Origin of the sequence: Stutzerimonas azotifigens DSM 17556 (genome assembly GCF_000425625.1) — a bacterium.
Lineage (GTDB): Bacteria > Pseudomonadota > Gammaproteobacteria > Pseudomonadales > Pseudomonadaceae > Stutzerimonas > Stutzerimonas azotifigens.
Map to the genome: position 1 here is coordinate 129630 of NZ_KE384414.1, position 41965 is coordinate 171594.

39 protein-coding genes and 1 pseudogene are annotated in these 41965 nt (G+C 65.0%); 22 read left to right on the top strand and 18 right to left on the bottom strand.

The genetic code is table 11. The features are described from left to right. Nucleotides 1-283: 283 nt before the first annotated feature. The 6 genes from H610_RS25160 to H610_RS25170 all read right to left on the bottom strand — a co-directional run bounded on the left by H610_RS25160 (nt 284) and on the right by H610_RS25170 (nt 5582). On the bottom strand, nt 284-613 hold the full coding sequence (locus H610_RS25160; RefSeq protein ID WP_015275568.1) for a four-helix bundle copper-binding protein: 330 nt from the start codon (nt 611-613) through the stop codon (nt 284-286). A 478-nt stretch (nt 614-1091) separates the two neighbouring features. Further along, on the bottom strand, nt 1092-1901 hold the full coding sequence (locus tag H610_RS25165; protein WP_003292639.1) for a c-type cytochrome: 810 nt from the start codon (nt 1899-1901) through the stop codon (nt 1092-1094). 9 nt (nt 1902-1910) lie between these two features. Further along, nucleotides 1911-2909: a copper resistance protein B gene (locus H610_RS0117775; RefSeq protein ID WP_015275567.1), complete on the bottom strand. Its 999-nt coding sequence runs from the start codon at nt 2907-2909 to the stop codon at nt 1911-1913. After that, nucleotides 2899-3201 (bottom strand): hypothetical protein, encoded by a 303-nt coding sequence (locus tag H610_RS0117780; RefSeq protein WP_003292637.1) that lies wholly within the window; start codon nt 3199-3201, stop codon nt 2899-2901. The genes H610_RS0117775 and H610_RS0117780 overlap by 11 nt, the downstream gene beginning before the upstream one ends. A 12-nt stretch (nt 3202-3213) precedes the next feature. Continuing rightward, nucleotides 3214-5055 carry a copper resistance system multicopper oxidase gene (locus H610_RS0117785; protein ID WP_003292636.1) on the bottom strand — a complete coding sequence of 614 codons (1842 nt, stop codon included), beginning with the start codon at nt 5053-5055 and terminating at the stop codon, nt 3214-3216. A 317-nt stretch (nt 5056-5372) separates the two neighbouring features. Next, nucleotides 5373-5582: a co-regulatory protein PtrA N-terminal domain-containing protein gene (locus H610_RS25170; protein ID WP_015275566.1), complete on the bottom strand. Its 210-nt coding sequence runs from the start codon at nt 5580-5582 to the stop codon at nt 5373-5375. A 424-nt stretch (nt 5583-6006) separates the two neighbouring features. Here H610_RS25170 and H610_RS0117790 point away from each other — a divergent pair, with 424 nt between their 5' ends. Continuing rightward, a complete protein-coding gene (locus tag H610_RS0117790) occupies nt 6007-6687 on the top strand; it encodes a heavy metal response regulator transcription factor (RefSeq protein WP_003292635.1) in 681 nt (226 codons plus the stop codon). Nucleotides 6688-6777: 90 nt separating this feature from the next. Here H610_RS0117790 and H610_RS0117795 read toward each other — a convergent pair. Beyond that, nucleotides 6778-7116, bottom strand: a pseudogene (locus H610_RS0117795) (three-Cys-motif partner protein TcmP); the annotation flags it as partial. 219 nt (nt 7117-7335) lie between these two features. Beyond that, entirely contained in the window at nt 7336-7782 is a 447-nt protein-coding gene (locus H610_RS0117800) for a hypothetical protein (RefSeq protein ID WP_003292632.1), read from the bottom strand. 104 nt (nt 7783-7886) lie between these two features. On the opposite strand from H610_RS0117800, the gene H610_RS0117805 reads away from it, so the two are divergent. Together H610_RS0117805 and H610_RS0117810 are read left to right on the top strand one after the other, a co-directional pair. Then, nucleotides 7887-8177 carry a helix-turn-helix domain-containing protein gene (locus H610_RS0117805; protein WP_003292631.1) on the top strand — a complete coding sequence of 97 codons (291 nt, stop codon included), beginning with the start codon at nt 7887-7889 and terminating at the stop codon, nt 8175-8177. 166 nt (nt 8178-8343) lie between these two features. Next, nucleotides 8344-8943, top strand: a complete 600-nt coding sequence (locus H610_RS0117810; protein ID WP_015275564.1) for a DUF6088 family protein — start codon at nt 8344-8346, stop codon at nt 8941-8943. 27 nt (nt 8944-8970) lie between these two features. On the opposite strand, the gene H610_RS24150 is transcribed toward H610_RS0117810, so the two are convergent. Next, nucleotides 8971-9435, bottom strand: a complete 465-nt coding sequence (locus H610_RS24150; protein ID WP_084166498.1) for a DEAD/DEAH box helicase — start codon at nt 9433-9435, stop codon at nt 8971-8973. Between the two features lie 325 nt (nt 9436-9760). Between H610_RS24150 and H610_RS24155 the strand changes: the two genes are divergently transcribed. From H610_RS24155 to H610_RS0117845, 6 genes are all read left to right on the top strand, one after another. Further along, nucleotides 9761-14764: a HAMP domain-containing protein gene (locus H610_RS24155; protein ID WP_084166499.1), complete on the top strand. Its 5004-nt coding sequence runs from the start codon at nt 9761-9763 to the stop codon at nt 14762-14764. Between the two features lie 116 nt (nt 14765-14880). Further along, a complete protein-coding gene (locus tag H610_RS24160) occupies nt 14881-16866 on the top strand; it encodes a hybrid sensor histidine kinase/response regulator (RefSeq protein ID WP_084166500.1) in 1986 nt (661 codons plus the stop codon). 142 nt (nt 16867-17008) lie between these two features. Next, on the top strand, nt 17009-17425 hold the full coding sequence (locus H610_RS0117830) for a hypothetical protein (protein ID WP_028240916.1): 417 nt from the start codon (nt 17009-17011) through the stop codon (nt 17423-17425). A 109-nt stretch (nt 17426-17534) separates the two neighbouring features. Continuing rightward, the gene (locus H610_RS0117835; protein ID WP_028240917.1) at nt 17535-18434 is read left to right on the top strand and encodes a cation diffusion facilitator family transporter; all 900 of its coding nucleotides are present in this window, start codon (nt 17535-17537) and stop codon (nt 18432-18434) included. A 741-nt stretch (nt 18435-19175) separates the two neighbouring features. Then, nucleotides 19176-19655, top strand: coding sequence for an Lrp/AsnC family transcriptional regulator (locus H610_RS0117840; protein WP_028240918.1), 480 nt, complete (start codon nt 19176-19178; stop codon nt 19653-19655). A 117-nt stretch (nt 19656-19772) separates the two neighbouring features. After that, on the top strand, nt 19773-19991 hold the full coding sequence (locus tag H610_RS0117845; protein WP_028240919.1) for a DUF2788 domain-containing protein: 219 nt from the start codon (nt 19773-19775) through the stop codon (nt 19989-19991). 19 nt (nt 19992-20010) lie between these two features. On the opposite strand, the gene H610_RS0117850 is transcribed toward H610_RS0117845, so the two are convergent. After that, the gene (locus tag H610_RS0117850) at nt 20011-20646 is read right to left on the bottom strand and encodes a pseudouridine synthase (protein ID WP_028240920.1); all 636 of its coding nucleotides are present in this window, start codon (nt 20644-20646) and stop codon (nt 20011-20013) included. 305 nt (nt 20647-20951) lie between these two features. On the opposite strand from H610_RS0117850, the gene urtA reads away from it, so the two are divergent. The 5 genes from urtA (at nt 20952) to urtE (ending at nt 26846) form a co-directional block, all read left to right on the top strand. Then, nucleotides 20952-22220: an urea ABC transporter substrate-binding protein gene (gene urtA, locus H610_RS0117855; protein ID WP_028240921.1), complete on the top strand. Its 1269-nt coding sequence runs from the start codon at nt 20952-20954 to the stop codon at nt 22218-22220. A gap of 174 nt (nt 22221-22394) precedes the next feature. After that, on the top strand, nt 22395-23963 hold the full coding sequence (gene urtB / locus H610_RS0117860; protein WP_028240922.1) for an urea ABC transporter permease subunit UrtB: 1569 nt from the start codon (nt 22395-22397) through the stop codon (nt 23961-23963). Nucleotides 23964-24090: 127 nt separating this feature from the next. Then, nucleotides 24091-25170 (top strand): urea ABC transporter permease subunit UrtC, encoded by a 1080-nt coding sequence (gene urtC, locus H610_RS0117865; RefSeq protein WP_028240923.1) that lies wholly within the window; start codon nt 24091-24093, stop codon nt 25168-25170. Continuing rightward, nucleotides 25167-26015, top strand: a complete 849-nt coding sequence (gene urtD / locus H610_RS0117870; protein ID WP_028240924.1) for an urea ABC transporter ATP-binding protein UrtD — start codon at nt 25167-25169, stop codon at nt 26013-26015. Before urtC ends, urtD begins: the two co-directional genes overlap by 4 nt. Nucleotides 26016-26147: 132 nt before the next feature. Beyond that, the gene (gene urtE / locus H610_RS0117875) at nt 26148-26846 is read left to right on the top strand and encodes an urea ABC transporter ATP-binding subunit UrtE (protein WP_028240925.1); all 699 of its coding nucleotides are present in this window, start codon (nt 26148-26150) and stop codon (nt 26844-26846) included. Nucleotides 26847-27156: 310 nt separating this feature from the next. Here urtE and H610_RS0117880 read toward each other — a convergent pair whose 3' ends face one another. Further along, the gene (locus H610_RS0117880; protein ID WP_028240926.1) at nt 27157-27945 is read right to left on the bottom strand and encodes an aldolase; all 789 of its coding nucleotides are present in this window, start codon (nt 27943-27945) and stop codon (nt 27157-27159) included. Nucleotides 27946-28546: 601 nt separating this feature from the next. On the opposite strand from H610_RS0117880, the gene H610_RS0117885 reads away from it, so the two are divergent. Beyond that, on the top strand, nt 28547-29869 hold the full coding sequence (locus H610_RS0117885) for an aspartate aminotransferase family protein (RefSeq protein ID WP_028240927.1): 1323 nt from the start codon (nt 28547-28549) through the stop codon (nt 29867-29869). A gap of 42 nt (nt 29870-29911) precedes the next feature. Here H610_RS0117885 and H610_RS0117890 read toward each other — a convergent pair whose 3' ends face one another. The 7 genes from H610_RS0117890 to pdxR form a co-directional block, all read right to left on the bottom strand. Continuing rightward, the gene (locus H610_RS0117890) at nt 29912-31063 is read right to left on the bottom strand and encodes an ABC transporter substrate-binding protein (RefSeq protein WP_028240928.1); all 1152 of its coding nucleotides are present in this window, start codon (nt 31061-31063) and stop codon (nt 29912-29914) included. Nucleotides 31064-31096: 33 nt separating this feature from the next. Further along, entirely contained in the window at nt 31097-31804 is a 708-nt protein-coding gene (locus tag H610_RS0117895; RefSeq protein WP_028240929.1) for an ABC transporter ATP-binding protein, read from the bottom strand. Next, complete coding sequence (locus H610_RS0117900; RefSeq protein ID WP_028240930.1) at nt 31791-32558, bottom strand: ABC transporter ATP-binding protein; 768 nt, start codon at nt 32556-32558, stop codon at nt 31791-31793. Before H610_RS0117900 ends, H610_RS0117895 begins: the two co-directional genes overlap by 14 nt. Continuing rightward, nucleotides 32551-33579 (bottom strand): branched-chain amino acid ABC transporter permease, encoded by a 1029-nt coding sequence (locus H610_RS0117905; protein ID WP_028240931.1) that lies wholly within the window; start codon nt 33577-33579, stop codon nt 32551-32553. Before H610_RS0117905 ends, H610_RS0117900 begins: the two co-directional genes overlap by 8 nt. Then, the gene (locus tag H610_RS0117910; RefSeq protein WP_028240932.1) at nt 33579-34442 is read right to left on the bottom strand and encodes a branched-chain amino acid ABC transporter permease; all 864 of its coding nucleotides are present in this window, start codon (nt 34440-34442) and stop codon (nt 33579-33581) included. The genes H610_RS0117905 and H610_RS0117910 overlap by 1 nt, the downstream gene beginning before the upstream one ends. 233 nt (nt 34443-34675) lie before the next feature. Continuing rightward, complete coding sequence (locus tag H610_RS0117915; RefSeq protein WP_028240933.1) at nt 34676-35209, bottom strand: cytochrome b; 534 nt, start codon at nt 35207-35209, stop codon at nt 34676-34678. Nucleotides 35210-35427: 218 nt separating this feature from the next. Then, entirely contained in the window at nt 35428-36924 is a 1497-nt protein-coding gene (pdxR, locus tag H610_RS0117920) for a MocR-like pyridoxine biosynthesis transcription factor PdxR (protein ID WP_028240934.1), read from the bottom strand. Between the two features lie 197 nt (nt 36925-37121). On the opposite strand from pdxR, the gene H610_RS0117925 reads away from it, so the two are divergent. From H610_RS0117925 to H610_RS26165, 7 genes are all read left to right on the top strand, one after another. Further along, nucleotides 37122-38024, top strand: a complete 903-nt coding sequence (locus H610_RS0117925) for a transporter substrate-binding domain-containing protein (protein ID WP_028240935.1) — start codon at nt 37122-37124, stop codon at nt 38022-38024. A 138-nt stretch (nt 38025-38162) separates the two neighbouring features. Beyond that, complete coding sequence (locus H610_RS0117930) at nt 38163-38804, top strand: amino acid ABC transporter permease (protein WP_028240936.1); 642 nt, start codon at nt 38163-38165, stop codon at nt 38802-38804. Nucleotides 38805-38814: 10 nt separating this feature from the next. Continuing rightward, the gene (locus tag H610_RS0117935; protein WP_028240937.1) at nt 38815-39477 is read left to right on the top strand and encodes an amino acid ABC transporter permease; all 663 of its coding nucleotides are present in this window, start codon (nt 38815-38817) and stop codon (nt 39475-39477) included. After that, on the top strand, nt 39470-40225 hold the full coding sequence (locus tag H610_RS0117940) for an amino acid ABC transporter ATP-binding protein (protein WP_028240938.1): 756 nt from the start codon (nt 39470-39472) through the stop codon (nt 40223-40225). The genes H610_RS0117935 and H610_RS0117940 overlap by 8 nt, the downstream gene beginning before the upstream one ends. 296 nt (nt 40226-40521) lie before the next feature. Beyond that, nucleotides 40522-41283, top strand: coding sequence for an SDR family oxidoreductase (locus tag H610_RS0117945; protein WP_028240939.1), 762 nt, complete (start codon nt 40522-40524; stop codon nt 41281-41283). A gap of 145 nt (nt 41284-41428) precedes the next feature. Beyond that, nucleotides 41429-41725 carry an IS3 family transposase gene (locus H610_RS0117950; RefSeq protein ID WP_028240940.1) on the top strand — a complete coding sequence of 99 codons (297 nt, stop codon included), beginning with the start codon at nt 41429-41431 and terminating at the stop codon, nt 41723-41725. A 155-nt stretch (nt 41726-41880) separates the two neighbouring features. Then, nucleotides 41881-41965 (top strand): IS3 family transposase (locus tag H610_RS26165; RefSeq protein WP_408055004.1); only part of this gene is annotated, 85 nt, incomplete at its 3' end.

Below are 41965 nucleotides of genomic sequence, written 5' to 3' on the forward strand. Positions count from 1 at the left end.
AGTTTTCAGCGCTCAATCGGGAGACAGTGGCAAGAGAATAGACCGTTACGGTGGCGATCATCGGTGGCTAAGTAAGAGTTGCTAGCGCGTAACTATCGTATTTCGCTTTGGAATGAAATGCTGCTGGACAGGGATTGATTCGCTCTTGGCAGTTGCGGGTATCGTACGCACTTTTTCGATATGTCATGGAGGCGCGAACATTAAGCGCACCATGGCTTTTCTTATTCTTCGAGGGGCTCTGACACTCCCAATTTAGTAGTGCCAGAGCAGTGAGTTACGGATGTTATCCTGCCATACGCTCACATTCCTCAGCGCAGTTCATGCACGCCTTCGCACACTCTTGGCAATGATCCATTTCATGCTTCGCGCATTCCTCTCCGCATGCACGGCAGATCTTGGCGCAAAGGGCGCAGAACTTCTTAGCATATTCACTTTCGCGGCTCATCAGTGTGGCAGCCAACCTGCAAATGTCCGCGCAGTCGCGGTCAAGCTCGATGCAGCGAGCCATCATTTTTACATCATCCTCGCGTAGGCAAGCAGAGGCGCACATTTCGCACACTAGGGCACAGTTCGAACAAGCTTGGATACAGGATGCGAACATTGAGTTTGTCATTTACGTTCTCCAGGGTTCGATAGTTGTATTTCGTCGTTTGGTTACTGGCCGATATGGCTCATCAGCCTGTTAGCAGACACTGAATTACGACACGCTCCTACCGAGCCCGTTTCGAAAAACCTCATTACAATGTTGTAAGGTAAGTCCAACCGCACCGGGGATCTGCGGGCGCAGTTGGTGGCGATGTGGCCGTCAGATTGCCTGTACGGCTTCGCTAGTCTGTTCGAGATGATTGAGTTGAAAATGAGGGAGCTCCCTGTCGCCACGACTGGGAGCATTCGTTGGGGAACGGCCGGAGCGCAAGCCGCTTAACTAGGTAAGTTACTGGCCTTGCGGCCTAACTTTTAGGAAGGAAGCAATTGCAAAGCCCTCCGGTACCGTTGCGTCGACTAGGATGGCCTAGGGCCGATCCTCTGCTTGCTGAACCGCCTTTCTTAGAGCCTCGATCAGAACCGCATAGGCACACATATACCGGATGTTAGTGCTCGTGTTGCTTCCCGTCTGCGTGCACATGGTTTTTTGAAGGGGATTTGCCTTCCGCATCGGCACTGTCACTGCCATTGCTGTGCTCAACCGCCTGGGGCTCCTCGGACGCATGATGGTCATCGCTTTCGTTATTACCATGATGACCGGAGCCTGATTGGCCGGATGCTCCACCTGTGCTGCTGGAGCCATGGTGATCCGAGCCGCCACTGTCGCCCTGATGGTGGTCGCCCGAGGCCATCTCGCCGTGTTGCTCACTATGCCCAGCTGGGGTCTCCCCACCACCATGCTGGTGACCACCGCTAGACGCAACGAGTGCTCGATACGCTCCTTCATCTAACTCAGGAAGCTTCTGCAGAAAAGCCACCATTCCCCAGATGTACGGGTCAGCCATGCTTTTACCCCACGCGGGCATCCCAGTGGCCTTAATGCCATGCTTGATGACCCAAAATGTTTTTGCTGGGTCATCGTATGGCCCCGCTTCAGCCAGGCTGGGTGGAGCGGGATAAAGGCCATTGCTTAGCTCGGTCTCAGCCATGCCTGGCGCCAAATGACAACCCACACACATCGAGTCGTAGTTCCCCGCCCCGGCGCGGATTTGGTCTTCATCGTCGAGAGATGGCACGACTATGTCTTCGGAGCGAACCTCAATCGAGCGATTGCGAGCAGTTTCCAGGAATGCGTGCACGACTCCCGTATGAGGATCATCCGCGGCAACGTTTATTAGTCCCGAGAAAACAACACCGGCCACCACCAACAGGCCTAGTGCGCAGAAGGCAGCGAAGCTAATAATTATTCTTTTCATCTAGGGTCCTTAAAACCAAAGCCTGATGCCAGCAACGAACCGCGCCTCATCTACGTCTTCGCCTTCATCTCTCGCCATATCGGCGGTATTACCGTATGCCCGGCTCCACGTGACGCCGATGTACGGTGCGAACTCACGAACGATTTCGTATCGGAGGCGGAGCCCCACCTCTGTGTTTGCGAGACCAGCGCCTACTCCGCGCGCAGGATCGTCCTTGCCATAGAAATTGAGCTCGGCAGTCGGTTGGAGGATCAGCCGGTTAGTGAGGAGAATGTCGTACTCGCCTTCAAAACGTGCTGCTGTCTGCCCACCTTCACCGACGAAGGCGGTGGCTTCCGCCTCAAAGTTATACAGAGCCATCCCCTGGACGCCTAAAGCCGCCCACGTCTGCGGCGACTCGGGCTTAAAGTCCTGGCGAACACCTGCTACCACATCCCACCAGGGGCTGATGGCACGCCCGTAGAGCGCCTGAATTTCCGCATCTTCAGTAACGCCATTCGTTCGCTCACCTTCCGAGCGAAACCAGAACCGATTGATATCGCCACCAACCCAGGCAGTAGCTTCCCAACTGAGGGTGCTACCTTCATTTGCGTTCTGGTACTCAAGTTGATCTAGCAGAAGGAACCAGGCCAGATACTTGTCATGGACTGTATGACCTTGAAGACCAGGGAAAGCCGCTTCTCTATCCGCATCGGTCAATACTGGAATGAACGAGGGATGAACCATGCCGGGCATTTCGAGCGTATCGTCATGCTTCATTTGGCCATGGTTCATCGTGCTATGGTCCATCGCACCATGACCCATCGCAGAATGGTCCGTTTGCCCACCGGAGCCATGATTCTTAGCTGCGGGCTTCGCTGAAGATGCAGGGGCTTGAGCTGCCTCAGCAGGAGGGGTTTGATGCATCGAATGATCCATCATCTCGGCAGCGTTGGCTGTCCCTCCAGCCGCTGCGCTCAACGAAACTCCGAGCGCAATCAGAGCAAAGCGAGAAGGTCTAGTGGTCATGGTGCGAATCCACCTCAGTATCAGTGGCCTTGGGGTCATGATCCATCTTGCCGTGCTCCATTTCTCCATGGTCCATCGAGCCATGATCCATGTCGTCGTGGTTCATTTTTGAGTTAGAGGTGCCTTGTGTCTGAGATGCCGGCTTGTTGCCTGGATTCTGCGATGAAGCCGATGATTGCTTGTGCTGATCATGCTTTTGCTCTGCAAACGCAGCTGACATATTCATTACGCCCAGCAGACTGAACATTAACGCGCTGCCGATAAGAGTTTTACGCTTCGTAAAATTTCCCATATAAAGTTCCTCTTACTCGTCCACTCGGACTTCACGAAACATGCCCATTTCCATGTGAAGCAGTAGGTGACAGTGATAAGCCCAACGCCCGAGCGCATCGGCTGTCACGCGGTAGCTGCGCTTCGAACCTGGAGGCATGTCGATCGTGTGCTTGCGAACCATGAACTTTCCATTCTCATCTTCAAGATCGCTCCACATACCATGCAGATGAATCGGATGGGTCATCATGGTGTCGTTGACCAAAGTGATGCGTACCCGCTCGCCATATTTGAGCCGCAGGGGCTCCGAATCAGAGAACTCTATACCGTCAAATGACCAGGAGAACTTCTCCATGTGGCCGGTGAGATGGAGTTCGATCGTCCGACTGGGCTCACGGCCGTCCGGATCGGGGAAAGTGCTTCTCAAGTCGCTATAGGTCAGGACTCGGCGGCCGTTGTCTCGTAAGCCAATACCGGGATCGTTCAGCCTATGAGTTGGGCTCATGGTCTGCATGTCCACCAGTGGGTTATTGGACTCTGAGGGCGGGTGCGATTGCATACCTGCGCTCATCCCAGCCATTCCAGAGTGGTCCATCCCGGACATCCCACCCATTTTGCTGTGATCCATGCCGGCCATTGCGCCCATGTCGCCCATCCCTTGCATGTCACCGTGGTTCATGCCGGACATGTTGCTATGGTCCATCGCGCCCATGTCGCCGCCATGGTCCATGCCCGCCATACCGCCCATGCTGCCGTGATCCATCCCCATGTCGTCCATGGTGATTAGTGGTCGAGGATCGGTTTCTGGAACAGGAGCGCTCAGCCCTTCGGCAACCGCTAGCGTGCCACGGGCGTATCCTGTGCGATCCATCGATTGGGCGAAGATCGTGTAAGCCTCCTCGGTCGCAGGCTCGACAATCACATCGTAGGTTTCTGCCACGGCAATGCGGAATTCGTCGACGCTAACTGGGTTGACGTATTGGCCATCGGCTGCGACTACAGTCATCTTCAGCCCTGGAATGCGGACATCGAAATAGCTCATGGCCGAGCCGTTGATGAACCGCAGACGAAGCTTCTCGCCGGGCTTAAAGATGCCGGTCCAGTTCCCGTCGGGTGCTTGGCCGTTCATTAGATAGGTATAGGTGTAGCCGCTTACGTCGGCGAGGTCGGTGGGACTCATTTTCATCTGAGCCCACATTTTCCGATTCGCAATCGTAGCGGCCCAGCCGTCTTCGCTCACATCGTTAATGAAGTCTCCGACAGTGCGCTTGTGGAAGTTGTAATAATCGGACTGCTTCTTGAGCTTAGAAAGGATTCGAGCGGGATCCTCATCGGACCAATCAGTCAACATCACCACATAGTCGCGGTCATAGCTGAACGGTTCGGGATCCTTCGCATCGATGACCAAGGGACCATAGACACCAAGCTGCTCTTGTAGGCCTGAATGACTGTGGTACCAATAGGTACCGTTCTGTTTAACCTGAAACTTGTAGACATACATGCCATCGGGAGCGATGCCGTGGAAGCTCAATCCAGGCACGCCATCCATGTTGGCCGGCAGGATCATGCCGTGCCAGTGAATCGATGTATCTTCGCTCAACTTATTTCTGACTCGCAGCGTGACGGTATCCCCTTCACGCCAACGTAGAAGCGGCCCTGGGATGGTCCCATTGATAGTCATCGCTGTCCGGGCCGCGCCGGTGATATTGACCGGCGTCTCCCCAATCAGCAGATCGAACTCCGTGCCACTTAGTACGCTGGGCTGGCCTGGGCTAGTCACTGCCCAGACCGGAGCTCGCCACAAGCCAAGACCGCCAAGGATGCCTGCGGCAGTCAAGCCTTTAACAAAGGTTCGCCTAGAGGTTTTACGTTGCATGTGTAGGTTCCAATCAAACTAAGGAGCCAAGCCGAAACCAGCCGTAAGGTTGGTGTTGCCAGCGTTAATTGATCTTAGAAACTCGCGCACGGTCTGTCTTATCAAGCGACTCGCCTTTAATCGTAAATATGGCATGCCTAAGAAAGACGCGGGATTACATTTTTGTAAGCTTAAAGCGCTTCAGAAATCGCCCAAAAAATCGCCTGTGAGCATGTCAATCTCCAGGTGGAAGCTGCGCAATGGCTTTTGATTTCCGTGCAAGGATCCGGTTGCAACGATACTCAAGGTGCATGGTCACAGTTGCGTAAGGTTTCGCTTCAGCAATTAGCGTGGGCGTGCTTCGCTGAAGTTGCTTTTGAGGCTACCTCCTGGGCTTGGTCCTTCTGGTCAGCCTGATAACTAGCGATCGCTATTTGGCGAGCCTGCTCCATACGAGCAAAGGTACGATCACCACCACCTTCTGCCATTGCATAGGAAGAGCTTGCTGCGATGGCGAGCAGTACAGAAACGGATCTGAAGAATTTCATTACTTGTTACCTCGTTCGAAGACATGGGAGACCCAGCGCAGCTCCATAAATAGGGGCTTTGGCTTGGTCCTGTGTCTAAGCTAACCGAGCGTTCCTGTCAGAAGCCTGATTTAGACATTACGGTTTCGTCAGTAATGCATAAAAGCAGTGAGCCCAAGCGAAAGCGCAGGTAGCGTGCATGGTGCCTTTTCGTTCAGGCAAATAGGTCTTGTTTCCAGCGGGCAAAAAAAGGGCGCCATCTAGGCGCCGATAGGCCAAAGGAGCATGGAAAAGGCCAAAAAGCAGAGTGTGGGAGCAACTGCTGATGTAGACGTTAACGCTACAAGCTGTCAGACAGATGATGCGAGCATTACGTTTCTGTAAGGTACTGGCTGCACGCCCTGACAATCGGCACACTGCTCCAAATGCCGGAGGGAATACTTTCATGAAGCTTCTTGTTGCTGAAGACGAGCCGAAAACAGGCACCTACCTACAGCAGGGGCTTTCAGAGGCAGGCTTCACAGTCGATAGAGTTGAAAACGGGACCGATGCTGCTCAGCACGCGCTTCATACCACATACGACTTGCTCATCTTAGACGTGATGATGCCTGGCCTGGATGGGTGGCAGGTTTTACAGAAAGTCCGCGCTGCTGGTAATGAGGTTCCCGTGCTCTTTCTCACCGCCCGAGACGGGGTTCAGGATCGAGTAAAGGGATTGGAGTTGGGCGCTGATGATTATCTCATCAAGCCGTTCGCCTTCTCCGAATTGCTAGCCAGGATCCGTACGTTGCTTCGCCGCGGCAATAATGTCCCCAACCAAACAATACTCAAACTCCTCGACCTTGAGGTCGATCTGCTCAGGCGTCGAGTTACGCGATCGGGGAAACGAATAGACCTAACTGCAAAGGAATTCGCACTTCTTGAGCTATTACTTCGGCGTCGCGGGGAAGTGCTCTCAAAGTCCCTTATCGCCTCCCAAGTATGGGACATGAATTTCGACAGCGATACCAATGTGATTGAGGTGGCGGTACGACGGCTGAGAGCAAAAATCGATGATGAGTTCGAACCTAAGCTCATACAAACCGCGCGTGGGATGGGCTATTTGATCGACGCGCCAGACCCCTAGAGCGAAATGCTCGGCATTTCACGCGATGGGCCAAGCTACCGGTACCGATGCGGTTAAGGCGAGCCACCGAGCAAGGAGCGGTGCCGAACCTCAGTTCTCCGAGCTGGATTTCTTCAGCTGTGGCACGAAGAAGATGGGTCTCTGCGGGGGAGCTATCAGAATATCACTGGATTTGATGCTAGTGCCCTTGCGACGCCTGGTCTTGCCATCCTTACCGACCGCCAGCAAATCACCGGTCGCAACAGCGATATCGAGCGCCTGCTTTACGCGAAACTCGTCAGCCATGGTGTAGTTGGTCAATCCGCTCATCAGGCCCAAAAAAGGTTGCCGTTCTACCTCGTAGACCTGGTTGGGCAAGAGCTCTGAAAGTTCTCCTCGGACGCGGTCATCGGTGGCATCGTCGAAGTGATGCTCATCCAACAGCAAATCGTGTTTGCATGATGGCGAGCGTTATGAGGTGCATCTCTGTGAGGCCTGCTTTTTCCGAGCGCTGAGTGGTCTCCGCCGCGAGCGTATGGTCAACACCATGTTCGACGAGAATCCCGATAGGACTGGCGATGAGTTCGGCCTTGTGCAGCGGAGCGAATTCTGGAAAGACAACTGAGCTCGGTTCAGATGGGACTATGGATACGGGTAGGAAGTGGGGCGTTAGCCTCGCAGATGTAATGCAGCAGAGAAGATCACGTGTTTACTAATTCGACTGCCGAGAGACTGACACGCTGAGGTTGAGTACGTGCGATCTCCCTCCACTCGGTACTGGTGCCCAAGCTCGCTACCTTGTGCATCACGAATTGAAAGGATCTCCAGTAACGGCTCCATCAACCAGCGACCCACCTCGTTCATATGCCCGGGACTCACAAGATACGCCTGCTCCAGCCAGGCGTGCTCGGTCTGCGCAGCTATGACCTGTTCCAGCAATGGAACCGACGGAACCATTAGCATGCTTCGAAAGGCCGCGTTTCCATCGTCCTCAACGATCTGCAGGTAGAACCAGGGCCAGGTCATCTCTAGCTCGACATATGACCAGAACTGCACGCCATCTGGCGCTGTTGAGAGCCCAGGAAGCAGTTCCGCATTCCGACTGGTTTTGAACACGCGCCAATCTCCTAATGATAATTGTACTTGATTGATGAACAATATATTTTGTAGTCATATATTGTTCAATCGCGCTTCATCGTTCCATTTTGCGGAGCAGCAAAATGGAAGTCCGGGATTCGTTCGGGAAAGCGTTGAGGCTCGTGCGGCAGCGTAGGGGGCTGGCACAGGAAGATTTCTCGCTCGTTAGCAGTCGTACCTTCGTCAGCATGCTGGAGCGCGGGGCAACGAGCCCGACTCTCGAAAAGCTCGATAGCCTCTGCACGGTGCTCGACACTCACCCTGTCACCCTCTTGGCCCTGACCTACTTGCTTGGATCCGAAGCTCCTGAAAGTTTTGAGCAGCTCCTGGAGAAGGTTGGTGAGGAGTTGAGAGCTCTAGTCGAACCTGACTGATTACTCAGCGAGGCTGTGTGAGGGGCCGGTTCCGTGGCCGCACAGTGAGTGTTGATCTTGCTGTCCCTCTGTCCCCAGTGGCTGGCCTGGAGGTCCTGTTTTTGGCAGGGCTTATAGTTTTTGTGGGCGTCAGAAAATATGTGGATTCTGACTTTTTGGGGCTCATATGTCCGTCGCGCAAGCTATTTTAAATCGAGTCAAGCACATGCCAAAGGGGAGGCCATTTGCCGGCGCGGTGTTCGCGCAGGTCGGTTCCCGTGCGTCGATTAATAAAGCGCTTTCTAGGCTGGTGCAATCAGGCACGCTGGAGCGAGTCGCTCGCGGTGTCTACATGCGCCCCAAAATGAGCAAGTACACCGGCAGGGTGGTGCGCCCGAGTCCGCTGGCTGTCGTGGAGGTCATCACGAAGGCGAACGGCGAGACGATCCAGATACACGGCGCGGAGGCTGTTCGGAGGTTGGGCCTCAGCACACAGATGCAGGTGTTGCCGACCTTTTACACCAGCGGATCTACTCGCGAGATCAAGGTTGGCAATGCGGTGGTTCGCCTCCGCCACGTATCCAAGGACCGCTTGCAGCACGCCGGCACGACGGTAGGTGTGGCGCTTACTGCTCTCTACTACATCGGGAAAGAAGGGCTGTCCGCTAATGTGGTTTCCAAGATTGTTAGTGCGCTGAGCGGCGAAGAGCTGATGAAGCTCCGGGCCTGCAAGATGCCGGAGTGGATGCGGTCGGCATTGCGCTTTGCTGCCAAGGAGATTGAGTAGTGCGCAATAGCACCTACCCGACTCCACCTACTGGCAGCTACCAAAGCCTGAGGCGAGACGTGGCTGGCTTTTCTGACAAGACAATGCGACTTCCTGCGCATTTAGCAAAACGTGGAATTCGTCGAAGATCACCAGCCCGACGCCGTCCAGCGCCGGGTCGTCCTGCAGGCGGCGGGCGAGGATGCCCTCGGTGACCACCTCGATGCGGGTGGTCGGGCCGACCCGGCTCTCCAGGCGGATGCGATAGCCGACCGTCTGCCCTACCCGCTCGCCGAGCTCCTCGGCCAGGCGTTCGGCGGCGGCGCGGGCAGCCAGCCGGCGTGGCTCGAGCATGACAATGCGCTGCCCGGCGAGCCAGGGTTCGTCGAGCAGCGCGAGCGGCACGCGGGTGGTCTTGCCGGCACCAGGCGGCGCCTCCAGCACGGCCTCGTCGCGCCCGCGCAGGGCCTGGCGCAGGGCTGGCAGGGCGTCATCGATCGGTAGCGGCAGCATGCGAGGCTCCAGAGGCCGGGGGCCGGCATTATAGGCGTGACGGGGTCCGGCGTGGCCCAGGCCGCGTACCAGACGCCCCGCATCGTCCCGTGCTGGCGGAGCGGTGGGGGAAATCTCGTTCCAGCGAAGCGAATGATGGCACTTTGCGGAAATTCGCCCCTACACTAGCGCCCACATTATGAGTGTCCCGGCGCCTCGAAAGGGCCCGGTCGCGTGCATGCGCGGCGGAAACGCAACCCTGTTGCCCGCCGATCGCAAAACGACGGAGTGCCGGCCGTGTCCGCGGACCGCCGGCGTTGTTATCCAATCAGAAAAGAGAACAAACATGAGTACGGTGGTTCAGGGACAGGCGAACGAGGGCGAATTCGACCGCAGGTTGTTGTTGACGGTCCTCACGGCGGTGAAAAAAGGCGACTTCTCCGTGCGCATGCCGCTGGACTGGACCGGCGTGGACGGCAAGATCGCCGACGTCCTGAACGACATCATCGAGCTCAACGAGAACGCCTCCAGCGGGCTGGCGCGGCTCAGCGAGGTCGTCGGCCGCGAGGGCAAGCTGTCCGAGCGCCTGTCGCTGGGCGCGGTGAGCGGCGGCTGGGCGCGGCAGGTGGAGTCGATCAATACGCTGGTGGCCGACCTCGGCCGCCCGAGTACCGAGATGGCGCGGGTGATCGGCGCGGTGGCCAAGGGCGACCTGACCCAGCGGATGGTGCTCGAGGCGGACGGCAAGCCGATGCAGGGCGAGTTCATGCGCATCGCCATGATCGTCAACAAGATGGTCGACCAGCTCGCATCCTTCGCCTCCGAGGTGACCCGCGTGGCCCGCGAGGTGGGCACCGACGGCAAGCTCGGCGGCCAGGCGCAGGTGGCCGGCGTCTCCGGCACCTGGAAGGACCTGACCGACAACGTGAACGCCATGGCCGGCAACCTGACCGTCCAGCTGCGCGACGTGTCCAAGGTGGCGACCGCCATCGCCCGCGGCGACCTCAGCCAGAAGGTCACCGTGGACGTGAAAGGCGAGATCCTGCAGATCAAGGACGTGATCAACACCATGGTGGACCAGCTCGGCTCCTTCGCCTCCGAAGTGACCCGCGTGGCCCGCGAGGTGGGCACCGAGGGCAAGCTGGGCGGCCAGGCGCAGGTCGCCGGCGTCGCCGGCACCTGGAAGGACCTGACCGACAACGTGAACGCCATGGCCGGCAACCTGACGGTTCAGCTGCGCGACGTGTCCAAGGTGGCGACCGCCATCGCCCGCGGCGACCTCAGCCAGAAGATCACCGTGGACGTGAAAGGCGAGATCCTGCAGATCAAGGACGTGATCAACACCATGGTGGACCAGCTCGGCTCCTTCGCCTCCGAAGTGACCCGGGTGGCCCGCGAGGTGGGCACCGAGGGCAAGCTCGGCGGCCAGGCGCAGGTCGCCGGTGTCGCCGGCACCTGGCAGGAACTCACCGAGAACGTGAACCAGATGGCCGGCAACCTCACCGGCCAGGTACGAAACATCGCCCTGGTGACCACCGCGGTGGCCAACGGCGACCTCTCCAAGCAGATCACCGTCGAGGCCAAGGGCGAGATCTCCGAGCTGAAGAACACCATCAACGGCATGGTGGGGCAGCTCCGTACCTTCGCCGCGGAGGTGACCCGGGTGGCCCGCGAGGTGGGTACCGAGGGCAAGCTCGGCGGCCAGGCGCAGGTCGCCGGCGTCGCCGGCACCTGGCAGGAACTCACCGAGAACGTGAACCAGATGGCCGGCAACCTCACCGGCCAGGTGCGAAACATCGCTCTGGTGACCACCGCGGTGGCCAACGGCGACCTCTCCAAGCAGATCACCGTCGAGGCCAAGGGCGAGATCTCCGAGCTGAAGAACACCATCAACGGCATGGTGGAGCAGCTGCGGACCTTCGCCGCGGAAGTGACCCGGGTAGCCCGTGAAGTAGGTACCGAGGGCAAGCTCGGCGGCCAGGCGCAGGTCGCTGGCGTCGCCGGTACCTGGAAGGACCTGACCGACAACGTGAACCTGATGGCGACCAACCTCACCGACCAGGTGCGCGGTATCGCCCGGGTCGTGACCGCGGTCGCCAACGGCGACCTGAAGAAGAAGCTCTCGGTGGAGGCCAAGGGCGAAATCGCCGCCCTGGCCGACACCATCAACAGCATGATCGACACGCTGGCGACCTTCACCGACCAGGTGACCAGCGTGGCCCGCGAGGTGGGCGTGGAGGGCAAGCTGGGCGGCCAGGCCAAGGTGCCGGGCGCCGCCGGTACCTGGAAGGACCTCACGGAGAACGTGAACCAGCTGGCCGCCAACCTCACCACCCAGGTACGGGCGATCGCCGAAGTGGCGACCGCGGTGACCAAGGGCGACCTGACGCGGTCGATCCGGGTCGCCGCCGAAGGCGAAGTGGCGCTCCTCAAAGACAACATCAACGAGATGATCCGCAACCTGCGGGAGACCACCGACAAGAACACCGAGCAGGACTGGCTGAAGACCAACCTGGCGCGCTTCACACGCCTGCTGCAGGGCCAGCGCGACATGCTCACCGTGTGCAAGCTGATCCTCTCCGAGCTGGCGCCGCTGGTGAACTCCCACCACGGCGCCTTCTACGGCATGAGCCGCGACGGCGACGAGGCGGTCCTGGCGCTGCAGGCGAGCTACGCCTACAAGGAGCGCAAGCACCTGTCCCGGCAGTTCCGCCTGGGCGAGGGCCTGGTGGGCGAATGCGCGCTGGAGAACGAGCGTATCCTGCTGACCAACGTGCCCAGCGACTACGTGCAGATCAGTTCCGGCCTGGGCGAGGCGCCGCCGCTGAACATCGTGGCGCTGCCGGTGATGTTCGAGGGCACCACCAAGGCGGTGATCGAGCTGGCCTCCTTCGAGCGCTTCAGCCCCACCCACCTGGCCTTCCTCGAACAGCTCACCGAGAGTATCGGCATCGTCCTCAACAACATCGAGGCCAATTCCCGAACCGAGGCGCTGCTGCAGCAATCGCAGAAGATGGCCCACGAGCTACAGAGCCAGCAGGAAGAACTGCAGCAGACCAACGAGGAGCTGGAAGAGAAGGCCCGCCTGCTGGCCGACCAGAACGCCGAGGTGGAACGCAAGAACCACGAGGTCGAGCTGGCCAAGCGTTCGCTGGAGGAAAAGGCCGCGCAGCTGTCGCTGACCTCCAAGTACAAGTCCGAATTCCTCGCCAACATGTCGCACGAGCTGCGCACGCCGCTCAACAGCCTGCTGCTGCTGGCCCAGCAGCTGAAGGAGAACCCGGACCAGCACCTCAGCGAGAAGGAGGTGGAATACGCCGGCACCATCTTCGCCTCCGGCAGCGACCTGCTGAACCTCATCAACGACATCCTCGACCTGTCCAAGATCGAGTCGGGCATGGTCGTGGCCGACATCGACGAGGTGAAGTTCGCCGACGTCCGCGGCTTCGTCGAGCAGACCTTCCGCCACATCGCCGAAGACAAGAACCTGGATTTCACCATCCGCCTGACCAAGGGCCTGCCGTCCTCGCTGTTCACCGACGAGCGCCGGCTCAAGCAGATCCTCAAGAACCTGCTGTCGAACGCCTTCAAGTTCACCTCCGAGGGTAACGTCAGCCTGACCGTCCGCCCGGAAACCGAAGGCTGGACCGTCGGGCACGCGACCCTCGACCGGGCCGCCTCGGTGGTGGCCTTCACCGTCAGCGACTCCGGCATCGGCATCGCCCCGGAGAAGCAGGGCGCGGTCTTCGAAGCCTTCCAGCAGGCCGACGGCACCACCAGCCGCCGCTACGGCGGCACCGGGCTGGGCCTGGCGATCAGCCGCGAGCTGGCCTCGCTGCTGGGCGGCGAGATCACCCTGCGCAGCGCGCCCGGCCAGGGCAGCGTGTTCACCCTCTTCCTGCCGCTGCACTACATCGCCTCCTTCGGCAGCGAGCCGGACGGCGCGCGCGACGAACAGGGCGCCCCGGCTGCCGATGCGGCCCAGCGCGTCGCCCTGCCGGCGCCGGCGCGGGCCACCGCCGAGGCGCATCAGGAGCCGCGCGAGAGCGCCCTGCCCCCGCTGGTCACCGCCGGGGTCAACGACGACCGCTACGGGATCGAGAAGGGCGACCGCGTGGTGCTGATCATTGAGGACGATCCCTACTTCGGGCGCATCCTGCGCGATTTCGCCAACGAGCGCGGCTTCAAGGCGCTGGTGGCCTCGCAGGGCCAGGCCGGCCTGGCCCTGGCGCGCCAGTATCGGCCGGACGCCATCACCCTCGACATTCAGTTGCCCGACATGAGCGGCTGGACCGTGCTCGACCTGCTCAAGCACGACGTCGCCACCCGCCATATCCCGGTGCAGATCATTTCCATCGAAGGCGAGGAGGAGCGCGGCCGCACCCTGGGCGCGCTGGCCACCATCGCCAAGCCGGCGGACGAAGTCGAGCTGGGCCGCGCGTTCGCCCGGATCGACGCCTTCCTCGCGCGCAAGAGCCGGAACCTGCTGGTGCTGGAGGAAGACGAAGCCGAGTACCAGCGCATCCTCGGGCTGATCGACACCAAGGGCGTGAAAATCTCGAAGGCCAAGAGCGGTGCCGATGCGCTGCGCAAGATTCGCCAGTCCCGGGTCGACTGTCTGGTGCTGGACGCCGGCATGGCGGATACCGGCCGGCAAGTGCTCGAGCAGCTCGCCAGGGAGCCGGAGCTGCGCGGCCTGCCGGTGGTCCTGTACGGTGCCGGCGGGCAGTCCGGCAGCGGCCTGCTCGGGAAGCTCCCGCAGGGCCTGGCGGTCAAGCCCGCCGACTCGCTCGAGCGGCTGCTGGACGAGGTGACGCTGTTCCTGCATCAGAACGAGGCAAGCCTGCCGGAGCCCCAGCGCAGGATCCTCGAGCAGGTGCGCAGGATGGAGCCGCTGCTGACCGGCAAGAAGGTGCTGGTGGTGGACGACGACCTGCGCAACATCTTCTCGCTCAACGCCGTGCTCGAACGCCGGCACGTCCAGGTGCTCTCCGCCGAGAACGGCAAGGACGGCATCGCGCTGCTGAAGAAAACCCCGGACATCGACCTGGTGCTGATGGACATCATGATGCCGGAGATGGACGGCTACGAGACGATCCGGGCGATCCGCAAACTCTCGAAGTTCAAGTCGCTGCCGATCATCGCGCTGACCGCCAAGGCCATGAAGGGCGACCGCGAGAAGTGCCTGGAAGCCGGCGCCTCGGACTACATCTCCAAGCCGGTGCACACCGAACAGCTGCTGTCCCTGCTGCGCGTCTGGCTGTATCCGCGGACCCGCGCGGCGCTCGCCGCGGCCGGTGCCAAGGGCCAGGCGCAGAATGCGAAGGTTCCGGCCGAACCGGCTGAATGAGTGGCAAAAAAAACTGAACCGAATGTCCCGGCGGCCTGAACCGACAAGGTACGCCGCCGCGGACGCCGAATGATACGTGCGGCACTACGTGCGCCACTTGTCAGAGCTCTGGAGGAATGATGGCCCAGGACCGGCATGAGAACGCCCCTGTAAATGTGTTGGTGGTCGATGACCGCGCTGAAAATCGGCTGGCGTTGAGGGCGATTCTGGATTCACCGGACTACCGGATACTGGAAGCCTCCTGCGAGCAGGAAGCCCTGCGCCATCTGCTGCACACCGAGTGTGCGGTGATATTGCTGGACGTGATCATGCCCAGGGTCGACGGCTTCGAGCTGGCGACCCTGATCAAGGAATACGAACGTACGGCCTCGGTGCCGATCATCTTCCTGACGGCCGAGGCGATGGACCCGGCCTTCATCGAGAAGGCCTACGACGTGGGCGCCGCGGACTACCTCATCAAGCCGCTGATGCCGAAGATGGTGCGCGCGAAGGTCGCGGTGTTCACCGAACTCTACCGGCAGCGTCAGCGCATCCGCCAGCAGTCCGAGCTGCTGGTCGAGGCCGAGCGCCGGCAGAGCGAGGCGCGCTACGGCGAGCTGCAGCTGGCCAGCGAGCGGCGCTACCGCAACCTCGCCGAGTCGGTACCGCACATGGTGTGGACGGCCAGCAACGACGGCCGCACCGAATACTTCAACCGCGGCTGGTTCGAATACACCGGCGCCCCCGCCGACCGCGTCGCAGACACCTGGCTCGACGCCCTGCACCCGGAAGACTGGGGCACGTGCGGCGCGGACTGGGATTTCAGCCTGAAGACCGGACGGCCGCTCGAGGTGCTGTGCCGCCTGCGCCGGCACGACGGCAGCTATCGCTGGCACCTGGGCCGCGCACTGCCGGAGCGTGACGCCAGCGGCGAGCTGCTTTCCTGGCTCGGCACCTTCACCGACGTCGACGAGCAGACCCGTCTGCAAAGCACCCTGGCCGAGTTCAAGGACGTGCTGGACACCACCCTGGATGCGGTGCTGATCTTCAGCGCCGACAGCGGGACGGTGGAATACGCCAACGACGGCGCCGGCCTGCTGCTCGGCTATTCGCCCGACGAGCTCCTGGGGCACCCGGTGGCGCAGCTGATCCCGCGCTTTCGCGACGAGGACCTGCGCGCCATGCTCGCCCCGCAGGCCGCCCGCAAGGCCGCCGTGGAAGCCAGCTGCCTGCGGCAGAACGGCGAGAGCGTCCAGGTGGAGCTTTCCCTGCAGCTGGTGGAAGGCCACCGGCCGCGGATCATCGCCACGGCGCGCGACATCACCGACCGCAAGCAGGCCGAGGCCATGCAGCAGTTCCTCTACCAGAAGGCCCTGAGCGACGTGGAGGCGCGCGACGAATTCCTCTCCATCGCCGCCCACGAGCTGCGCACGCCCCTGACCTCGCTGAGCCTGCAGGCCGAACTGCTCGAGCGTCAGCTGGCCAAGGAAGGCGGCGCCGAGGGGGGGCGAAAGGGCGAACTGACCGGCATGCTGAGACGCCAGATCAGCCGGCTGGTGAGGCTGCTGGATGAACTGCTGGACGTCTCCCGGATCAGCGGCGGGCAGTTCAGGATCTCGCCCGAGCCGCTGAACCTGTCCGAGATCGCCGGCGAACTGGTGCAGCGCCATGCGCGCGACGCGGAAAAGGCCGGAACGCCGATCAGCCTGCACGTCGCCGGCGACGTCTGCGGCCACTGGGATGCGCTGCGCGTCGAGCAGGTGTTCACCAACCTGCTGAGCAATGCGATCAAGTTCGGTGCCGGCAAGCCGATCGAGGTCTCCGTGTGGGAGGAGGACGGCATGGCCCACCTGCTGGTGCGCGACCACGGCGTCGGCGTGCCCGCCGAGGCGCGGGAGCGGATCTTCCAGCGCTTCGAACGGGCCCGCTCGGCCTCCGCCTACGCCGGGCTCGGGCTGGGGCTGTACATCACCCGGCAGATCGTCGAGCTCCACGGCGGCGCCATCGAGCTGCTCGCCGACGTGCCGCAGGGCGCCGCCTTCTCGGTCTCCCTGCCGCTGACCCCGCCGGCATCCAGGACGCCGGAAAACCAGGTCTGCGAGGCCCTGCCGGACCCGGCCTGAAGCACCGGAGCACAGGCGGCGCCTGCCCGTGCGGCAGGTTTGCCGCCACCCGGTTCGAACACCGGCGCGGGCGCCGGGGTCCGATCTGGAGAAATGTCATTCTGCCCTTGTATAGTTCCGCCCACTTTCCAGGAGGTCCCCCATGCGTATCCGTACTCGCGTCATCGGCGGCGTCGTGGCCGCCGCGTTGTTCACCCAGCTGACGGCCTGCGGCACCCTGTTCTACCCGGACCGGCGCGGCCAGATCGACGGCCGCATCGACCCGGCGGTCGCTGCGCTCAACGCCATCGGCCTGCTGTTCTACCTGATCCCCGGCCTGATCGCCTTCGGCATCGACTTCGCCACCGGCGCCATCTACCTGCCGGACGAGGAATACAGCGTCGCCCCCGAGCGCCTGCGCGAAGCCATCGGTGCCGACGGGACCATCGACCATGCCCGCCTGAAAGCCATCATCGAAGCGGAAACCGGTCGCAGCCTGCCGCTCGACGACCCGCGCCTGGTCCGCCAGGGTGGCAGCGTCGAGCAACTGGCCGCGTACGGCCTGCGCCCGGCCGCCTGAGGGTGTCGCCTTCGGGCGAGGCGCGGTGGCCGGCCACCCGGACGGCCACGTCCCTCGCCCCTGCCCCCACCACCCGACGGCTCCGACGCCGTCGCCTTCCGGAGTGCGGATGACGGTCGCTCCTTCTCACGCCCGATTGATGCGCCTGGCCACGGTCGCCGCGCTTTGCGTGGCGCTCGGCCTGGCGCTGGCCAAGGCGATCGCCTGGTGGCTGAGCGGTTCGGTCAGCCTGCTGGCGGGCCTCACCGACTCGCTGCTCGACGGTGCCGCCTCGCTGCTCAACCTGCTGGCGGTGCATTACTCGCTGCGCCCGGCCGACGAGGACCACCGCTACGGCCACGGCAAGGCCGAGGCCCTGGCCGGGCTGGGGCAGTCGGCATTCATCTGTGTCAGCGCGATCCTGGTCGGCCTGCAGGGCTTCGACCGGCTGCTCAATCCCGAGCCGCTGCAGGCGCCGACCCTCGGCATCGCGGTGATGGTGCTGTCGCTGGTGGTGACCCTCGGCCTGCTGTTCTTCCAGCGCCACGTGGTGAAGCTGACCGGCTCCACCGCGGTGCGCGCCGATTCGCTGCATTACCGCTCGGACCTGCTGCTCAACAGCAGCATCCTCGTCGCTCTGCTGTTCGCGGCCTACGGCTGGGAGCGGCTGGACGCGGTGTTCGGCGTGGCCATCGCGCTGTACATCTTCTGGAGCGCCACCGGCATCCTGCGCGAGGCCAGTTCGATCCTGATGGACAAGGAACTCGACCCGGAAATCGCCGAGGACATGCACCGGCTGGCCTGTGACGTGCCCGGCGTGCTCGGTTGCCACGACCTGCGCACGCGGATGTCCGGCACCCGCTGGTTCGTCCAGCTACACCTGGAACTGCCCGGCGAGCTGCCGCTGTCGCGGGCGCACGATCTGTGCGACGCGGTCGAGAGGGCGATCCGGCAGCACTACCCGAGGGCCGAGGTGCTGGTGCATCCGGACCCGCAGGAGGTGGTGGGGCGGGTTCGCGGCGGCGAGTGAGGGGCGAACACGACGATTCGTTCACTCGGCGGCACCAGCGATGGCGTAGAGGCGTCTGGGGGATGCCGAGTACGTGCGCGAATGGGGCTGGCACCGGGCTGCGTGTCAGGCCAGAGCTCACACAGGCCTTGTTGCTTCCTTTCCGGCCAGCCGGCCTTTCGCATTCGAACCGTGGCGATCCGCTGTACCCGGATCGAAAGGCATCGTCCGGGCCCTCCCACGAAGCGCCCGCCTATGCCGAAACCCTGTGGGAGGCGCGCCCCCGCGGCGATGCAGGCCGCGAGGCCTGCCGGCGTAGGCGTGTCCGTGGGGCCGGTCGCGACCGCGAACGGGTGACATCGAGGCAAGGATCACGGTGGAGACAGTTGCTCCCACATCCGCCCCCATCTCCGCCACAAAAACAAACAGGCTGGACAGTGACCACAAACTCCGTCGTCACTGTCCAGCCTGTTCTCATCCGGCCGGGCCGTTCGAGCAGCGGGTCGCTGCCGCTTCACGCGTCGCCTTCTGGGCGTTGCGGGCCCGGGCCGGCGACCTCGGTAAGGTCGGAGGAAGGCCGGCAGGGATAGGCCGCATGCCGCGGCGTCGCCGGTCTTCGCTGCCTCGGGCTTGAAGATGGGTAAAGCCTACGCCCGCAGCACCGACAAGTGCTTGCTAAATTCACCATCTGAATGCCCCCTTGCGCAATCCGATTGCGCCGTCGCAAGCTATGGCGCAATCGACTCAGCAGGAGGCTTGAAATTGAGCAAACTCGATCGCTACGACCTACGCATTCTCGCCGAACTGCAGCGCGACGCGCGCATCTCCAACCAGGAACTGGCCGAGCGCATCGGCCTGTCGCCTTCGCCCTGTTCGCGGCGGGTCAAGCAGCTGGAAGACGACGGCTACATCGATCGCCAGGTCGCCCTGCTCGACCGCAAGAAGCTCGGCCTGAGCCTGACCGCCTACGTGCTGATCGGCATGGACCGGCACACCCCCGAACGCTTCGAGCACTTCCAGGCGGTGATCCGCAAGTGCCCGGAAGTGCTGGAATGCAGCCTGGTCACCGGGATGGATGCCGACTACCAGCTCAAGGTGGTGGTGCCGGACATGGACCACTACCAGCAGTTCCTGCTCGGCACCCTGACCCGCATCGAGGGCGTGTCCAGCGTGCGTTCGAGCTTCGTGCTGCAACAGGTCATCTCCAGCACCCAGCTGCCGCTCGAACACCTGCGCAGCTGAAGCGCACCGGCCCGGGGCGTATACTGCGCGCGCCCCGGCAGGCCGTCGCCCGGCCGAAGTTCCCGCGCCCGCGGGTGGTCAGAGCCTGCATAGCGATCGTTTTTTCTGGAGAGCCCGATGGATCCCGAGTTGTTCGAGAAGTGGATGATGATCATCCTGGTCGGAGGCCTGGTCGCCTTCATGGCATTCATCATCTGGGACCTGGCGAAGAAGTCCAAGGCCGGCAAGCTCGGCACCGCCATCCTGTTCCTCGGCCTGGGCCTGTGCCTGTTCGCCTTCATCGCCAAGCCGGTGATCGGCTACATCGTCGAGATGGCCCGCGGAATCCCGCACTGAACCCGGCCGGCGCAGCCTGCTAAAGCCGCGCCGGCACTTCCCGCCACTCCCCGGGCGCCAGCCCGTCGAGCGTCCAGTCGCCGATCCGCACGCGCACCAGGCGCAGGGTCGGCAGGCCGACGGCGGCGGTCATGCGCCGCACCTGGCGATTGCGTCCCTCGCGGATCACCAGTTCCAGCCAGCTGGTCGGCACCGTCTTGCGAAAACGCACCGGCGGAGTGCGTGGCCAGAGCGCCGGCTCTTCCAGGCGCCGGGCTTCGGCCGGCAGTGTCGGCCCGTCGTTGAGCGCGACGCCCTCCCGCAGGCGTTGCAGCTGTTCTTCGCCGACCTCCCCTTCCACCTGCACCCAGTACGTCTTGGCCAGCTTGTGCCTGGGGTCGGCGATGCGCGCCTGCAGGCGGCCGTCGTTGGTCAGCAGCAGCAGGCCTTCGCTGTCACGGTCGAGGCGCCCGGCCGGATACACGCCGGGCACCGGCACGTAGTCCTTCAGCGTCGCGCGGCCGTCGCCGCCGCTGAACTGGGTGAGCACGTCGAACGGCTTGTTGAACAGCAGCAGACGGGGCTCGGCCGGCGCCGTCTTGGGCACACGCGGACGCGCCGGGACGGCCGTTCTGGCAGTGCGACGCGGGGAGGCGGGGCGAGCGGATCGGGCCATGCAGCAGGCGCCTGTGGTAGTCGGGGCCGTCATGCTAGGGGCCCCGGACGCGCCCGGCAAGGCATGGACGGACGCCTGCTCCGCCGGCATCGCACGAAAACGGTGCACAACCCGAGCAAGGGCGTGCACCACCCTTCCATCACGCACCATGGCGGTTCATGGCGGTTCGGACCGATCGCCGTTGATCCGGGCCGAGCGCCGCTGCTGTGCGGCTTTGCGCGAATTGGCACGGATGCTGCCACCACTCCTGGCGTCCATCGGACCAACCCACAGTTGCGCACGGACAGCCAAGGAGCACACCGATAATGAAACGCCGTCCCCTGATCAAGTCCACCCTCGCCGCCAGCGCCCTGCTGCTCAGCGGCCTGTTCCCCTACAGCCTGCAAGCCGCCGAGACCATCAAGGTCGGCATCCTGCATTCGCTGTCGGGCACCATGGCGATCTCCGAGACCTCGCTCAAAGACATGGCGCTGATGACCATCGACGAGATCAACGCCAAGGGCGGCGTGCTCGGCAAGCAGCTCGAGCCGGTGGTCGTCGACCCCGCCTCCAACTGGCCGCTGTTCGCCGAGAAGGCCCGCCAGCTGCTGACCCAGGACAAGGTCGCGGTCACCTTCGGCTGCTGGACCTCGGTTTCCCGCAAGTCGGTGCTGCCGGTCTACGAGGAGCTCGACGGCCTGCTGTTCTACCCGGTCCAGTACGAAGGCGAAGAGATGTCGCCGAACGTCTTCTACACCGGCGCGGCGCCGAACCAGCAGGCGATCCCGGCGGTGGAGTACCTGATGAGCGAGGACGGCGGCGAGGCCAAGCGCTTCTTCCTGCTCGGCACCGACTACGTCTACCCGCGCACCACCAACAAGATCCTGCGCGCCTTCCTGCACAGCAAGGGCGTCGAGGACAAGGACATCGAAGAGGTCTACACCCCCTTCGGCCACAGCGACTACCAGACCATCGTCGCCAACATCAAGAAGTTCGCCGCCGGCGGCAAGACCGCGGTGGTCTCGACCATCAACGGCGACTCCAACGTGCCCTTCTACAAGGAACTGGCCAACCAGGGCCTGGAAGCCACGGACGTGCCGGTGGTGGCCTTCTCGGTCGGCGAAGAGGAATTGCGCGGCATCGACACCAAGCCGCTGGTCGGCCACCTGGCGGCCTGGAACTACTTCCAGTCGGTGGAGAACGAAGTCAACGAACAGTTCGTCTCCAGCTGGAAGGCCTACGCCAAGCAGAAGGGCCTGCCGAACGCCGACACCGTGGTGACCAACGACCCGATGGAAGCCACCTACGTGGGCATCAACATGTGGGCGCAGGCGGTCGAGAAGGCCGGTACCACCGACGTCGAGGCCGTGCGCAAGGCCATGGCCGGGCAGACCTTCGCCGCGCCCTCCGGCTACACCCTGAAGATGGACGAGACCAACCATCACCTGCACAAGCCGGTGATGATCGGCGAGGTCCAGGACGACGGCCAGTTCTCCGTGGTCTGGGAAACCGAGGAGCCGATCCGCGCCCAGCCGTGGAGCCCCTTCATCCCCGGCAACGACAAGAAGCCGGACCACCCGGTGAAGTCGAACTGATCGGCCGAGCGCCCCGCTTCGGCGGGTCGCTCGTAGGGTGGGCTTCAGCCCACCAGAAAGCGCCAAAGGTGGGCTGAAGCGGATCGCCGCCCAGCCCACCCGACGGAGTCCGCCCCACCCTGTCCGCCGTCACCTCCGCCAAGAGAGCACCCGGCACCCCCTGGGGAACGCAACATGCACACTGCCCTTTACCGAATCGCCCTGCTGCTCCTGCTCGCCCTGCCCTGCGCAGCGCAGGCCGGCGACGCCGCCGACTACGCGGCCGCCAGCCCGGCCAAGCAGGCGCGCCTGATCGAACGATGGTCCGCCGAGCCCGACCCGGCGCGGCTGCCCCTGATCGAAGCCCTGCGCGAAAGCCGGGTGCTGATCGACGATGACAAGGTCCCCTTCCTCGAAGAGAACGGCCGGTACCGGCCGCTGGAAGGCGACGCACAGCCTGAAGGCACACCGAAAAAGCTGCGCCTGAACAACCGCCTGCGCGGCCTGCTCAACACCGCGCTGGCCAGCCACCGGCTCTACAGCGACAACCCGGCCGTGCGCCTGCGGGCCGCCCGCCAGTTGCAGCGCGACGCCGATCCGGCGCAGCTGCCGCTGCTGGAAAAACGCCTGGAGGCCGAAGAGGACGCCGGCGTCAGCGAGGCCCTGGCGCTCGCGCTGGCCAACCTGCAACTGACCGCCAGCGATCCGGCCGTGCGCCTGGCCGCCGTGCGTCGCCTCGGCGAGACCGGCGCGCCCAGCGCCCGCGCGCGCCTGGAAAACCTGCTGGCCGGCGAGGAGACCGACGCCGCGGTGCGCACCGCGGCGGAAACCAGCCTGGCGCAGGTCAAGCGCAAGCTGATGGTCGGCGAGGTGCTCGGCCAGGCCTTCAGCGGCCTGTCGCTGGGCTCGATCCTGCTGCTCGCTGCGCTCGGCCTGGCGATCACCTTCGGCCTGCTCGGCGTGATCAACATGGCGCACGGCGAGATGCTGATGCTCGGCGCCTACTCCACCTACATGGTGCAGCTGATGTTCCAGCGCTATGCCCCCGAGGCGCTGGCGCTCTACCCGCTGGCCGCGCTGCCGGTGGCCTTCGTCGTCACCGCGGCGGTCGGCATGCTGCTCGAACGCACGATCATCCGCCATCTCTACGGCCGCCCGCTGGAAACCCTGCTGGCCACCTGGGGCATCAGCCTGATCCTGATCCAGCTGGTGCGCGTACTGTTCGGCGCGCAGAACGTCGAGGTGGCCAACCCCGGCTGGCTGTCCGGCGGCGTGCAGGTGCTGCCGAACCTGGTGCTGCCCTACAACCGCATGATCATCATCGGCTTCGCGCTGTTCGTGGTGCTGCTCACCTGGCTGCTGCTGAACAAGACGCGCCTGGGCCTGAACGTGCGCGCGGTGACGCAGAACCGCAACATGGCCGCCTGCTGCGGCGTGGCCACCGGCCGGGTGGACATGCTGGCCTTCGGCCTCGGCTCGGGCATCGCCGGGTTGGGCGGCGTGGCGCTGAGCCAGATCGGCAACGTCGGCCCGGATCTCGGCCAGAGCTACATCATCGACTCCTTCCTGGTGGTGGTGCTCGGCGGCGTCGGCCAACTGGCCGGCAGCATCCTCGCCGCCTTCGGCCTGGGGATCGCCAACAAGATCCTCGAACCGCAGATCGGCGCGGTGCTGGGCAAGATCCTCATCCTCGCGCTGGTCATCCTGTTCATCCAGAAGCGTCCGCAGGGGCTGTTCGCGCTGAAAGGGAGGGTGATCGATTGAGGACTCTCTCGTCGTCGGATCCCGGCTGGGGCCGTAGGAGCGAGCTTGCTCGCGAATCGCGCACTGCCGGTGCCTCGGTATTCCCCCTCCGTTCGCGAGCAAGCTCGCTCCTACAGGAGAGCCGCGCATGAATCAGCCCCTTACCCTCACGGCCGCGCAGAAAGCCGGCCCGGCCCTGACCTCGCTGGCGCTCGGCGTGGTCCTGGCGATCCTCGTCGCCATGCCGCTGCTGCACCTGCTGCCGGCGGACAACACCTTCCACGTCTCGGCCTACACCCTGACGCTGGTCGGCAAGATCCTCTGCTACGCCATCGTCGCCCTGGCGCTGGACCTGGTCTGGGGCTACGCCGGCCTGCTGTCGCTCGGCCATGGCCTGTTCTTCGCCCTCGGCGGCTACGCCATGGGCATGTACCTGTCGCGCCAGGCGGCGGGCGACGGCCTGCCGGCATTCATGAGCTTCCTCGCCTGGACCGAGCTGCCCTGGTACTGGTACGGCACCTCGAGCTTCCTCTGGGCGCTGTGCCTGGTGGTGCTCGCGCCCGGGCTGCTGGCCTTCGTGTTCGGCTTCTTCGCCTTCCGCTCGCGGATCAAGGGGGTGTACTTCTCGATCATGACCCAGGCCCTGACCTTTGCCGGCATGCTGCTGTTCTTCCGCAACGAGACCGGCTTCGGCGGCAACAACGGCTTTACCGGCTTCACCCGCATCCTCGGCTTCGAGATCACCGCCCCGGCCACCCGCGCGGCGCTGTTCCTCGCCACCGTGGCGCTGCTGGCCGGCAGCCTGCTGCTCGGCTGGCGCCTGGCGCGCAGCAAGTTCGGCCGGGTGCTGACCGCGGTGCGCGACGCGGAGAACCGGCTGATGTTCTGCGGCTACGATCCGCGCGGCTACAAGCTGTTCATCTGGACGCTGTCGGCGGTGCTCTGCGGCCTGGCCGGCGCGCTCTACGTGCCGCAGGTGGGCATCATCAACCCCAGCGAGATGGCCCCGACGCAGTCGATCGAGGCCGCCGTGTGGGTCGCGCTCGGCGGCCGCGGCACGCTGATCGGTCCGCTGCTCGGCGCCGGCATCGTCAACGGCATGAAAAGCTGGTTCACCGTGGCCTTCCCGGAATACTGGCTGTTCTTCCTCGGCGCGCTGTTCATCGTCGTCACGCTGTTCCTGCCCCGCGGGGTCGTCGGTCTGCTGAAGAACAAGGGGGAAGCATGAAAGTCTCCGCCACACCGGAAACCATGCTGCTGCCCGAGCAGGACAGCGGCACCGCGCGCGACGCCATCGGCCTCGGCGTCGCCGCCGGCGAGGGCCTGAACGCCCGCCACGGCACCATCCTCACGCTCGAGGACATCAACGTCAGCTTCGATGGCTTCAAGGCACTGACCAACCTGACGCTGTACATCGGCGTCGGCGAGCTGCGCTGCATCATCGGCCCCAACGGGGCCGGCAAGACCACCATGATGGACGTGATCACCGGCAAGACCCGGCCGGACAACGGCGTCGCCTACTTCGGCGAGACCTACGACCTCACCGAGATGAGCGAATACGAGATCGCCCAGGCTGGCATCGGCCGCAAGTTCCAGAAGCCCACGGTGTTCGAGGCGCTGAGCGTGTTCGAGAACCTGGAGCTGGCGCAGAAGACCGGCAAGTCGGTGTGGGCCAGCCTGCGGGCGAAACTCAGCGGCGAGCAGAAGGACCGCATCGACGAGGTGCTGGCCACCATCCGCCTGGACGGCTCGCGCCATCGCCCGGCCGGCCTGCTGTCGCACGGCCAGAAGCAGTTCCTCGAGATCGGCATGTTGCTGGTGCAGGACCCGCACCTGCTGCTGCTCGACGAACCGGTCGCCGGCATGACCGACGCCGAGACCGAATTCACCGCCGAACTGTTCAGGTCGCTGGCCGGCAAGCACTCGCTGATGGTGGTCGAGCACGACATGGGCTTCGTCGGCAGCATCGCCGATCACGTCACCGTGTTGCACCAGGGCCAGGTCCTGGCCGAAGGCTCGCTCGAAGACGTCCAGCGGGACGAACGGGTGATCGAAGTCTACCTCGGTCGCTGACCGGTCAGCTCAATCGAATAAAAGCGCTGGAGGCTGGATGGCTGGAGGAAAGAGCGTAAAAGCGACGCCGTGCTGCTTTTCCGTCCAGCCTTCCAGCCTCAAGCCTTCAGCGGCTTTCAAAAGGTTCTGAAAATGCTCGAAGTCAAAGAACTGCACCAATACTACGGCGGCAGCCACATCCTGCGCGGGCTGTCGTTCGAGGCCCGGATCGGCGAGATCACCTGCCTGCTGGGCCGCAACGGGGTGGGCAAGACCACCCTGCTCAAGTGCCTGATGGGCCTGATCCCGGCCAAGGAAGGCACGGTCACCTGGGAAGGCAAGGCGATCACCGGCTACAAGCCGCACCAGCGCGTGCAGTCGGGCATCGCCTACGTGCCTCAAGGGCGGGAGATCTTCGGCCGGCTGACGGTCGAGGAGAACCTGCTGATGGGCCTGTCGCGCTTCAGCGCCGGCGAGGCCAAGGCGGTGCCGGAATTCATCTACGAGCTGTTCCCGGTGCTCCGGGAGATGAAGCACCGCCGCGGTGGCGACCTCTCCGGCGGGCAGCAGCAACAGCTGGCGATCGGCCGCGCCCTGGCCAGCCGCCCGCGCCTGCTGATCCTCGACGAGCCCACCGAGGGCATCCAGCCGTCGGTGATCAAGGAAATCGGCGTGGTGATCCAGAAACTCGCCGCCAAGGGCGACATGGCCATCCTGCTGGTGGAGCAGTTCTACGACTTCGCCGCCGAACTCGCCGACCAGTACCTGGTGATGAGCCGCGGCGAAATCATCCAGCGCGGCCGCGGCGAGAACATGGAAGCCGAGGGCGTGCAGCGGCTGGTGGCGATCTGAGCCCAGACCAGCGCCCTCTCCCTCATCCGGCCCTGCGGGCCACCTTCTCCCGAAGGGAGAAGGGAAAAGCCTGCAGCACCCTCGATCTTCTGTAGGAGCAGGCTCTGCCTGCGACCAGCCCCTGCACAACGCCGTGGCCCGACACCGAACCACGCCCCTCGCCCCCTTGGGGTGAGGGGCCGCGTGCAGGCCGCCCTCATCCGGCCCTACGGCCCACCTTCTCCCGGGAGGGAGAAGGGAACGGCACGGCGCGGCCTGCAGGCCCGACGAACACCTGTGGGAGCGCTTTTGACCGCGATTAGCGCCCACCTCACTCGGCGTAATCCGCCTCCAGCCGCAGCAGCTGACGCTTCACGCTCTCCAGATGCAGGCGGGCGCTGGCGGCGTTTTCGTCCATCATCTGCCGGCAGGCGGCGCGGGCGACGTCCGCGGCGACGGGCTTGAGCGGTCGGCCGCTGGACATGGCCTTGAGCTGCACCTCGGCCGCGCGCTCGAGGTAGTAGAGGTCGTCCCAGGCCTCGGCGATGCTCGGGCCGAGCACCAGCGGGCCGTGGTTCTTCAGCAGCACCACGTCGGCCTCCCCGGCAGCCCGGGCGATCCGTTCGCCCTCGGCGTTGTCCAGCGCCAGGCCGTTGTAGTGCTCGTCCACCGCCAGCCGTTCATAGAACTTCAGCGCGGTCTGCCCGGCCCAGGCGAGCGGCTCGCCCTCGAGCAGGCAGAGCGCCGTGGCGTTGGGCATGTGCGTGTGGAAGGCCGCCTTCGCACGCGGCAGGTGGCGGTGCAGCTGGGCGTGGATGTAGAAGGCGGTCGCCTCCGGGCGCCCCTCGCCGGCGACCACATGGCCGTCGAAGTCGCAGATCAGCAGCGACGACGCGGTGACCTCGGAGAAGGCCAGCCCGTAGGCGTTAACCAGGAACAGGTCGTCGTGCCCCGGCACCACGAAGGAAAAGTGGTTGCAGATCCCCTCGCCCATGCCCAGCCGCGCGGCCATGCGGAAACAGGCGGCCAGATCGATGCGCGCCTGGCGGATCGCCGGCGTGTCGAGTGGCGGGCGAGTGGCGGGCGCCGCGGGGCGGGCGACCTCTAGGGCATGGGCCATGTGCAGTCCTCGGCAGCTTGAACGAACTCTCAGCCTAGCCGCTAAATGGCGCAAGCCAAGGGACAGTTGCCGGGCAATGGCGAGCCAGCGCCACGGAAATGCCGGGAGCCACTGTCTGGACCGCAGAACGAGTCCCGATCGCCGCTCGCGGCCCAGGTCGCTCGGCGCGAAGTCGTCGCGAGGGCGCGCAATCCGCAGGGATGTGGTGAATGCCGCAAGCCCGTCGGGAACGGGCGCGGTCTCCCACAGAGTTCGCCGGGCACCGTTTGCCTTCGTGGGAGGCCCGCCCTCGGGGCGATGCTCCTGTGGGAGCATTTCGGCCGGGACCGGGGCCTGGTCGCAGGCAGAGCCTGCTCCTACAGGGGGCGTGGCTGTGCCTTTCCCTTCTCCCTGCGGGAGAAGGTGGCCCGCAGGGCCGGATGAGGGCGCGGTGCGTCACAGCTGCGTGGTATTGACCGCGATCTCTTCGGCCAAAGGCAGGCGCGACGGATACTGACCCGGCCGTGGACGGCATCTGGCCCTACGGGGCGAGCGCGGTTTGTTCCTAAGGTGGCGCCAGCCACGCCGGGGCCACCGGCGCCTGTATCAGCCCGAGGCCGACATGAACACTTCCGTCAGCAACGAATACGTCCGCTCGCTGGACCGCCAGCACGTCTTCCACTCCTGGTCGACCCAGGGCGCCCTCGACCCGCTGGTGATCGCCGGCGGCGAAGGCTGCCGGCTATGGGACCACGACGGCAGGCAGTACCTGGACTTCAGCAGCCAGCTGGTCAACACCAACATCGGCCACCAGCACCCGAAGGTGATCGCCGCGATCAAGGCGCAGGCCGACAGCCTGTGCACCGTCGCCCCGGCCACCGCCAACCTGATGCGCGGCGAGGCGGCCAAGCGCATCCTCGCCCGCGCGCCGCAGGGCTTCGGCAAGGTGTTCTTCACCAACGCCGGCGCCGATGCCAACGAGAACGCCATGCGCATGGCGCGGGTGTTCACCGGCCGCGACAAGATCCTCTCGGCCTACCGCTCCTACCACGGCAGTACCGGCGCGGCCATCGTCGCCACCGGCGACCCGCGCCGGGTGCCGAACGAGTACGCCCGCGGTCACGTGCACTTCTTCAACCCCTACCTCTACCGCACCGAGTTCGATGCCTGCGACGAGGCCGAGGAATGCGCCCGCGCGCTGCGTCACCTGCGCCGGGTCATCGAGTGCGAAGGCCCGGCGGCGATCGCCGCGATCATCCTCGAGACCATCCCCGGCACCGCCGGCGTCCTGGTGCCGCCGGAGGGTTACCTGCAGGGCGTGCGCGCGCTGTGCGACGAGTTCGGCATCGTGCTGATCTTCGACGAGGTGATGGCCGGCTTCGGCCGCACCGGGCAGTGGCTGGCACTGGATAACTTCGGCGTGGCGCCGGACCTGATCACCTTCGCCAAGGGCGTCAACTCGGGCTACGTGCCGGCCGGCGGGGTGATGATCTCGCGGCCGATCGCCGAGTACTTCGACAGCCATTTCTTCCCCGGCGGGCTGACCTATTCCGGCCACCCGCTGGCGATGGCGTCGATCGTCGCCACGCTCGACGCCATGAGCGAGGAAGGCATGGTCGACAACGCCCGGGAAGTCGGCCGCAGCGCGCTCGGCCCGGGCCTGGCGGCGCTGGCGCAGAAGCACGCACTGATCGGCGAGGTGCGCGGCATCGGCCTGTTCTGGGCGGTGGAATTCGTCAGCGACCGCCGCACGAAAGCGCCGCTGGCCAGCCCGCTGGTGGCGCAGATGAAGGCCGCCTTCCAGGCCCGCGGCCTGCTGACCTTCACCGTCGACAACCGCCTGCACGTGGTGCCGCCCTGCATCGTCTCGGCTGCCGAGGTGGAGGAAGCGCTGGCGATCATGGACGAGGTGATCGGCGACTTCTCGCGCCGCTTCGCCCAGTGAGGGCACGCGGACGGCCTCGTCCGGGCCGTCCGCGTGCCGGCGTCAGTTCGCCACCGCCTTGCGCACGATCTTGCCCTGCTCCACCACCGCCATGGTCGTCGGGGTGATGAAGCCGCCGTCGTCGCTCATGCCCTGAATGGCGTAGAGGTTGTACTGGGGCTCCATCGCCGTGATCGCCTCGGCCATCTTCGCCCGCACCTGCTGCGGCTCGGTGCTGCCGGCCAGCTCCATGGCCTTGGCCAGCGCATGGAAGGCCAGGTAGTTGTAGGCCGCTTCCGATCCGGGCACCTTGCCGTGCGCCTTCTTGTAGCGCTCGACGAAGGCCTGGGCGATCTCGTTGTCGTACTCCGACAGCGGCACCACGCCGATGGCGCCTTCGAGCAGGTCCAGGCCGCCGGTGACCACTGCGATCTCGTCGAGCTTGGCCTGGTCCATGACGATGAAACCGCCCTGGAAGCCCAGCTGGCGGGCCTGCTGCATCACCAGGCCGGTGGGTTCGGAGGCGCCGCCGACGAACATCACGTCCGGGTTGGCGGCGATCACCCGGCTCACGCCAGTGTAGAAGTCGGTGGACTTGTTGTAGTCCATCGGGTTGCTGGCGACGATCTCCCCGCCCTTCTGTTCCCAGGTCTGGCTCATCATTTCGGTCCAGATCTTGGCGTACTCGTGGGTCGCGCCGGCGATGCCGAGCTTCTTGCCGAAGTGCTGCATCGCATAGTCGGAGAAGGAGCTGACGTAGTTGCTGAACTCCGGCGGAATGCGCACCGTCAGCGGATTGCCCTGGCGGGTGACCGCGGGCACGCTGGTGTAGGCCATGATCAGGAAGTCGTCGGCGACGTTGAAGTCCTGCAGGGCGAACACGCCGCCGGTGTGCGGGACGAATACGGCCGCCGCCTGTGACTCCTTCACCAGGCGCTTGGCGTTGGTGGCCGCCTGGGCCGGCGAATACTTGTCGTCGAGGCTGATGAGATTGACCTTGTAGGTCTCGTCGCCGATCTTGATGCCGCCGGCGGCATTGACGTCCTCGATGGCCATGCGCAGCCCCGAGAGCGTGTTCTCGCCGTAGAGCGCGGCGCCGCCGCTGAGCGGGCCGGTGAAGCCGATGTTGAGCGTCTGCTCGGCGTGGGCGCCGCCGACCTGGGCCGCGGCCAGAGCGGCGGCCGCCGCCAGGCCAAGCGCTTTGAGCGTTTTCATTGTTGTTGTCTCCTCGAGTTACGACTGGATCGATCAGGCGCCGATGTAGGCCTTGCGCACCGCCTCGTTGCCGAGCATGGCCTGCTGGTCGCCCTCCATCACCAGGCTGCCGCCCTCGATGACGTAGGCGCGGTGGGCGATCTTCAGCGCGGCGAAGGCGTTCTGCTCGGCCAGCAGCACGCTGGTGCCGGACTGGTTGATGCGGGTGATGACCTCGAACATCTGGTTGACCACCAGCGGCGCCAGCCCCAGCGAGGGCTCGTCGAGCATCAGCAGGCGCGGGCGGCTCATCAGCGCGCGACCGATCGCCACCATCTGCTGCTGGCCGCCGCTGAGCGAGCCGGCCGGCTGCTGGCGCTTGTCGTGCAGGATCGGAAAGAGTTCGAACACCTCGGCCAGGTTGCGCCTGTTGCCCTCGCCGTCGCGCCGGTGCAGGTAGGCGCCGAGGGTGAGGTTCTGCAGCACCGACATCTGCGGGAACAGCTTGCGACCCTCCGGGCAGTGCACCACGCCGGCGGCGACCAGCGCCGAGGGCTTCAGCCCGTCGATGCGCCGCCCTTCGAGGGTGATGCTGCCCGCCGTCGGCCTGAGCAGCCCGCTGATGGTGTTGAACAGGGTGGTCTTGCCGGCGCCGTTGGCACCGAGCAGCACCACCAGCTCCCCCGCCGCGACCGTCATCGAGACCTGGTTCAGCGCCTTGAAACTGCCGTAGCAGACGTCGACGCGATCAAGCTGCAGCATCGTGGTCACTCCCCAGGTAGGCTTCGATGACAGTCGGGTCGGCCTTGATCTCGGCGGGCGTGCCCTCGGCGATCTTCTCGCCGTAGTTGAGCACCATGATCTTGTCGGCCAGGCCCATGATCATGTCCATCTTGTGTTCGATCAGGCACACCGTCAGGCCGTGCTCGGCCATCTTGCGGATCAGCCGCGCCAGGCCCTCGGTCTCCTCCGGGTTGACGCCGGCGGCCGGCTCGTCGAGCAGCACCAGCTTCGGCTCGGTGGCCAGCGCCAGGGCGAAGGCCACGCGCTTGCGCTCCTCCTGGGAAATGTCCAGCACCACGCGGTTCTCCAGGTGCGCCAGGCCGACGAAGTCCAGCGCGGCGCGCGCCTTGTCGCGGCACTCGCGCTCCTCGCGCTGCAGCCGCCTGGAATTCACCAGCACGTCCCACAGCCCGGAACGGGTGCGCAGGCGGTGGCCGACGATCAGGTTGTCGAGCACCGTGGCCTGCTCGAACAGGTGGGTGGTCTGGAAGGTACGGCCGACGCCGAGCCTCGCGACCTGGTCGCAGCGCATGCGCGAGACGTCCTGGCCGTCGATCAGGATGCGCCCGGAAGTGGGCTTGTGCACGCCGGAGATGAGGTTGAAGAAGGTGCTCTTGCCGGCGCCGTTGGGGCCGATGATGGCGTTGATCCCGCGCGCCTCGAATTCGACGCTGACGTCATGCACCGCCGCCAGCCCGCCGAACATCTTGGTGAGATTCTCGACCTTAAGCATTGGTGTTGGCCTCCTTCGCCGGGGCGACCTTGGCGCCCGCGCGCGGCCCCTTCGCCCGCGCGGCCTCGGTGTCCTTGCGCAGCTTCCAGCCGAGGAAGGTGCCGACCACGCCGCGCGGCATGAAGATCACCAGCACCACGATCAGCGGGCCGAAGATGATCATCCGGTAGTCCTCAAGGAACTGCAGCGACTGGGTGATCCAGACGATCCCGACGGTACCGGCCAGCGGCCCGAACAGGGTGCCGAAGCCGCCCACCAACAGGTAGGTGATCATGTCGAAGGTGTGGTTGGGGTTGGCCTCCTCCGGGCCGACGAAGCGGATCATCGAGGCGTAGAGCGCCCCGGCGACGCCGGCGTAGGTGGTCGACAGGACGAAGGCCAGCAGCTTGTTGCGCATCAGGTCGATGCCCAGCGACTGGGCCAGCGCGTCGCCATTGCGGATGGCCATGAAGGTGCGCCCCAGCAGCGACGCCGCCAGCCGCCCGGCGAACCAGATCGCCAGCACCAGGAACGCCAGCGCCAGGTAGTAGAAGGGCACCGTCTGGCTAAAGTCGACCAGCCCCAGGCCGTCCGGCGCGGCGATGCCGCGGATGCCGACGGCGCCGTGGGTCAGCTCCTCCCACTTGTCGATCAGCAGGTAGATGATGAAGCCGACGCAGAGGGTGAAGATGGCGAAAAAGTGCTCCTTCAGCCGCAGCGAGACGAGCCCCACCAGCGCGCCGACCGCCGCCGCCACCAGCGCCGCGGCGACGAAGGCCGGCCAGAAGTTCCAGCCGTGGTCGGCGGTGAGGATCGCCAGCGCATAGGCGCCGATGGCGAAGAAGCCGCCGTGGGCCAGGTTCAGTTGCCCGCAGTAGCCGGTGATGATGTTCAGGCCGTAGACCGCGATGGCCCAGATGAAGGCGCTGGCCATCACGTAGACCTGGTATTCGCTCTTGGCGAGCAGCGGGAAGACCAGCGCGCAGGCGAGCAGGAACAGCCGGCTGCCGCGGCCGCTGAGCAGGGAGGCGAGGCGATGCATCAGTGGGCCCCCTTGGCGAACAGGCCGGTCGGGCGGAAGGAGAGGATCACCACCAGCAGGCTGAAGGCGATGATGTCCTTGTAGTCGGAGGACAGGTAGAAGCCGCCGAAGCTCTCGGCGAAGCCGAGGATCATCCCGCCGAGAATCGCCCCGGGGATGCTGCCCATGCCGCCGAGCACGATGATCACGAAGGCCTTCATGATCACCAGGTGGCCCATGGCCGGGTACACCAGGTTGATCGGCGCGTAGAGGGTCGCGGCGAAGGCGGCGAGCATGCCGGAGATGGCGAAGGTCAGCATGGCCACGCGGTTGGCGTCGATGCCGACCAGGAAGGCGCCCTCGCGGCTCTGCGCCATGGCGATGATGGTCGAGCCGAGCATCGTCCTGCGCAGGAACAGGTGCAGCGCGAGCATCAGGGTAAAGGCGCCGACGATGATCAGCAGGCGCTGCTCGGGAATGATCAGCCCGTCGAAGTTGAGGATGCCGTTGTAGGGCGAGGCCATGCGCCGGAAATCCGAGCCCCAGAGCATCTGGATCACCGCCTCGAGAAACAGCAGGATGCCGATCGCGGCGATCTTGTCGTGGATCGGCGGCGCGTTGCGCAGCGGATGGAACACCAGCCGTTCCGACAGCACCGCCAGCGCCGCCACCACCACGCCCGACAGCAGCATGGCCAGCCAGTAGTGCAGCCCCATGTCGGTCATGAAGTAGTAGGAGGCGAACGCGCCGACCATGTAGAGCGCGCCGTGGGCGAAGTTGGGGATGTGCAGGATGCCGTAGACGAGCGTCAGGCCGAGGGCGACCAGCCCGTAGATGCTGCCCAAGGTCAGGCCATTGAGCACTTGCTGGAACAGTAGATTCACTGCGGCGTCTCCGTGGATCTTGTTGTTATGGATGCCACTGCCGAGCGACGTCGCCAGCCCGCCCCGGTCGTCGCTCGGACGCGTCGCTGCGACCGACCGGCACCTCTGGGTGCCGGCCGGCGGAGCGCGGCTCACCGGGGCGGATTTGTTTCAGCCGCTGTCGGGTGAATGCCGTCGGATCATCTCGCCTCCTTCTTGTTGTTCTTGCCGTCAGCGGCCCGGCTGCCGGACCTTCACCGGTTGCCGATCATGCGCGCCAGCACGTCCTCGTCGTTCGGCCGCCGGCGGTGGACGATCGTCATGACGATGTGGCCGACGATCAGCACCAGCAGCAGCCAGCCCAGCCAGCCGTGCAGCAGGTTCGCCGGCGCCATCAGCCCCTTGATCTCGCCGTCGAAGCCGCCCATCAGCGGCACGCCGAACGGCGAGAAGGCCCGGCCCGAGCCGTACTGGCGCAGCAGCGCCAGCAGCGGCACGACGACGATCAGCGCGTACATCGCCAGGTGGCCGAGCCTGGCCATCAGGCTCAACGAACGCGGCCGGTGCCCGGCATTGGCCAGCGACCACAGCCCGCGCACCAGCACCAGCAGCATCAGCAGCGCGCCCAGCGGCTTGTGGGTGGCCCAGAGGAACTCGTCCAGCGCCGAGTCCTTGGCCAGGACCCGCGCAATGGCGGTAGCGAACTGCCAGGCGATGAGCAACGCCATGCCCCAGTGCAGGGCCCGACTGACGGTACCGTAGCGATCGGCGGAATCTTTCAGCTGCACCTGTCTTCTCCTTCGTGCAAACGATTGCGGAGCCAGGGTTATACCGCACCGGGATGACCTTCACCCAGACGCACGGCATGGCCCGCGACGCGCCGTCGCAGTCGTTCGCCTGAATGACCTTGGCACCCGCCGGATGGCCCGTCAAACGAGCGAGCCAGAGCAGATGGATGCCTATAAGGAAGATTGATGGTGACAGCCGGCGGGAACCGCGCGCGTGCTCAGCCCTGGGCCATCACCCGGCCGAGCACGCCGATGCCCTCGCCGATGCGCTCGACGTCGATGGCGTGGAAGCCCAGGCGCATGAAGTTGCCCGGCGGCGACTGATCGAAGAAGAACTGCGCGCCGGCCTCGAACAGTACGCCCTGCTGGGCCGCGGCCCAGGCCAGGCGCTGGGTGTCGATGCCGTCCGGCGCGCGCAGCCAGAAGGCGCTGGCGCCCGGGCTGCCCATCGACCGGCAGCAGCCGAGCGCGTCGTCCAGCGCCAGGCGCAGGGCGTCGCGGCGGCGCCGGTGCTCCTCGCGAAAGCGCCGCAGGTGGGCATCGTAATGGCCCTGGGCGAGGAACTCGGCGAGCATCCGCTGGTTGTTCAGCGGCGGGTGGCGGTACATCAGCCGGCGCAGCGCGCGCAGCTCGTCGATCAGTTCGGCGTCGGCCACCAGGTAGCCGATCCGCAGGCCCGGCGAGAACGCCTTGGACAGGCTGCTCATGTAGATCACCCGGCCGCTGGCGTCGCTCGCCTTGAGCGCCGGCTGGGCGTGGTGGTCGAGGTTGAATTCGGCGTCGTAGTCGTCCTCGATCACCACCTGGTCGTGCTGGCGGATCTGCCGCAGCAGCTCGGTGCGCCGCGCCGGGCTCATGCTGACGCCGGTCGGCACCTGGTGGCCGGGGGTGACGTAGAGGTAGTCGCAGCCGTGCAGGCGCGGGTCGACCACCAGGCCCTGCTCGTCCACCGGCTGCAGCTGCACCTCGGCGCCGCGCAGCTCGAACAGGCTCAGCGCGTCGCGAAAGCCTGGGTTCTCCATCGCCACCCGCACGCCCTTGCCCATCAGCAGGGTCGCCAGCAGGTAGAGCGCGTTCTGCGAGCCGAGGGTGACCAGGATTTCGTCGGAGCGGGCCCAGATGCCGCGCTTGGGCAGCACGCGGGTGCGCAGCTGCTCGACCAGCATCTCGTCGTCACGGTCGAAGCGGTCGTTCATCCACAGCTGGTCGCGGTCGCCGCGCAGCACGCCGCGCGAGACCTCGCGCCAGCGCTCCAGCGGAAACAGCTCGCGGATCGGCTGGCCATAGACGAAGGGATAGGGGTAGCGCGTCCAGTTGCTCGGGCGCAGCACGCCGTGTTTCAGGCTGGGCTGCATCTTCAGCCGCGCGCCCCAATCCGGTGCGCGCTCGCCCGGGGCGTCGCTGGACGGATCGCTCTTGTGCGCCGGGGTCATGCGCAGCATGGCGGTGGCCGGCTCGCCCGAGCGGTAGTCCGGGTGCAGGTAGTAGCCGCTGCGCGGCCGGCTGACCAGGTAGCCGTTGTCCAGCAGGCTCTCGTAGACCAGCGCCACGGTGTTGCGCGACACCGCCAGCTGTTGCGAGAGCTTGCGGCACGACGGCAGCGGTTCGTCGGCCGGGAAGCCGCCGCTGAGAATCGCCGAGACCAGCGTCTCGCGCAGCTGCTCCTGCAGGCCTCGCTGCCGATCGAAGTCCAGGTGGATGTAGTGGTCGATCATGGCGCTGTCCGTTCACGGGGCACGTGAGGTGGACGAAGCAAGGACTGCGCCAGCGTCCGTCCCGCCGCAGCGGCTGGCCAGTCGAATGGGCGCAACTGCACCTATCGCGTCGGCGAAGGCGCTCCCTATGGTGAAGACAAGCCACCGCTCAGCCCTTCTGACGCCCGGCTGGTCCCTCGTCGAACTGGAGCAATGACATGAAGCACTCAAGCAAGGATTCGGTTTCCGCCAAGCCGCTCGGCCTGCTGCGCACGCTGGCGCTGGCCGGCTGCGTGTTCTCCGTCACCCTCGGCAGCGCCCAGGCGACCGGGCTGGACGAGGTCAAGCAGCGCGGCTACATGACGGTCGCCACCGAGGACGACTACGCGCCCTTCAACTACATCGTCGACGGCAAGCCCGAGGGCTTCCACAAGGAGCTGCTCGAGGACCTGAAGGCCTACGCCAAGGAGCAGGGCTTCGACGTGCGCCAGGAGATCCTGCCCTGGACCGGCCTGCTCGCGGCCGTCTCCTCCGGCCAGTACGACGCCGCCTTCACCGGCGCGCTGGTGACCGACGACCGCCTGCGGGTGTTCGACTTCGCCCCGCCCTTCGCCTCGGCCCAGCACTTCTTCGCCAAGCGCAAGGGCGACGACCGCATCACCGACCAGGTCGCCAGCCTGTGCGGCAAGACCGTCGGCGTGCAGGCCGGCAGCGCCCTGCTGGCGCGCCTGCCGGAGTTGAAGAAGATGATGCAGGAAGCCGACTGCACCAACGGCGAGGTGGTCGAGTACCAGTCCTACCCCGAGGCCTACGCCGACCTGGCCAACGGCCGCCTGGACTACGTGATCAACGCGCTGATCTCGGTGAACGACCTGATCAAGACTCGCGGCGACACCTTCGAGAAGGGCTTCGCGGTCTCGGGCTACGGCTTCGGCGCCTGGCCGGTGTCCAAGCGCAGCCCCGAGATCCTGGAGTTCTTCACCGGCTTCATGAACCAGATCCGCGACAGCGGCCGCCTGGCCGAGCTGCAGACCAAGTGGTTCGGCGAGGCCTTCCCGGAGCTGCCGACGGAGCCGATCAAGAGCGTCGAGCAGTTCCACGAGCTGGCCGGCATCGAGTAACCCCGCGTTTCCCGCGCCGCCCGGCAACCGGGCGGCGTCACCTGGCCCCAGCCTTGCAAGCGTATCGTTCGGAACGACTCTGCACTTTCGACCGATCACCGCCTCGTACCAGCCCATCCCCCGTGTAAGGAAGCCGGCATGAACGGACAAGCCTGGTTACTGCTGCTCGACGGCGCCTGGACGACCCTGTGGATCTCCGGCACCGCCATCGCCATCGGCGTGGTGCTCGGCCTCGGCGTCGCCCTGCTGCGCATGGCACGCATCCCCTTCCTCGACCAGCTGCTGGTGGTCTACGTCAGCCTGGCCCGCGCCACGCCGCTGGTGACGCTGGTGCTGTTCATCTTCCTCAGCGCCCCGACCCTGGGCCTGAACCTCGACCGCAACACCGCGGCGATCCTGGCGCTGACGCTCAACACCGCGGCCTTCAACGCCGAGGTGTGGCGCGCCGCCTTTCTCAGCTTCTCGCGCGAACAGCGCGAGGCGGCGCTGGCCTGCGGCATGACCGACCGCCTGTTCTTCCGCCGCATCATGCTGCCGCAGATGGTCACCACCAGCCTGCCGGGGCTGGTCAACGAGATGTCCTTCATCATCAAGAGCAGCCCGGCGATCGCGGTGATCGGCATCGTCGACCTGACCCGCGTGACCAACCGCATCACCGCGGTGACCTACGAGCCGCTGCCGCCGATTCTCGCCGCCGGGCTCTTGTACATGCTGATCGTCGGGGTGCTGATCAAGCTCCAGGCGATCGCCGAACGCAAGGCCAACCGGCTGGCGATGTGAGGAGTACGTCATGAGCGAATGGGCGATCGTCTGGGAGGCGCGCGGCGCGATCCTCGACGGCTTCTACAACACGCTGATCCTGTTCGGCCTGTCGGTCACCCTGGCCTTCGTCCTCGGCTGCGCCTTCGCCTACTGGCTGGAGACGCGCAATCCGGCGACCCTGGCGCTGCGCGGCTTCATCAACTGCATGCGCATGCTGCCGTTCCTGATCCTCGCCTACCTGCTGTACTACGGCCTGCCGAGCCTGGGCCTGCGGCTGAACGCCTGGACCGCCGGGCTGATCGCGCTGGTCGTCTACTACGGCGCCTACTTCGGCGAGGTGCTGCGCGGCGCCCGCCTGGTGCTCCCGGAGGGCCAGGTGGAGGCGGCCAAGGCGCACGGCTTCACCGGCTTCAAGGTGTTCCGCCGCATCGTCCTGCCGCAGCTGATCATCAAGACCCGCCCGCTGATGGGCAACCTGCTGATCCTGTGCCTGAAGGACACCGCCTTTCTCACCATCATCACCGTGCAGGAGCTGACCGCCGCGGCCAACTCGGTGCAGTCCACCTACTTCGTGCCGATGGAGGCCTTCGTGGTGGTCATCCTGCTCTACTGGCTCATCAGCATCTGCCTGGAACTGGCGCTCAAGTGGGCCGGCCGGTTCGGCGCCAAGCGAGGATTCGAACATGTCTGACGTCCCGGCCGTGCGCATCGAGCGCCTGTCGAAGAGCTTCGGCGGCGTGGAAGTGCTGCGCGACATCGAGCTGACCGTGAACAAGGGCGAGGTGGTCAGCGTGCTCGGCTCCTCCGGCTCGGGCAAGTCGACCCTGCTGCGCTGCATCAATTGGCTGGAGGAGCCGGACCGCGGCAGCATCCATATCGCTGGCCAGCGCATCGGCATCGATGCCAGCGGCAGGAAGATGCGCAACAAGGAGCTGGCGGCGCTGCGCGCGCGCACCGGCATGGTGTTCCAGGGTTTCAACCTGTGGCCGCACCTGACCGTGCTGCACAACGTCATGGAGTCGCCGGTGCAGGTCAAGGGCATGCGCAAGGACGAGGCGCGGCGCATCGCCCTGGAGCTGCTGGAGAAGGTCGGCATGGTGGAAAAGGCCGATGCCTACCCCTACACCCTCTCCGGCGGGCAGAAGCAGCGCGTGGCCATCGCCCGGGCGCTGGCCATGAGCCCGGAGGTGATCCTGTTCGACGAACCCACCTCGGCGCTCGACCCCGAGCGGGTCGGCGAGGTGCTGCAGGTGATGAAGAACCTCTCCGCCGAGGGCTACACCATGATCGTGGTGACCCACGAAATGGAATTCGCCCGCGCCGTCTCCGACCAGGTGGTGTTCCTCGAGAAGGGCCTGCTGATCGAAAAGTCCGACCCCGAGACCTTCTTCACCAACCCGGCGTCCGAGCGGGTGCGGCGCTTTCTCGAACTGGCCTGATCGGCACCTGGCCCTCATCCGGCCCTGCGGCCCACCTTCTCCCGGCGGGAGAAGGGAAAAGCACGGCACAGCCTGTAGCCTAGCAACCCCCCTGTAGGAGCAGGCTCTGCCTGCGACCGGCCCCACACGATGCGACGATCCGTCGCCAAAAACGCCCCTCGCCCTCCGGAAGAGGGGCTGATCCCCCCTGACCCACCCGACCGGCGCAACTGGCTGCTGCCCTCGCCGGCCAGGCGCAGTAAGCTCCCCGGGTTGGCCGCACTGGCCCGCCCACCCGAACAGACAAGAGGTCCCTCATGAACAACGTGGTCTTCATCACTGGTGCGACGTCCGGCTTCGGCCGCGCCACTGCGCGCCGCTTCGCCGAAGCCGGCTGGTCGCTGGTGCTCACCGGTCGCCGCCTGGAACGGCTGGAAGCACTGAAGGAAGAGCTGTCGGCCAAGGTGCCGGTGCACATCGCCGCGCTCGACGTGCGCGACGCCGAAGCGGTACGGCAGGTGGTCGCCGGGCTGCCCGAGGGCTTCGCCCGGGTCCGCACGCTGGTGAACAACGCCGGCCTGGCGCTGGCCCCGGAACCCGCGCAGAAGGTCGCGCTGGAAGACTGGCACACCATGATCGACACCAACGTCACCGGCCTGGTCAACGTCACCCACGCGCTGCTGCCAACGCTGATCGCCACCGGCCAGGGCGCCAGCATCGTCAGCATCGGCTCGGTGGCCGGCCACTGGCCCTACCCGGGCGGCCACGTCTATGGCGCCACCAAGGCCTTCGTCGAGCAGTTCAGCTACAACCTCCGCTGCGACCTGCTGGGCACCGGCGTACGCGTCACCGATATCGCCCCGGGCATGGCCGAGACCGAATTCACCCTGGTCCGCACCAAGGGCAACCAGGAAGCCTCGGACAAGCTCTACCGCGGCACCACCCCGCTGACCGCCGAAGACATCGCCGAGCAGATCTTCTACGTCGCCACCCTGCCCGATCACATCAACATCAACCGCCTGGAAGTGATGCCGACCCGCCAGGCCTGGTCGCCGTTCAACATCGATCGCGACAAGTAAGGGCTTCGGACTCCTTCCCCTCTTCCCCAGGAGAGGGGCCAGGGGTGAGGGAACCCGGACGACCGCATGGCTCCGACCAGTGCGGTGGTTCAATTCCCTCGGACACCTCGATAGGTGGAAAATCCACTGAAACGAGGAGTCATTCATGAGCCGTAAACGTCGATCCTTCGATGTCAGCTTCAAGCTGCAAGTCGTCCAGATGATCAAGGATCAGGGCCTGAGCGTTGCGCAGGTCTGTCGAGACATGAACCTGGGGGAAACGGCTGTGCGCCGTTGGCTCCAACAGTATGAGGCCGAGCTCTCGGGGCAACCTGGAATCGGCAAGCCTTTGACGCCGGAGCAGCAACGAATCCGCCAGCTCGAGGCGGAGCTTCGCCAACTGAAGCAGGACAACGAACTGCTAAAAAAGGCCTCGGCCTTCTTTGCCCGAGAACTGAAGTGATTCACCGATTGATCGCTCAGCAGCAAAAGAAGGCCGGGACCACACGGCTGTGCCGGCTGCTGGGTGTCAGTCGGTCGGGCTACTACGCCGCGCAGCGCCGTCAAGTGCGCCCAGTTCAGAGCTGCCCGGTGGCGACCTCCTTGAAAGCCCTGTTCATGAACTGCGGGCGTACCTACGGCAGTCGCCGCCTACAGGCCGCGCTCAACGCCGAGGGGATACCAGTGGGGCGCTACCGCGTGC

Bases quoted from the DNA above. Each gene is read 5' to 3' on its own strand.
- H610_RS25160 (WP_015275568.1), bottom strand. From the start codon at position 613: ATGACAAACTCAATGTTCGCATCCTGTATCCAAGCTTGTTCGAACTGT.
- H610_RS25165 (WP_003292639.1), bottom strand. From the start codon at position 1,901: ATGAAAAGAATAATTATTAGCTTCGCTGCCTTCTGCGCACTAGGCCTG.
- H610_RS0117775 (WP_015275567.1), bottom strand. From the start codon at position 2,909: ATGACCACTAGACCTTCTCGCTTTGCTCTGATTGCGCTCGGAGTTTCG.
- H610_RS0117780 (WP_003292637.1), bottom strand. From the start codon at position 3,201: ATGGGAAATTTTACGAAGCGTAAAACTCTTATCGGCAGCGCGTTAATG.
- H610_RS0117785 (WP_003292636.1), bottom strand. From the start codon at position 5,055: ATGCAACGTAAAACCTCTAGGCGAACCTTTGTTAAAGGCTTGACTGCC.
- H610_RS25170 (WP_015275566.1), bottom strand. From the start codon at position 5,582: ATGAAATTCTTCAGATCCGTTTCTGTACTGCTCGCCATCGCAGCAAGC.
- H610_RS0117790 (WP_003292635.1), top strand. From the start codon at position 6,007: ATGAAGCTTCTTGTTGCTGAAGACGAGCCGAAAACAGGCACCTACCTA.
- H610_RS0117805 (WP_003292631.1), top strand. From the start codon at position 7,887: ATGGAAGTCCGGGATTCGTTCGGGAAAGCGTTGAGGCTCGTGCGGCAG.
- H610_RS0117810 (WP_015275564.1), top strand. From the start codon at position 8,344: ATGTCCGTCGCGCAAGCTATTTTAAATCGAGTCAAGCACATGCCAAAG.
- H610_RS24150 (WP_084166498.1), bottom strand. From the start codon at position 9,435: ATGCTGCCGCTACCGATCGATGACGCCCTGCCAGCCCTGCGCCAGGCC.
- H610_RS24155 (WP_084166499.1), top strand. From the start codon at position 9,761: ATGAGTACGGTGGTTCAGGGACAGGCGAACGAGGGCGAATTCGACCGC.
- H610_RS24160 (WP_084166500.1), top strand. From the start codon at position 14,881: ATGATGGCCCAGGACCGGCATGAGAACGCCCCTGTAAATGTGTTGGTG.
- H610_RS0117830 (WP_028240916.1), top strand. From the start codon at position 17,009: ATGCGTATCCGTACTCGCGTCATCGGCGGCGTCGTGGCCGCCGCGTTG.
- H610_RS0117835 (WP_028240917.1), top strand. From the start codon at position 17,535: ATGACGGTCGCTCCTTCTCACGCCCGATTGATGCGCCTGGCCACGGTC.
- H610_RS0117845 (WP_028240919.1), top strand. From the start codon at position 19,773: ATGGATCCCGAGTTGTTCGAGAAGTGGATGATGATCATCCTGGTCGGA.
- H610_RS0117850 (WP_028240920.1), bottom strand. From the start codon at position 20,646: ATGGCCCGATCCGCTCGCCCCGCCTCCCCGCGTCGCACTGCCAGAACG.
- urtA (WP_028240921.1), top strand. From the start codon at position 20,952: ATGAAACGCCGTCCCCTGATCAAGTCCACCCTCGCCGCCAGCGCCCTG.
- urtB (WP_028240922.1), top strand. From the start codon at position 22,395: ATGCACACTGCCCTTTACCGAATCGCCCTGCTGCTCCTGCTCGCCCTG.
- urtC (WP_028240923.1), top strand. From the start codon at position 24,091: ATGAATCAGCCCCTTACCCTCACGGCCGCGCAGAAAGCCGGCCCGGCC.
- urtD (WP_028240924.1), top strand. From the start codon at position 25,167: ATGAAAGTCTCCGCCACACCGGAAACCATGCTGCTGCCCGAGCAGGAC.
- urtE (WP_028240925.1), top strand. From the start codon at position 26,148: ATGCTCGAAGTCAAAGAACTGCACCAATACTACGGCGGCAGCCACATC.
- H610_RS0117880 (WP_028240926.1), bottom strand. From the start codon at position 27,945: ATGGCCCATGCCCTAGAGGTCGCCCGCCCCGCGGCGCCCGCCACTCGC.
- H610_RS0117885 (WP_028240927.1), top strand. From the start codon at position 28,547: ATGAACACTTCCGTCAGCAACGAATACGTCCGCTCGCTGGACCGCCAG.
- H610_RS0117890 (WP_028240928.1), bottom strand. From the start codon at position 31,063: ATGAAAACGCTCAAAGCGCTTGGCCTGGCGGCGGCCGCCGCTCTGGCC.
- H610_RS0117895 (WP_028240929.1), bottom strand. From the start codon at position 31,804: ATGCTGCAGCTTGATCGCGTCGACGTCTGCTACGGCAGTTTCAAGGCG.
- H610_RS0117900 (WP_028240930.1), bottom strand. From the start codon at position 32,558: ATGCTTAAGGTCGAGAATCTCACCAAGATGTTCGGCGGGCTGGCGGCG.
- H610_RS0117905 (WP_028240931.1), bottom strand. From the start codon at position 33,579: ATGCATCGCCTCGCCTCCCTGCTCAGCGGCCGCGGCAGCCGGCTGTTC.
- pdxR (WP_028240934.1), bottom strand. From the start codon at position 36,924: ATGATCGACCACTACATCCACCTGGACTTCGATCGGCAGCGAGGCCTG.
- H610_RS0117925 (WP_028240935.1), top strand. From the start codon at position 37,122: ATGAAGCACTCAAGCAAGGATTCGGTTTCCGCCAAGCCGCTCGGCCTG.
- H610_RS0117930 (WP_028240936.1), top strand. From the start codon at position 38,163: ATGAACGGACAAGCCTGGTTACTGCTGCTCGACGGCGCCTGGACGACC.
- H610_RS0117935 (WP_028240937.1), top strand. From the start codon at position 38,815: ATGAGCGAATGGGCGATCGTCTGGGAGGCGCGCGGCGCGATCCTCGAC.
- H610_RS0117940 (WP_028240938.1), top strand. From the start codon at position 39,470: ATGTCTGACGTCCCGGCCGTGCGCATCGAGCGCCTGTCGAAGAGCTTC.
- H610_RS0117945 (WP_028240939.1), top strand. From the start codon at position 40,522: ATGAACAACGTGGTCTTCATCACTGGTGCGACGTCCGGCTTCGGCCGC.
- H610_RS0117950 (WP_028240940.1), top strand. From the start codon at position 41,429: ATGAGCCGTAAACGTCGATCCTTCGATGTCAGCTTCAAGCTGCAAGTC.